This is a genomic window from Micromonospora sp. NPDC047074 (assembly GCF_040643815.1).
Lineage (GTDB): Bacteria > Actinomycetota > Actinomycetes > Mycobacteriales > Micromonosporaceae > Micromonospora.
The window spans coordinates 55860-97859 of record NZ_JBEYVB010000020.1 but is presented as its reverse complement, the minus strand read 5'-3'; the positions used below and the strand labels follow the sequence as shown (position 1 = coordinate 97859).

The following is a 42000-nucleotide window of genomic DNA, read 5'->3' as shown; positions in this document are numbered from 1 at the left end:
ACACCCCCACGCCCCCAACCCCCTGACACCCCCCGCCCCCGCCCCCGCCCGCCCCGCCCGCCGATCTTGCAGTTTCGGCCCTCTTGATGCGCACAATGCGTGGTTTGTCGAGGCACAAAGTGCAAGATCGGCGAGGCGGGGTGGGGCGAGGCGAGGGCGAGGCGAGGGCGAGGCGGGGTGGGGCGAGGGCGGGGCGGGGAGGGAGGTAGGGGTTAGGGGTTAGGTTGTGGTGCAGGGCAGGGTGTCGAGGGTGATGTTGGTTGGCGGGGTGTTGGTCGTGGACCAGCTGGCCAGGAAGCCGACCTCGATCGTCCCGCCCGGGGGCAGGGTGGAGTTCCAGGACGTGGGAGTGACCGTCACGTCCGGGCCGTCCTGCCGGATCGTGCCGTTCCAGAGCTGGCTGATCCGCTGCCCGTCCGAGAACCGCCAGCGCACCGTCCAGCCGCTGTGCGCCCGACCGCCGGTGTTGGTGATCCTGACGCTCGCCTGGAAGCCGCCCGGCCACTGGTTGGAGACGGTGTAGGTCGCCCGGCAGGCGTCCGGCCCGGTGGTCGGCGTGACCGTCGGCGAAACGGTCGGGCTGACCGTCGGCGAAACCGTCGGGCTGACGGTCGGGGAGACGGTCGGGCTGACCGTGGGGGAGACGGTGGGCGTCGGGGTCGGGTTGATCCGGGTCGGGTCGACGATCCCCCAGTACGCCGACTTGGCCTGGAGTTCCGTGTCGAACAGCAGCGGCGCGTCCTTGCGGGCCACCGGGAAGGTGTCCAGCCAGGTGTCGTCGTCTGCCAGCCCCCACAGGGTGACCGAGGTCAACTCGTCGGCGTAGCGGCGGTAGAGGGCGAACAGGTCCCGGTACTTGTACGCCTGGGTCAGCAGCCGGTCGGCCGGCGGGGTGGGGAAGGACTCGTTGTTGTTGACGTAGATGCTGATGTCCATCTCGGTGACCTGCTGCTCCACCCCGAGCGGGACGAACGCCTGGAGCATCGCCTCGGTCTCGGCGATCGACGGCCACTGGACGTTGACGTGCATCTGGTGCCCGACGCCGTCGATCGGTACCCCTTCGGCGCGCAGTTGGCTCACCAGGTTGCGCAGCTTGTCGCGCTTGGCCGGCACGTTGGTGTTGTAGTCGTTGATGTAGAGCTTGGCCGTCGGCGCGACCTCCCGGGCCACCCGGAACGCGGTCCGCAGGTAGTCCAGCCCGCTGATCTCGTGCCAGCGGCTGCGCCGCAGCCCGTCGGACTGGTTCTCGTCGATCACCTCGTTGGCGACGTCCCAGACCCCGATCGCGTCGCCGTACCGGCCGACGACCGCGCGGATGTGCGCCTCCAGCCGGGACAGCAGCAGGGCCTTGTCGGCCGGGTCCGAGGTCAGCGGGGTGCCGTCGGTGTCGGTGAAGACCCAGGCCGGGGTCTGCTGGTGCCAGACGAGGGTGTGTCCGCGTACCGCCAGGTCGTTGTCGGTGGCGAACCCGACCTGCGTGTCGGCGTCGGCCCACCGGAAGGTGCCCTCGGTCGGCTGGGTGGCGTCCCACTTGAGCGCGTTGCCAGGGGTCACCGTGTTGAAGTGCCGGCGCAGCAGGGTGGCCTGGTCGCCGATGATCTGCCGGTTGCTGATCGCCGCCCCGATCGGGAAGTCGGCGGCCAGCACCTCGCGCAGGGCCGGGATGTCGGTCTGCACCGGCTTGGTCGGCTGGTACGCCATGGTGAAGTCGTCGATGTGCAGGTCGGCGGTGCCGCTGGCGGTCTCCACGTACGCCGACAGCCCGTCCACGTCGTGGGCGAGCACGTACGTGCCACTGAGCCGGACCCAGGCGTCGGCCGTGACGGCGGTGTTGCCCACCACCTGGTCGTAGGCGGAGGTGCCGCCGGAGTCGCGTTGCACGCTGAGCCGGACCTGGCCGGGCGACTGGCCGGCGGCGAGCCGCACCCACACCGTCAGCGTGTAGCGGGTTCCCTTGACCATCTCGTCGAGCAGGTCGATGGTGGGGCCCTGCCAGCTCGCGGTGCGGCCGGAGGCGAGCAGGCTGCGGGTGCCGCCGTGGGCGACGGCGGTGCTGACCGCGACGGTCTCACTGGCCCGGGACCGGAAGCCCTGGGTGGTGCCGTCCTCGAAGGTGGCGTCGAGCACCACGACGGGGTCGGCGGCGCGGGCGGGCGGGGTGGTCAGCGGGACGGCGGCGACCACGGCGACGGTGGCGAGGGAGGCCAGGGCCAGCAGCCCCGGCAGAAGGCGGTGACGGCGCGTCCAGGGAGCGCGCATAGGGGTGTCCTTCCGGTACGGATGGATGCGCGCGGACCGCTGGGGAGAGGTTCTCGCGGAGGCGGGCGCACGCCGGTCGACCGGCATGAGCCCGCATGCCGGTTGGTCGTGGTCCCGCTCCGCTCGCGGCACCCGCTGCCGGGCACCGCTGTCGAGGTCCGATCGTACGGATCACGGACGTGCCGCACCAGCGCGGCGCGGTAAAGGCGAGCCGCGCGACGCCGAGAGTCCTCTGTGGTCGGTGCCGTACCCTCGGGGAGGTGTTCGAGCAGGCGGAGGACGTTCTCGGGTTTCTGGTGGTCGCCGGCATCGTGGTGCTGCTCGTGAGGCAGTACGACGCGGCGGAGGCTCGGAAGGCCGCCGACCGTGACCCGGTGGCCCCCGTCAGGGGTGCGCCAGCAGGTGGCACGAAGACCTCCGGGTGCGGTGCAGCCCTTGCAGGCTCCACCGCACCCGGAGGTCTCAGCTATTGGGGAAGTGTCTAGTACGTGCCGTCGAGGTGCCCCCGCAGCTTGGTCAGCGCGCGGGCCAGCAGCCGGGAGACGTGCATCTGGGAGACGCCGATCTGCTCGGCGATCTGCGACTGCGTGAGGTTGCCGTAGAACCGCAGCGTGAGGATCTTCTGCTCCCGCTCGTCGAGGGTGGCGAGCGCCGGGCCGAGGGCCACCCGTAGCTCGGCCAGCTCGAACTCGCTGTCTTCACCGCCGAGCATGTCGCCGAGTTCGGTCGCCCGGTCGCCGTCGCCGGTCGGGGTGGACAGCGAGACCGCGTTGTAGGCGCGGGCACCCTCCAGGCCCTCCAGCACCTCTTCCTCGGTGAGCTTGAGGTGGGCGGCGATGTCGGCGACCGTGGGCGAACGGCCGAGGGTCTGCAGCAGCGAGCTGTTGGCGTCGGAGATGGCCAGCCGCAGCTCCTGGAGCCGGCGCGGCACCCGGATGTCCCAGGTGCGGTCGCGGAAGTGCCGCTTGAGCTCGCCGATGATGGTGGGGATCGCGTAGCCGGCGAAGTCGACGCCGCGGGACGGGTCGAACTTGTCGATCGCCTTGATCAGGCCGACGGCGGCGGTCTGGGCCAGGTCGTCGGTGGGCTCGCCCCGGCCGCTGTAGCGGTGGGCGAGGTGGTTGGCGAGCGGCAGCCAGGCCTCGATCGCCCGGTCGCGCAGCGCGGCGCGCGACGGGTGGTTCGCCGGCAGCGCGGCCATCGCGTTGAGCAGATCGGCGGCGCTGTCGGTGAGTGCCCGCGGGTCCAGCTTCGCGGTGGTACGCGGTGTGGTGGTCGCCGGCACGCTGGTCGTTGGCGCGGTCATGGATGGTCCTCCCTGCACCTCGTCCGCGAACAAAAGACGTGACGCTTTGGTTTAGCTTCGAGTTGGCCGTTCGGAAGTCACATTAGCCTGATCGGCCCGACAAAATCTAGCCGAAAGTACGATGTACTTAAGTGACTTCCAGTCATGAAACCGCCAAAAAGGGCGAAACCTCATCGGATTGTGAGCCTCCTCGCATGGGCGGACGGCCGTCTGGACCGGCCGGACATCGACGACCGTGCGCCCGGGCGGGCCGGATCGGCCGGCCGACCGGTCCAGTAGCCGTCGGATGACCGGCGCCGAATGTCGGCTTTCCGTCGTTGTCCCGTTAACGGGACGGGCCGTAGCGTGCGGGTACGTGACCAGCCTCGGAGGTTCCGTGCTCGACCCCGCCGCACCCCAGCTCGTCGTGAACAGCCGCACGCTCTACTTCAGCTGGCTGCCGGCGGACGCGGACGCGGTCGCGGCGCTGGTGCCGGCCGGGTTGCGACCCTCCCCCGACCGGCAGGTCTTCCTCAACCAGTACGTGGTCGACGACGAGAGCCAGAGTTCCGGGTTCGGCGCGTACTCGCTGACCTACCTCGGGGTGTCGCTGGCGGGGGTGGACGCGCCCGGCGGCAGCCCCGGCGGCTGGTGGACGCACTACGTGACCTCCAGCGAGCGGGTCCGCGCGTACGCCGTAGCCCGGGGCGCCCCCGCCGCCACCGGCCGCACCCGCATCGAGCGGCGCGACGGGCGCATCGTCGCCGAGACCGAGATCGACGGAGTGCCCATGATCCGCGCCTGGTGCGAGGTGGGTGAGACGGGCCAGACCGTCAGCGGTGGCCACCACCGTTACTTCACCCGCCGGGACGGACAGTTGCTCAGCTCCGTCTACCCGTACGTCGCCGAGCCGGTCAACCCGTTCGTGATCGAGTCGGTGGAGTTCCTGGAGCCGGGGCACCCGATCTACGCGCTGCGCCCGGAGAACCCGCTGACGATCGGGTTCGGCTTCTACTCCCCGCGCGCCTCGTTCGCCTACCCCGGCGGGCTGACCGTCCACGGCCCCGACTCCGACGCCGTGCCGGCCGCGCCCACCCGGGCCCGGGTCGACGCCGTGTCGGTGCCCGCCTGAGCGCTCACCACGTGCCGGCCCACCGGGCCCGCAGCGGCCGGCCGTCGGGGTCGTAGAGCAGCCGGTACGCCGGCAACGCCCAGGCCCGCGTGTACCAGGGCAGCCGCTCCGGCCGGTGCGGCAGCAGCCGGCCGGGCGGACGGGGACCGACCCGCCCGGAGTCGTACCACCGGCGCAGCGCGTCGGCGGCGGCGGTGACCGCCGCGACGGCGTCGGCAGGGTCGACCAGGTCGGCGTCCTCGCCGCCGGCCGGATCGCGGTCCAGGTGCTCGCGCCACAGCCGCAGCCGCAGCTCCCGGGCGAAGAGCCGGGCGCCGTCGCCGAGGCCGGCAGGATCGGTCGGGGCCCGCTCGTCCCGGGTCTCGTCCAGCACCGCGCAGGACAACTCGCTGTCGTGGGTCCAGGACCGGCGGTTGAAGTTGTCGCTGCCCACGCTGGCCCACACGTCGTCGACCACGCACACCTTGGCGTGCACGTACACGGGGGTGCCGGCGTGGTTCTCCACGTCGAAGACGTGCACCCGATCCGGGGCGGCGCGCTCGCAGAGCGACAGCGCCTGCTCGCGGCCCACCGTGTTCGGCGGCAGCGCCAGCCGGCCGTCCACGTCCGGATACCGGGGAACCACGGCGACCAGGTGCAGGTCGGGATTCTCCCGCAGCGCCCGGGCGAAGAGGTCGGCCACCTCGGTGGACCACAGGTACTGGTCCTCCAGGTAGATCAGCCGCCGGGCCCGCCGGACCGCCTTGGTGTAACCGCGGGCCACGGTGCGCTCGCCGTCGGGAGCGAAGGGATAGCGGGGCCGGACCGCCGGATAGGTGCGCAGCACCTGCACGTGGTGCGGGCCGCAGGGCGGCGGGTCGGCCGGCTGGTCCGGCAGCGGGTCGGGCCGCAGGTCCGCACCGCGCAGCCGGTCGCGCAGGTAGGCGAGGGGGTTCTCCGAGTCCAGCGGCGTCGGGTCGGTCCACCGCTCCCGGAAGGTGCTGTCGAGCGCGCCCACCGCCGGCCCCCGCACGGCGAGCTGCACGTCGTGCCAGGGTGGGTGCTCCCCGTAGCGGGTGGACATCTGCACGGCCTGCGGGTCGCCCCGGTGCTCGTCGTCGTCGCGCCGGCTGTGGCACAGGTCGATCCCGCCGGCGAAGGCGACGTCCCGCTCCGGCGCCCGGGGGTGCCGCAGCACCACCAGCTTCTGGTGGTGCGAGCCGCCCCGGCGGACCCGCTGGTCGAGCAGCACCTCCCCACCGGCGGCGGAGATCGTCTCGCTGAGGTTGCGGTTCTCCTCCTCGCTGTAGGACAGGGCGTCGAGGTGGGAGCGCCAGATCAGCCCTTTGACCACCACGCCCCGCTGCGCGGCCTGGGCGAAGAGCTGGGCCACGGTGGGCCCGTCGGGGCGCAGCCGCTGGTCCGGGTCGCCCCGCCAGTCGGTGAAGAACAGGTGGTCACCCGCTTCGAGGGCCTCCACCTCGCTGACCAGCCGGTCGAAGTACGCGGCACCGTGAATTAACGGCTCGGCGAGGTTTCCGCTGGTCCAGACGGGTAACTCTGACACCGGGTTGGCGCGTTCCCGTGCGCTGAGCAACCACGTGTGCGGTGCCACCGTTCCAGCCCTCCGAGGTCGACAACGTCCTCACGGTAGGACCCCCGTCGTGGGTCCGCATCCCGACCGGTGATCCGGTCACGACCCCCGACGAACGCCCGATCAACGACGCGAACACCGAGGAGGCAACACCATGCCCGGCGAGACGACGAACTCCGTGACCGAGCACCGCGAGCAGGCGGTCGAGAGTGAGCGGGGTGCTCTGGTGGCCGTGTTGCTCATGGTGATCCTGGGCGTCGCGGGCATCTTCGCCGTCTCCTGACGCACACCTCGACGCCCGGTGGGCGCCTCCGGCGATGCCGGAAGCGCCCACCGGGCGTGCTGCGGTACTCAGGGCCGGGGCGCCTGGCCGTTGGTGTGCGGCAGGCGCTCGGCGGGAACGACACCGAGCCGGCCGGCCTGGAAGTCCTCGACCGCCTGGAGCAGCTCGTCGCGGGTGTTCATGACGAACGGCCCGTAGTGCGCCACGGGTTCCCGGATCGGCTCGCCGCCCATGATGTAGAGGTCCAGCGCCGGGGTGTGGCTGTCCTGGCTGGCGTCCGCGGCGAAGCGCAGCGCGTCGCCCGGACCGTGCACGGCCAGCTGGCCCGTGTGCACCGGGCGCCCGTCGGTGCCCACCGTGCCCCGCCCACCGAGCACGTAGACCAGGGCGTTGAAGTCCGGCCGCCACGGCAGGTCGACCTGGGCGCCCGGCTGCACGGTCACGTGGGTGATGGTGATCGGCGTGTGGGTGGAGCCCGGCCCCTGGTGCCCGGCGATCTCGCCGGCGATCACCCGGATCAGCGCACCGCCGTCCGGCGTGGTCAGCAGGGCCGCCTCCCGGCCACGGATGTCCTGGTAGCGGGGCGGGTTCATCTTGGCGGCCCGGGGCAGGTTCACCCAGAGCTGGGTGCCGTGGAACAACCCGCCGCTGAGCACCAGGTGCTCCGGCGGCGCCTCGATGTGCAGCAGGCCGCTGCCGGCCGTCATCCACTGGGTGTCACCGTTGGTGATGGTGCCACCGCCGCCCTGCGAATCCTGGTGGTCCATGATCCCGTCGATCATGTAGGTGACGGTCTCGAACCCCCGGTGCGGGTGCCAGGCGGTGCCCCGCGGCTCGCCCGGGGCGTAGTCCACCTCGCCCATCTGGTCCAGGTGGATGAACGGGTCCAGCTCGGTCACCGGCACGCCGGCGAACGCCCGGCGGACCGGGAACCCCTCGCCCTCGTAGCCGCTCGGCGCGGTGGTCAGCCGGCGGACCGGCCGGAACGCGGTGGACTCGTCGAGCCTGGGCAGGCGGGGCAGGACGAGCACGTTGTCGACGGTGATGGCGGGCATCGGAGACTCCTCAGCTGTGGGGGTGGGCGGTGGACGCGTCGCGGTCCGCGCGGAGGCGCCGGCCGAGTCGCTCGAAGATCCGGGTGAGGCAGGCGACCTCGTCGTCGTCGAGGTCGTCCACCAGGTGGGCGCGCACCGAGCGCAGGTGGTGCGGGGCGGCCTCGCGCAGGGTCAGCAGCCCGGTGGCGGTGAGCACGGCCTCGCTGCCACGGCGGTCGTCGGGACAGGGTTCGCGGGCGACCAGGCCCCGCCGCTGCATGGCGGAGATCTGGTACGTCAGCCGGCTCGGCGAGAAGACCAGCCGGCCCGCCAGCTCGCCCATCCGCAGCCGCTGGCCCGGCGCCTCGGAGAGCAGCACGAGCACGTGGTAGTCGGCGAAGCTGAGCCCGCTGTCGGCGCGCAGATCCTCCTCGATCTGGGTGAACAGCCGCTGGCTGGCCTCGATGTAGGCGCGCCAGGCGGCGAGCCGCTCGCTGTCCAGGCTCTCGGTCATGCCGAAACAGTAGCACTCTTTCAAAATTTAACTAGTGCTGTGTGAGCGCGGTTACGGTGCTGCTGGAGAAGTACGTACAGATTCGAATGAACGTGCCCGGCGGGGGCGGGCGTACGACCGGGACGCCAGGGTGGTTTCCGGCGTCCCGGTCGTGCACACCACGGGGAGTGCGGCGGAACGAGCTGTGTCACGCGGTGATTGCCCGGGCTCCCGGCGGGTGGCCGGGCGCCCGGGACCGGCTCACCGGTGCGGTGCTGGCGCCGTCAGGTGCATCCGGCCGAGCAGCTGACGGGCCTGCTCGGCGAACTGCGCGTCGACGATGACGGCGTACTGGCCGGCGCGCAGCGAACTGGCCGAGGTGAAGTCGCGTCGCCCGCCGGTCATCGCGTGCGCGACGGCGCCGAACACGGCCCCCCAGATCGCGCCGACGAGCAGCCCGACCAGGATCACCGCGATCCAGTTGCCGGCGGTGAAGATCCCGAACAGCAGCCCGATGAAGAGCCCGAACCAGGCGCCCGTACCGGCGCCCGCCAGGGCCGCGCGCCCGGTGGTCATCCGGCCGAGCACGGTCTCGACCAGGGTGAGGTTCGTGCCGACGATGGCGCTGTGCTCGACCGGGAACCGGTTGTCCGCCAGGTGGTCCACCACGCGCTGGGCGGACGGATAGTCCGGGTACGAACCGATCGTCACGGTTGGCGGGCCCGTCTCCGGGCCGTGCCCGTCGTGGCTGGGGGCGGTCGGCCGGCCGGCGGGACCGGACGGGAGGGTGTCACCGCCCGGCATCCCGGGCCGCCAGGCCGACGTCGGACTCGACGGTGTCGTCATTGATCTCCTCCTTCGTCAACCACCCGCCTTCCCGTCGGCCACCCGCCGTAACACCACCACCCCCACGGATCCCCCGACCCACGGTGCTCGCCGCCGTCTTCCCCGCGATCTTGCACTTGGTGCCCCTTGATTGCGACGAATGTCGGTTTTGTCGGGGCCGAAAGTGCAAGATCGCCGGGCTGGACGGGTCGGCGGGGCGGGGGCGGGGGCGTCAGGGGGTGGGTTTGCGCAGGTGGGCGGCGGTGGTGTCGTCGGCCGGGAAGAAGGACTCGATGGAGAGCTCCTCGACAGTCACGTCGAGGGGCGTGCCGAAGGTCGAGACGGTGCTGAGGAAGGACAACTCGCCGCCCGGATGGTGCAGGCGCAGGGGCACCACGACGTCCCCGGGGCGGGGCAGCTCAGCCTCCGGCTCGGCCGGGCCGCCCGGATAGCCCTGCAACTCCTCGTGGAGCGCGCTCAGCTCGGCGTCGGCGGTCAGCCCCAGGTGCCGGCGCAACCGGCCGAGCAGGTGGGCGCGCCACTCGGTGAGGTTGACGATCCGCGGCGCCAGGCCCTCGGGGTGCAGGGTCAGCCGCAGCACGTTGGCCGGCGGCCGCAGCAGGTGTGCGGCCACCCCCGTGGTGAGCAGCGGCAGGGCGGCGTTGCCGGCGACCAGGTTCCAGCGCCGGTCCACCGCGACGGCCGGGTACGGCTCGTGCGCGCGCAGGACCCGGCGCACCGCGTCGAGGACCCGACGCAGCTCGGGGGAGTCCAGCGGGGCGTGGGAGTAGACCGGGGCGTAGCCGGCGGCCAGCAGCAGCCGGTTCCGCTCCCGCAGCGGCACGTCGAGCTGCTCGGCCAGCCGTAGGACCATCTCCCGGCTCGGCGTCGAGCGCCCGGTCTCCACGAAGCTGAGGTGCCGGGTGGATATCTCCGCCTCGACCGCGAGAGCGAGCTGGCTGAGCCCGCGTTGCCGGCGCCACTGCCGGAGCAGCGCCCCCACCGGCACCTGACGCCCGGCCGCCGTCGCGGTCACGCCAGCGATCCTAGGAGATCGGTGGACCCGTCGCCTCTCGCCGCATCGCCTCTCGGCCGGCTGGCGGCAGCTGCCGGCTGTGCCAGCCTCGCGATCTTGCAGCTCAAGCCCCGGCGTTTCGCTCCTTCGGGACATAGCGGGGGCAGAAACTGCAAGATCGCGGCGGCTGGCGGCTGGCGGCTGGCGGCTGGCGGCTGGCGGGCCGCGCTGTCCCCGCCGAATCTCCCGTCCCTCGGGAAGTTCGTTCCGCTCTAGGGTCACCAGAGATCTTGGTGGGAGATGGCCCTTCCGGGGGCCGTTTCCTACCAAGATCTACCGTGGGGTCAGGGATTTGCCGTCGGGAAGGACGCTCGCGCGACGGTGCCGCCGGCCGCGTGCCGGGCGGTCAGCCGGCCGGCGTACGCGGGGCGAAAGCGGACGGGGCGGGTGAGGAGAGGGCCGGCGGACTCCTCGCCCGCCCTGGGTGGGCGGGCGAGGAGCCGGGGGTCAGGAGCAGGCGGTGCCGTTGAGGGTGAACCCGGTCGGGGCGGGCAGGGCGCCGCCGGCCCAGGTGCCCTGGAAGCCGAGGGAGAGCGTTCCGCCCGTGGGCAGCGCGGCGTTCCACGTGGCGTTGCGGACGGTGATCCGGTCGCCCGACTGGCTCCAGTCGCCGTTCCAGCCGTTGGTCAGTCGGACCCCGGCGCCGGGAGCGAAGCCGAGGGTCCAGCCGGTGAGCGCGGCGCCGTGGTTGGTCACCCGCAACTCCGTGGTGAAGCCGCCCGACCAGGAGTTCACGGTGTGCGTCACGGTGCAGCCGCCGGTCGGCGGGGGAGTGGTCGGCGGGGGCGTCGTGGGCGGCGCGGTGGTCGGGGGCGCGGTGGTCGGCGGCGGCGTGGTGGGCGGGGCGGTGGTCGGCGGCGCGGTGGTGGGGGCCGGGCCGGCGGCGATGGCGAGCTCGTACGCCCGCTGCGGCACGAACTGGCCGGCCGCCGCGATGCAGCCGTCGGCCTCGCCGGGGAGTTTCACCCAGAGGTACGCGTCGATCGCCGGGTCTCCCGTGGCGGTGGTGCTCGGGGTGCCGATCGCCCGCCCCGCCGGGTCGCACCACTCCGAGCCGGCCGGCCCGTTGCCGTTGCGGCTGGTGTCGACGACCGCCTTGAGCCGGGACACCCCGGTCGCGGCGATCACCGCCTTGGCGTAGGCGACCTCGTCGGCGGTGCGCCGGTAGTTCGACACGTTCAGCGAGATGCCGTCCGCGCTGTTGGCGATGTCCGCCCCGAGCAGCCGGGAGGCGGCCTCGGAGGGGGAGAGCCAGGCCGAGTGCCCGGTGTCGAAGTAAACCTTCGCCGAGGCCGAGGCCGCCTTGAGCTTCTTGCCGGCGTACGCCATGGAGGCCTTCGTCTCGGCCTGCTGGGCGGCGTTCTGGCAGTTGGTCATCAGCGGCAGCACGTCCGGTTCCAGGACGATGGTCGCCGGCCGCCCGGCGAGCCCGGCCGCGACCTGGTCGATCCACTGGCGGTAGGTGGCGTGGTCGGGGGCGCCGCCGCCGCTGGCTCCGCTGCAGTCCCGGTTGGGGATGTTGTAGACCACCAGGATCGGTGTCTTGCCGGCGGCTGCCGCCGCGCCGACCAGGGCGTCGACCTCGGAGCGTACGGTCGAGGTGTTGGTCCGGGTGAACCAGCGGCCCTGCGGGACGCTCGCGATCCGGCTGGCGATGACGGCGGCGCGGGGATCGCCGGGGTTGGCGGTGACCCAGGCCGCGGCGGCCGTCGCGGGATCGACGTAGAAGGCGGAGTCGGCGGCGACCGCGGCGGGAGCCCGGACGCCGACGGCGACGGTGGTGGCGACGGTGAGCGCGGCCGCGGCGGCGGCCGCCGCGGCGAGTGCCGGTCTGCTTCTCACGGGGATCTCCCATTCCATCGAGGAGCACCGCTGGAAGCGCTCCCATGCATCGCCGTCAAACTACGTGCTGATTGCGGAGATGTGAAGAGCCCGCGTCCTGTGGCGATGTCCCGGCTGCCGCGGCGGCCTTGTCCGGCGGCCGGACTCCGGCGCCGGAGAGAATGGGGGATGCGCTTGGTCATCACCGCGGACACCCACGTGCCGAAGCGGGCCGGGGACCTGCCGGAGCGGCTCTGGGCGGCGATCGACGCCGCCGACGTGGTGCTGCACGCCGGCGACTGGGTCGACGAGGCACTGCTCGACGCGCTGGCGGCCCGGGCCCGCCGGCTCGTGGGGGTGTACGGCAACAACGACGGGCCGGCGCTGCGCGCCCGGCTGCCCGAGATCGCCCGGGTGGAGCTCGGCGGGCTGCGGGTCGCCGTGGTGCACGAGACCGGGCCGAAGGGCGGGCGGGAGAGCCGCTGCGCGGCCCGCTTCCCCGACGTCGACCTGCTGGTCTTCGGTCACTCGCACATCCCCTGGGACACGGTCGCCCCGGGCGGGCTGCGCCTGCTCAACCCGGGCTCGCCGACCGACCGCCGGGCGCAGCCGTACGCCACCTACCTGACGGCCCGGGTGGCGGCGGGCCGGCTCGACGAGGTCGAGCTGCACCGCCTGCCACCGCGCCGCCCGCCCGGTCACTGACCGCGGCCGGTCTCCGCCTGGAGCTCGTCGATCCGCTTCGAGGCCGCTGCCTTCGTCAGGCCCGCCGGCGGATCCTCGCCGGCCTCGCGGGCCAGGGTCGCCAGGTAGGACACCTGCGCGGCGGTCGGCGGCTCGTCGCCGGTGACCCACTCGTCCGGGTCCTTGATCGCGCCCTGCGGATCGGGCTCGTTGCTGTCGCGGTCAGTCATCGCCTCCACCTTCCTTCGAACGGATGTGCCAATACCCCGCGTGGCGCGGATCCATGCCGACCACCCGCCGCCGTGCCCCGTCCTCCCGGGCGTACGGCCGCATACGATCAACGGATGGCTGCGGAGGACCGGGCGGGTGTGGTCGTGGTCGGGGCCGGCATCGCCGGCGTGGCGTGCGCGACGGAGTTGGTCCGCGCCGGCATCCCGGTCCAGATCCGGGAGCGCGCCCGGGTGGCTGGCGGCCGGATGGCCAGCCGGCGCTTCGACGGCCGACCCGCCGACCTCGGCGCGGCGTACTTCACGGTCAGCGACCCGGACTTCGCCGCGGTGGTCGAGCGGTGGCGGTCGGCCGGCCTGGCCCGCGAGTGGACCGACACCTTCGTCGCGTACGGCGCCGACGGCCGGCACGAGGTGCCCGGCCCGATGCGCTGGGCGGCGCCCAGGGGGCTGCGCTCGCTGGTGGAGCACCTCGCCCGGGAGTTGCCGGTGACCGTCAACCGGCTCGTGCTCAGCGTCGAGCCGGGTCCGACGGTCGACGGGCAGCCCTGCGAGGCGGTGGCGTTGGCCATGCCGGGGCCGCAGGCCGCGCTGCTGCTCGACCCGGCCCTGGCCGCCGCGACCCGGGCCACCCAGGCCCAGCGCTGGTCGCCCTCGCTGGCCGGGGTGCTGCGTTTCCCGGCGCGCGGGTGGCCCGCGTTCAGGGGCGCGTTCGTCAACGACCACCCGTTGTTGCGCCTGGTCTGCGACGACGGCGACCGGCGGGGCGACGGCGCGCCGGTGCTGGTCGCGCACACCACGCCCGAGTTCGCCGCGGGCCACCTCGCGCAGCCCACCGGGGCCGGGCCGGCGATCGAGGAGGCCGTCCGGGACCTGCTGAGCCTGCCCGAGCCGGCGGAACACGTGCACGTGCACCGCTGGACGTACGCGCGACCCACCGCCGGTCCCGGCGGGACGTACCACCTGGACGCCGACGGCATCGGGCTGGCCGGCGACGCCTTCGGCGAGCCCCGGGTGCAGACCGCCTGGCGCTCCGGCCGCGACCTGGGCCGGGCCCTGGCCGCCCGCCTCCGGGTGTAAGGAAGGGGCCCTTCCTATCGCCCAGGCGATAGGAAGGGCCCCTTCCTTACACCTCAGCGGGCGGCGGGGACCGGATCGGCGGCCCGGGCGCGCTCCGACGGGTCGGCGGTGCGTTGCCCCGCACGGTCGAGCAACTGCATCACCGGGGTAGCCGCGACGCCGTGCACCACCACCGAGACGACCACCACGAGACCCACGGTCGCCCAGACCAGGTCCGCCTGCGGGAAGTCGGTCTTGGAGGTCGCGTACGCGACGTAGTAGAACGAGCCGACGCCCCGGATGCCGAACAGGGCGATCACCCAGTGCTCGGCCGGCCGGCCGGGTGCGCCCCGCAGCGACAGCCACCCGGCCAGCGGGCGGACCACGAAGACCAGCGCCAGCCCGACCGCGGCGGCCGGCCAGGTCAGCGGGCCCAGCAGGCCGCCGACGACCGCGCCGCCGAAGAGCAGCAGCAGCATCACGGTGAGCAGCCGTTCGACCTGCTCGGCGAAGTCGTGCAGCACCGAGTGGAACTCGTGGGTGCGTTCGGCGGCCCGGATCGCCCGGGCCGCCACGAAGACCGCCAGGAAGCCGTAGCCGCTCACGAGTTCCACCAGCCCGTACGCCAGGAAGGTCGCGGCCACCGCGAGGAAGCCCTCGGAGTGGCGGGCGAGTCGAAGCTTGCTCGGGGCCCGGAAGAAGAGCTTGCCGAGCAGCCAGCCGATCAGCCAGCCGCCCGCCACCCCGGCGACGATTTTCCAGAGCACGTCCACGCCGAGCCAGCGGCCCAACCAGCCGCCGGGGGCCAGGCCGGTGGTGGCGATGGCGATGGCCGCGTACACGAACGGGAAGGCCAGCCCGTCGTTCAGGCCGGCCTCGGAGGTGAGGGCGAACCGGACCTCGTCCTCGGAGTCCTCGACGTCGGTCGGCTCGCCGACCTGCACGTCGGCGGCGAGCACCGGATCGGTGGGGGCGAGGGCCGCCGCGAGCAGCAGGGCGGCGGCCGGCACCAGCCCGGCCCACCACCAGCCGAGCAGCGCCACCGCCGCGATGCACAGCGGCATGGCGATGGCCAGCAGCCGCCAGGTCGACGACCAGCGGGCCCAGCTCAGCGGCCGGTCGATCTTCAATCCGGCGCCCATCAGCGCGACGATGACGCCGATCTCGGTGAGGTGGGTGGCGATCTCCGGGTACGCGAGCGGGTCGGGGCTCGGCAGCCCGACGGGCAGGAGGAAGACCAGCACACCGAGGCCGAGAAAGGCGATCGGCATGGACAGGGGACGATGTTCGAGCACGCGGGGCAGGATCCCCGCCAGCAGCGCACCCAGACCGACCACCGCGAACGCCACATCGACCGGCTCCACGACTCCGCCTCTCCGCTCCGCCCACGGCATGCGGGCGGGCGGTGCAGAGCTTTGCCCCAGGAACGCCTCTCGTATTCCTGTCGGCCGCGATCCGTCGGCTTCGATCAGCCGGGCGGGATCAGGATCTCGAACCAGACCGTCGACCCGCGTACGGTCGGGTCCGTCCCCCAGGCGTCGCTCAGCTCCTCGATCAGCCCGAGGCCCCGGCCCCGGCTGCTGAGCGTGTCGGTCTGCGTACGGGTGACCGTGCCCCGGGTGCCCGAGTCGGCGACCGACACCAACAGCCGCTCCGGACTGAGGTCGATCTCCACCCGGGCGGCGGTGCCCGCGTGCAGCAGCGCGTTGGTGGTCAGCTCGCTGGTGCAGAGCACCGCCGCGCCGATGACCGACTCGGCCACCCGCCACTGGGTGAGCTGCCCGGTCATCCAGTGCCGCACCCGGCTCGGCGCCGTCGGCTCGGCCGGCACCTCCATGCTCGCCGACCGGCTCGGGCGCAACGCGTGCTCCACCGCCAGCACGGCGACGTCGTCCTCGGTGGCGCCGGGAACCGCCGCCGTGGCCACCGCGCACAGCGCGCGGGGGTCGCCGCTGCCCGCCCCGGCGACGGCGGCGGCCAGGGCGTCCAGGCCACTGGTCAGCCCCTGCCAGCGGCGCTCCACCACGCCGTCGCTGAAGAGCAACAGCGTGTCGCCGGGGGCGAACCGCACCGTGGTGGTCGGCGGCCGGCAGCCGAGGCCCAGCGGGGCGCCCGCGGGCACGTCGAGGTACGCGGCGACCAGCTTGCCGTCGGGGGTGTGCCGGCGGAGCAGCGGGGCGGGGTGACCGGCGCTGGCCAGGGTGAGTCGTTGCCGGTCTGCGTCGACGACGCCGAACACCACCGTCACGAACAGCTCGTGGGTGTCGCCCTCGGCGCCCAGGCTGGTGACCAGCCGGTCGAGCCCGGCCAGTACGGCGTCCGGGCGCGGGTCGGTCAGGGCCAGCGCCCGCAGCGCGGCACGGACCTGACCCATCCGGGCGGCGGCCTGCACGTCGTGGCCGGCGACGTCGCCGAGCACGATGCCCAGGCCTCCGTCGGGCAGCAGGAAGGCGTCGTAGAAGTCCCCGCCGGCGGCGTTGCCGTCGACGCCCGGGTCGTAGCGGGCGGCGATCCGCATCCGGGGCAGGTCGGGCAGGTGCTCCGGCAGCATGCTGCGCTGCAGCAGTTGGGCGGTGCCGTGCTGGGTCTCGAACCGGCGGGCCCGCTCGGCGGCCTGACCGATCAGCTCGGCCGAGGCGGCCAGCAGCGCGCGCCGCGCGGCCGACCAGACCCGCGGGGCGTGGTGGCCGACCGTGAGTCCGCCGCGCAGCACCGAGGCCCGCAGCGGCACCGCCGCGAGCGAGCGGACCTTCTGGTCGTGCCGGTCCACCGCGATCTCCCGCAACGGCTGGCCGTCGTCGACGAAGTGCGGCGCGCCGCTGCGGGCGGCTGTCACCACCGGGCCCTGCCAGTCCGGCGGGATGCGCCGCCACAGCGGGGGGAGACGCTCGTCGGCCTCGTCCATCAGCTCGCCCCGGACGCGCCGGACCATCCGCCAGCCGCCGCCGCCCTCGTCGACGGCGAACGTGACCCGGTCGGCGTCGAACGCGGTGATCGCGTGGCGCAGCGCGACCCGGGCCACGTCGTCCAGGGTCAGGGTGCCGGCGAGCGCCGCGGCGAAGTCGCCGAGGCTCTGCAACTGCTGGGTGACCTGGGTGGTCTCCGCGGCCACGGTCAGCACGCCGACGATCCGCCCGGCGCTGTCGCGCACGGGGGAGTAGCCCCGGGTGAAGACCGACTGCTCGACCAGGCCGGGACGGCGGTGCAGCGGGAGGGCCGTCTCCTTCTCCAGGAACGGCTCCCCCGAGCGGTAGGTGTGCTCGATGGCGTCGCCGACGCCGGGCGTCGGCCAGGACTCGGCGAACACCTCGGCCGCCGGCCGGCCCACCGCGGGGTGCCGGTCACCGATCAGCTCGGCGTACGCGTCGTTGTAGACCAGCAGGTGGTGGTCGCCCAGGGTGAGGGCCATCGGTACGGGCGAGGCGAGCAGCAGCTCGGCGGCCGCCCGGACCGCCGGGTCCCAGGCCCGCCACGGGCCGAGGGGCGTGCCGGCCCAGTCGTGGTGGAGGACGGTGGCGGCCATGCCCGGCCCGGCGGGTGCTCCCGAGACCGGGGCTGGTGGGTTGGGGACCCGTCCGACCGTTCCTGGCATGCCCGCAGCCTAGCCCGAGGGCCCGCGGGCCGTTCCGATCATGGCCAGCGCGTCGTCGAGCCGGATCGTTCGGGCAGTTCAGGGGCGGTCTGCGGTGACATGTCGGGAAAAACTCGGGGACGGGTACGGCGTGCCGCGTCGGTCACGGGGTAAGCGCGCGACGCAGTCCATGCGACAGGAGGGACATCATGCCGGAAACCCTCGCGGTCAGGCAGGTCGACATCGGCGACGCCGTGGCCGACATGTGGAGGTCGGTGCTGCTGTTCGTACCGCGGGCCATCGCGTTCATCGCGATCCTCGTGGTCGGATGGCTCATCGCCAGAGCCGTGCTCAAGATCGTGGACGCGGCGCTGGAACGGGTCAACTTCGACAGGGCGGTGGAGCGGGGCGGGATCAAGCGCGCGCTGGAACGTACGAAGTACGACGCGAGCGACATCCTGGCGAAGTTGGCGTACTACGCCGTGCTGCTGTTCACCCTGCAGTTCGCCTTCGGGGTGTGGGGACCCAACGCGATCAGTGACCTGATCCGCGGTGTGGTCGGCTGGCTGCCACGCGCCTTCGTGGCGATCATCATCGTCGTCGTGGCCGCCGCGATCGCCAACGCCGTCCGGGATCTGGTCACCGGGGCGCTGGGCGGGCTCGCGTACGGAAAGATCCTGGCCGACCTGACGGCGGTCTTCATCCTCGCGCTGGGTGTGATCGCGGCGCTGAACCAGGTGGGCATCGCCACGACGGTGACCACGCCGGTGCTGATCGCGGTACTCGCCACGGTGGCCGGCATCCTGATCGTCGGCGTCGGCGGTGGTCTGGTGAAGCCGATGCAGAACCGCTGGGACGGCTGGCTGAACCGGATGGCCGAGGAGTCGCGTGCGGTGCAGGAGCACCGCCGGGCCCGGGAGGCCGGGCAGAGCGACGTCGGCCGCCAGATGGCCGACCGGACGGCGGCCGAGCGGGCCCGGGCCATGCCGCAGGAGTCGACGATGGCCGGCGGGCGCGGCACCTACCAGTCGGGGAACATGGGCGACGAGACCCAGCAGTTCCGCGGCTGAGCGGCGCCGGTGAGGCGAGACGGGGAGGGGTGTCCGCGATCGTGGCGGGCGCCCCTCCGCCGATCCGTCCCCGGTCGGCGGGATCAGATCCGGGGGAGCGGGGCGGGCACCGGCGTGCCGAGCGCGCGGGTCAGCGCGCAGACCGCGAGCAGCCGGGTCAGCAGCCAGTCCGGCGCGGACCAGTCCACCGGCGCGGCCGGTGGCTGCCAGCCGTGCTCCAGCGCGGCCGCGCGGACGCCCTCGGCGTAGCCGGCGAGCGCGGCGGCGCTGAGCGGCCGGCGGTCGCCGTCCAGGCTCTCCCGCACCGCCGCGGCGTGCTGGTCGACCAGGGCGAGCAGGCCCGGACGCGCGGCGGCGGCGACCAGCCCCTCGGCGCCGACGGAGTCGGACAGAAGGGCGAGGGCGGCTCGCGCCGAACTGGCGGCGGAACGGGCCTCGACCCGGTTGAACGGCACACGCATGGTGACCGAGGCTATCCGGCCGGTCCGGGGGTCGACCTCGGCCGGTCGCGGGTTTTTCGCCCTCCCCCGAACGGTCACCGGCCGACCCTGGGGATTGACCCGACGCGGACGGGGCAGGAGGAGAGCACCCGGACGGGCACAGGCGACACCTGGAGGAACGGATGGGACGTGACGGGGACGGGCCGGACGAGCAGCACCGTAGGCCCGCCGGGGTCAGCGACGAGACGGTGGCGGCGCTCGGCAAGCTCAGCGAGGCGCTGGAGTGCGTCGAGCGGGTCCGGGGCCACCTCTACTCGCTGCACCAGCTCGTGGGGCACGCCGACCTGATGCTCGACGACGCCGTGGAGCTGTTCCGCGCCGCCGGGCACGACCTGATCGCCGAGCGCATCGACACCGAGCTGCTGGGCCGCAACGTGATCGCCGGGCGCTGGACGTTCCAGATCGTCGAGGACTTCGACGACGGCTACTACGCCCTCTTCCGCGCCCTCGACCGGGCCGCCCGGGACGAGCTGGTCGGCGGTCGCCGGCACCTCTACGAGGCGGAGATGAAGGAGCGGCGCCGGAGCCGGGGCCTGCCCGGGCACGAGGCGCGCCCCGGCACGGGCTGACGGTGCGCACGGGGCGGCGGGCGCCGCCCCGCCCCCGCTCGCCGCGGCCCTGTCCGGCGCGCGTCAGCGGGTCGGGGCCGGCTGCGCCTCGGCTGCGATGCGCAGCGCGGCCACCAGGCGGCGGTAGAGCTCGTCGCCGGCCAGCAGCTCGGCGTGGCTGCCCTGGGCCCGGATCCGGCCGTCCTCCAGCACCACGATCCGGTCGGCGTCGAGCACCGTGGATAGCCGGTGCGCGATGGTCAGCACGGCGCCCGCCGCCGCGCGCTGCCGGACGCACTCCTGCAGCGCCGCCTCGGTCAGCCCGTCGACCTGCGCGGTCGCCTCGTCGAGCAGCAGGACCTCGGGGGTACGCAGCATGGCCCGCGCCAGTGCGATCCGCTGGCGCTGACCACCGGACACCTCCGTCGAGGACAGCGACGTGTCCAGTCCCTCCGGCAGCGAATCGATCTTGTCGTCGAGCCGGACGGCCCGGAGCACCGCCCGGATCTCCTCCTCGGTGGCGTCCGGGTGGGTGAACCGCAGGTTGTCGCGGATGGTGCCGGGCACCACGGGCGTCTCCTGCTCGACGTACGCCAACCGGGCCCGCACCTCGTCGTGCCCCCAGGCGGCGTACGGGCGGCCGTCGAGGAGCAGTTGGCCCCGCTCGGGCTCCAGGAAGCGCAGGACCAGCGAGAACAGGGTGGTCTTGCCGGCCCCCGACGGGCCCACGATCGCGGTGTGCCCGCGCCGGGGCACGACCAGGTCGATGTCGCGCACGGCGGCGGGCGCGTCGGGCCCGTACCGGGCCGTGACCCCACGGAACACCAGCACCGGCTGTTCCGGGTCGGTCGCCGGGACCGGCCGCCCCGGGGACGGCACCGGTCCGGTCGGCTCGGTCGCGATGTTCTCGATCTCGCGGATCCGACCCGCCGCGGCGATCCCGGCCTGCAGGGCCGTGGTGTTCTGGGTCAGCTCGGTGATCGGCCCCATCAGCTGGAACGCGTACAGCAGGAAGGCGATCAGGCTGGAGATCTCCAGCAGGTCCCGCTGGGCCCGCCACGCGCCGATGGCGAGGATCGCGATCACCGCGAGCTGGATGCCCGTCCAGGCGATCGTCCAGACCGACGCCGTCACCCGCGCCGCCCGTACGCTGTGCGCCGCCGCCTGCCGGGCGTCGGCGACGATCCGCTCGGTCAGCCAGGCCTGCGCCCGACTCGCCTTGACCGTCCGGATCGCGCGCAGGGCCCCCTCCAGCGCGCCGCCCAGCGTGCCCATGGACTCCTGCGCGGCGGCCTGCGCCGTCGCGATGCGGGGCATGAGGGCGCCCATGACCGCCGCGACCACCAGCACGGCCACGACGGTGTAGCCCAGCAGGAACAGGTCGAGCACGCCCATCAGCACGAGCGTGCCGATGAGGGCGATGCCGGCGTTGACCAGGCCGACGATGCTGCCGGACGCCTCGCGCAGCAGTTGGGTGTCGGCGGTGGCCCGGGTGACCAGCTCGCCTGCCGGCCGGCGTTGCAGGTCGCCGACGCGGGCCCGGAGGTAGCGCCGGACGATGGCGGCCCGCGCGTCGAGCACGATGTGCTCGGCCAGCGTCCCGAGCAGCCGCCACTGGCACAGCGTGATCGCCGCCCCGACGACGACGAGCACCAGCAGGACCCCGATCGGACGGGCCATCGACTCGCCGGTGCCGAGGGTGTCCAGCACCCACTTGGTGACCATCGGCGTCGCGAGCCCGGCGGCGTTCGCGGCGAGCCCCAACGCGAGGCCGAGGAACATCGCCCGCCGGTGCGGGGCGAGGAAGGACGCGAGCGTACGCAGCCGGGGGAGCGCCGGAGCGGAAGGGTTCATGCCCTGAATGGAACATCGGTGTTCCAATCCAGTCAATCATTATTCCGAAACGAGGTGTTGTTATCCTCGCGAGCGTGACCGACGCGCAGGTGTCCGGCAGCCGGGCCCGGACCCGCCAGGCCATCGTCGACGCGGCGATCGAGGTGCTGGGGCGCAACCCCGCCGCCTCCCTCGGCGACATCGCCGCCGCGGCCGAGGTGGGGCGTACGACGCTGCACCGCTACTTCGCCGAGCGGGCCGACCTGCTGGCCGCGATCGGCACGGAGGCCGGCGCCCGGCTGGACCGTGCGACCGCCCAGGCGCGGCTGGCCGAGGGCACCGGCGCGTCGGCCGTGCACCGGCTCTGCCAGGAGTACTTCGACCTCGGCAACCTGCTCTCGCTGGTCTTCACGGAGCCGGAGATCGGCACCGGCTCGACCGGCGGCGGGTGCGACCCGGACTTCGCCGCGATGGTCGAGCGCGGCCACCGCGACGGCACCATCGACCCGGAGCTGCCGGTGGACTGGGTGCAGAGCCTGATCTGGTCCCAGTTGTACGCCGGATGGGCCTACCTCGCCGAGACCGGAGCCTCCCGGCACGAGGTGCTGCGGCTGATCCTGCGTACGGTCGACGGCGCGATCGCGGTCAAGGCCGGCTGATTCCCCTCGACCGGGGCGCGGGCCGCGGCCGGGCTACTCCGTCGGGCGGGCGTCGGCCGGGCGGCGCCGGGCCGCGTCGTCGGCGATGATCACGGTCGCCACCATCAGCGCCACGCAGAGGCTGAACAACCAGGAGTCGTCCGAGACCAGCTTGGCGGAGACGGGAGCCTGGACGGCGGCGAGGAGGAAGCCGAGCCATGCCAGGCGGCGCTGACGCGTGGAGAGGTAGCCGGTGCCCTGATGCATTCAGAAAGTCTTTCGCGCGACTGCGGCATTGCCGTCAGCCGAACGGCCGATTCTGGATGAGCTGTCCGTTTTCCCGACCGTACGGACCGTGTTTTCCGTACCGACGGTGATGCTGTCCCGGTCGTGATCCCCGTTCCGCCGGGGTGGCCGGACCAGGCCGTCGGGGGGCGCGGGCAGGATGGCTCCCGTGTCGACCGCCCCGCCCCGCCCCGCGCTGCTCCTGCTCGCCTACCTCGCCTTCGTCAGCCTCGGGCTGCCCGACGGCCTGATCGGGGTGGGATGGCCCTCGATCCGGGCCGAGTTCGGCGTACCCACCGAGGCGGTCGGCCTGGTGCTCACCGCGGGCACCGTCGGCTACCTGACCTCCAGCGTCTCGGCCGGCTTCACGCTGGCCCGGCTCGGTGTCGGCCGGCTGCTCGCCGGCAGCACGCTGCTGGCCGGCCTCGCGCTCACCGGCTACACCGTGACCCCCGTCCTCGCCCTGATGGTGGGCTGCGCCCTGGTGCTCGGGCTGGGGTCCGGCGCGATCGACTCCGGCCTGAACGCCTACGCGGCGGGTGCCTTCGGCCCCCGGCACATGAACTGGATGCACGCGTTCTTCGGCCTCGGGGTGGCACTCGGTCCGCTGATCATGACCGGTGCGCTGAGCGCCGGCCTGTCGTGGCGCTGGGGCTACGGGCTGGTGGCGGCGGCCCAGATCGCCCTGGCCACGGCGTTCGCGCTGACCGTCCGCGCCTGGCGGGACCGCGCCCCGGCCCGCGAGCCCGCCGGGTCCGCGCCCGGCGCGGCGGCCGTCGCCCCGCCGACCCGCACGCCGGTACGCGAGACGCTGCGGCTGCCGGCGGTCTGGTTGGGCGCGCTGGCCTTCACCGTCTACGTGGCCATCGAGGTGGCCGCCGGGCTCTGGGCGTTCCTGCTGCTCACCGAGGGCCGCGGCCTCGGGGCGACGCTCGCCGGCATCTGCGTCTCGGGCTACTGGGGGAGCCTGTTCGTCGGGCGGGTGGTGCAGGGCGTGGTCGCCGAGCGGCTGGGCGCGGCGGTGGTGCTGCGCGGCAGCCTGGTCGGGATGGCGGTCGGCGCGGTCCTGATCGCGCTGCCCGCGCCGGGCTGGGTCGCGGTGGCCGGGCTGTTCGTCCTCGGCTTCGCCGCCGCGCCGGTCTTCCCGCTGCTCACCCTGACCACCGCCGGCCGGGTCGGCGCGGCGCACGCGGACCGGGCCATCGGACTCCAGATCGGCACGGCCGGGCTGGGCGCCGCGCTGGTGCCGGCCGGGATCGGGGTGCTGATCGCCGACACCTCGGTCGAGCTGCTCGGGCCGGCCCTGGTCGTGCTCGCGGCGGGGCTGATCGCCCTGCACGTGGCCGGCACCCGCCGGCCCGCCCCCGACCTGCCCCGCTGAGCGTCCCCGTGCGCCGGCCGGGCCAGTTCCCGGCCGGCGTGGCTCACATGGTGTCGGGCCCGGTCCGGCCGGTCGTCGAGGGCCGGTACGCGCGCTGCGGGTCGGTCGGTTCGCGGCCCGCGCCGGCGGCCTGCCCGCCACGGTCCGCCGCCTCCGGGCCGTGCCCGAAGGCGGCCTCCTCACCGGCGTCGTTGCCCGTCACGTCGTCGGCCTGGCCGTCCAGGGTCGAGCGCGCGACGGCCCGGTCCAGTTCCCGCAGCGGCGTCCGTTCCTCGTCCCGCCACACCTTGTCGTCGTCCGTCATACCATCGCGGTACCCGGGGCCGCCGCGCGCAAACGACGATGGCCGCCGGGAGCCGGCGGCCATCGGGGTCGGGACCCGGAGGGTGGGGGTCAGGGCTGCGGACGGTCGACCTTGCCGCGCCAGGCGCCGGTCTCCTGACCGCGCCGCTCGATGAACTGCTTGAACCGCTCGAGGTCGCCCTTCGCCTGCCGGTCGACGATGCCCAGCTTGTCGCCGGCCTGCTCGACCACGCCGTGCGGCTCGAACTCGAGTTGCAGGGTGACCCGGGTGGTGTCCGGGTCGAGGCGGTGGAAGGTCACCACGCCCGCCTGCCGGGTGCCGCCCGTCGAGCGCCAGGCGACCCGCTCGTCCGGGAGCTGCTCGGTGATCTCGGCGTCGAACTCCCGCTTCACGCCGCCGATCTCCACCGTCCAGTGGGTCATCGTGTCCGACAGTTGCCGGACCTCCTGCACCCCCGCCATGAACTGGGGGAACTCCTCGAACTGGGTCCACTGGTCGTACGCGGTGCGCACCGGGACACAGACGTCCACATGTTCGGTAACGCCACTCATCTTCGAATCCTCCTTCGTCCGCCGGTGCCGGGCCGGATCGTGCGGGGATCCGGTCACCAGCGGGTCGTCTCGTTCTTGTGACCGAGCGCCGCCCACACCTCGGAAACCGTCTGGTAGCGGGTGTCCGCGGGCAGCCGCTCCAACTCGGCGAGAATGTCCGCCGGAGCCTCGTTGTCCCGCGCGTTGGCGATCAGCGCCTCCCGGTCGCCGGGCAGGGCGGTCATCGTGATGAACCGCCCCAGCCGGCTGCGCCGCTCGACGTCCTCGGAGCTCATCCCCTGCGGCGCGCCCGAACGCAACTCGCCTGCCGGCGCCGTCGTCGGCTCCGGCTGGTCCTCACCCGCCGGCTCCGGCACACGGGACTCGTCGACCCGCGAGCCGCCGGTCCCCGGCCCCTGCACGAGGCCGCTGACCTCCCGGCTCATCTGCTCGTCGACCCTCGGTCCGTGCTTGCTGCTGCCACGTTCCATGCCTTCTGCGCTACCCGGTGGCATCGGCGGTAAACCGGAGCGCCCGTGCCGCCGCGCGTGGGTCAGGAGGCCGCCGGTGTCTTCGGGGACAGGACCGGCTCGCCGGGGTACGGCTCGCCGGCCTGGATCACCCGGCCCCGCTGCAACTCCGCGTTGATCTGCACGCCGAGCATCAGCGCCGAGTTGGACAGGTAGAGCCAGACCAGGAACGCGATCACCGCCCCGAGGCTGCCGTAGGTGGCGTCGTACGAACCGAAGTTGGCCACGTAGAGGCCGAAACCGAAGGAGGCGACGACCCAGGCGAACAGGGCGACCGCCCCGCCCGGGGTGAGCCAGCGCAGGCGCGGCTGCCGGACGTTCGGCGCGATCCAGAACAACAGGCTCAGCAGCGCCATCATGATCAGCGCGAGCACGGGCCACTTGGCGACGTCCCACACCGTACGTGCCAGCCCACCGGCGTTGACCAGGTCGCCCACCGCGTCGGCGACCGGACCGCTGACGATCAGCCCCGTGGCCACGATCGCGAGCAGCACCAGCGACACCGCCGCCAGGCCGATCTGCAGGGGCCGCAGCTTCCAGACCGGCCGCCCCTCCCGCACCCCGTACACGGCGTTGGAGGCGCGGGTGAAGGCCCCGATGAAGCCGGAGGCCGACCACAGCGCGCCCAGCAGGCCGAAGCTCAGCAACGCGCCGGCCGAGTCGTTCTGCTCGACCACGGCCCGGACCACGCCGACGAAGCCCTCGTTGGCCACCACGGCGCCGGCACCCATGCCCCGGGCCAGGTCGAGCACGGTGTCGACGGTCCGTTCCCCGTCGGAGACCAGCCCGACCAGGGCGACCACCACGATGGCGGACGGAAAGAGCGCGAGCACCCCGTAGTAGGTCAGTGCGGCGGCCCAGTCCGCGCAGTTGTCCTCGACGTAGTTGCGCGCGCTGCGCACCAGCACCCCGCGCCAGGTCGCCCAGTTCAGCTGCCGCACCCGGCGGGGGATCCGGGGGTGCCGCTCTCCGGCGGGCGCCGCGTCGGGTTTCGTCGTCGTCATGGCCCGCTCCCTGTGCCCGGCCCCGGATGACCGGGTGCGTCCGGCTCCGCCGCCCCCGCCGGTACCCCTGCCCGGAAATCGACAAACCCGGCCGCCCGGTTTGCCGCCCGGGCCCGGGGGAACCGTCATAGCCGAACCATCGACGCGGAGGAGGACGAGATGCCCGGGCGCGAGGTACTGCCCAGCACGCTGCGACGCTCCCCGGAGAAGGCGCAGCGCACCTGGGAGAAGACGCACGACTCGGCGGTGGAGACGTACGGCGAGGGGGAGCGGGCGCACCGCACCGCCTTCGCCGCCGTGAAGCACGAGTTCGAGAAGGTGGGCGACCACTGGGAACCGAAGGGCCGCAAGGGCCCGAGCGACCGCCAGGCGGCCGGTGGCGGGCCGGAGCGCCGGGCGCCCACGGCCGGCGGGGTGGACGCCAACGCCACCAAGGACCACCTGATGAAGGTGGCCCGCAAGTTGGACGTCCCCGGTCGTTCGTCGATGACGAAGCCGGAACTGGTCAAGGCCATCGAGAAGGCGAACAACCGGCAGACCGCCAGGGCCCGGGGGCGCTGAGCCCGTCGTCGGGTACGTGCCGCAGGGGCTGTCCGCGCGCGGACAGCCCCTGCACGTGCGGTCACCAGTGGCCGCCCCCGGGGGCCTCGATGTGGACCGCCTTCGTGGCGGTGAACTCGTCCAGCAGCTCCGGCCCGTACCCGAAGCCGTGACCGCTGCCCCGGCGCGGGTGCGCGGCACCGCCCGGTGCCCCGCCGAACACCGAGTTGACCTTCACAGTGCCCACCGGCAGCTCGCGCCAGGCGCGCTGTGCGTGGCTCATCGATCCGGTCAGCACCGTCGCGGCCAGCCCGTACGGTGAGTCGGCGGCGCACCGCAGCGCCTCCGAGAACGAGTCGACCACGACGATCGCGGCGACCGGCCCGAACGTCTCCTCGCGCACCACCGTCATGTCGTGCCGGCAGTCGCTCAGCACGGTGGCCGGGTAGAACGCGCCCGGACCGTCGGGCAGCATGCCGCCGGTGCGAATCCGGGCCCCCTCCGCCACCGCCGCGGTCACCTGCCCGTGCACGTGGTCGCGGTGCCGCCGGTCCACCAGCGGCGCCAGCTCGGTCCGGGGATCGTCGCCCCGGCCCGTCCGCAGCCGCTCGGCCCGCTCCACCAGCGCCTCCGTGAGGTCCTCCGCGATGTCCCGGTGCGCGTAGATCCGCTCCACCGCGACGCAGATCTGCCCCGCGTTGGCGAACGCCCCGACGGCCGCCTGCCCGGCCGCCCACACCGGATCGACGTCGCCGTCCACGACGAGCGGGTCGCTGCCGCCGTTCTCCAGCAGCACCTTCGCGCCGGTCCGCGCCGCCGCGGCCGCGATGGCCCGCCCGGTGGCGGTGGAACCGGTGTGGGCGATCACGTCCACCTCCTGCGCGGCCAGCGCCGCGCCCACCTCCGGGCCCCCGGTCAGCAGCGACAGCACCCCGGGCGGCAGCGCGGAGTCGAGCGCCTTGGCCAGCAGCCAGCCGGTCGCCGGGGCGCGTTCGCTGGGCTTGTGCAGCACGACGTTGCCGGTGACCAGGGCGGCGCCGAGCAGCCCGCAGGAGACCGCCACCGGGTCGTTCCACGGGGTGATCACGGCGACCACCCCGCGCGGCTGCGGCACCATGAAGTCGAGCGCATGGGTGTCGCCGTGCAGGGTCCTCCCGCCGCGCACGGGGGCGAGTTCCGCGTACTGTCGTAGCGTGCCGATGCCCGCCTCCACCCCGCCGCGGGCGTCCGCGAGGGGCTTGCCCATCTCGGCCGTCGTGGCCCGGGCCAGGTCGTCGGCCACGGCCGCCACGGCGTCCGCCGCCCGGTGCAGGGCCGCCGCGCGCTCCGCGGGCGCGGTCGCCGCCCACTCCGCCGCGACGTCACGCGCCGCCTCCACCGCCTTGCCGACCTCGTCCGCCGTCGCCACCGGCACGGAGCTGACCGGGGAGCCGTCGGCCGGATCGTGTACGACCAGCTCGCCCCCCTCACCGCCCGCGCCCCACACTCCACCTATGAGCTGCGCAACCGTGTACATGGCAGTGGATGCCCCGGCCCGGGCGAGGCAAACGCGTTTCGCCCGGTTGCTGGCCGGGTAGGCGGATCGGATGACTGCGACCGGCGCGGAGAGCGCGGACGCCGTGGTGGTCGGGGCCGGCCACAACGGCCTGGTCGCCGCCAACCTGCTGGCCGACGCCGGCTGGGACGTACTGGTGCTGGAGGCGACCGCCGCGCCGGGCGGGGCGGTGCGTTCCGCCGAGGTGACCGCCCCCGGTTACCTGAGCGACCTCTACAGCTCGTTCTATCCTCTCGGCTACGCCTCGCCGGTGCTGCGTGGGCTGCGGCTCGACCGCTACGGCCTGCGCTGGCGGCATTCCCCGGACGTGCTCGCCCATCTGCTGCCCGACGGCCGGGCCGCGGTGCTCAACCGCGACCCGGAGACCACCGCGGCCTCGCTGGAGGCGTTCGCGCCGGGCGACGGCGAGCGCTGGTTGCACGCGTACGACGAGTGGCGCCGGGTCGCCGAGCCGATGCTGGCGAGCATCACCACGCCGTTCCCGCCGGTGCGCGGTGGCCTGACCCTGCTGCGCCGGCTGCGGGTCGCCGGGGCGTTGCGGCTGGCCCGGCGACTGGTGGTGCCGGTGCGCAGGCTCGGCGGCGAACTCTTCACCGGCGAGGGGGGCCCGGCGCTGCTGGCGGGCTGCGCCCTGCACACCGACCTGTCGCCCGAGGACGCCGGCTCCGGCGTGTACGGCTGGCTGCTCGCCATGCTCGGCCAGCAGGTCGGCTGGCCGGTGCCCGACGGCGGCGCGCAGAAGATCACCGATGCGCTGGTGGCCCGGCTGACCGAGCGCGGCGGCCGGATCCTCTACGGCGCACGGGTCGACCGGGTGCTGACGGCGCGCGGCCGGGCGATGGGGGTGCGTACGGCCGGCGGTACCCTGTGGCGGGCCCGTCGGGCGGTGCTCGCCGACGTCCCCGCCCCGGCCCTCTACCTGGACCTGGTCGGTGCCGCGGCCCTGCCGCCCCGGCTGGTGGAGGACCTGGCGCACTTCCGGTGGGACGGCTCGACGCTCAAAGTGGACTGGGCGCTGTCGGCCCCCGTGCCGTGGGTGAACCGGGCGGCGGCCACCGCCGGCACCGTGCACCTCGGCGCGGACCTGGACGGACTCACCGGCTACGCCGCCACGCTGGCCCGCCGCGAGGTGCCGCGCGATCCGTTCCTGCTGGTGGGGCAGATGTCGGTGGCCGACCCGAGCCACTCACCGCCGGGCACGGAGTCGCTCTGGTGCTACACCCACCTGCCGTTCCGCCGGCACTGGCGGCCGGAGGAGATCGCCGCGCACGTCGAGCGGGTGGAGCGGGTGCTGGAGGAGGCCGCGCCGGGGTTCCGCAGCCTGGTCGTGGGGCGGCACGTGGCCGGCCCGGCCGACCTGGAGGCGGGCGATCCGAGCCTGGTGGGCGGCGCGCTCGGCGGCGGCACGGCCGCCGCGTACCAGCAGCTGTTCCTGCGCCCGATCCCCGGCCTGGGCCGGGCGGACACCCCGGTCGACCGGTTGTTCCTGGCCAGCGCGTCGGCGCATCCGGGCGGCGGGGTGCACGGCGCGCCTGGCGCGAACGCCGCCCGCGCCGCCCTGGCCCGCGACCGCGCCCTCACCGGGGCGCTGTACGCGGCGGGGATCGACGCGGCGCACCGCGCGGTCTACCGCTGACCGAGTTCGCGTCACGCGGCGTGATGTGACCGCGACCGGAGAGGTCGCTCCTCTCACCCCTTTGCTCTGCAGCCAGATACGCACCAGTGGCCGTGTGTAGTCGCGCATGATCGGTCTCGTCTTGCCGCTGCTGGACCAGGTCCAGGTCAGCGCTGTGGTGCGTCCGTGGCTGCAGAGCAAAGGGGCGGAGGGGGTGATCCGGCTCCGGGGCCGTCAGTGACCGAGAGTGAGGTGACGCTGGGTGACCGAAGGGGTAGGCGCGGGCCGAGCGTGTTCAGCGCTCGATGTTGCGGTGCTTGCTGCGCAGCTTGAACGGCATCAGCGCGCTCTCGATCTTGGTGGCGGTGGTCATCTTGGACGCGCCGTCGCGCCGCTCCTCGAAACGGATCGGCACCTCCAGGATGGTGTGCCCGAGCTTGGTGGCCAGGTAGTGCATCTCCACCTGGAAGCTGTAGCCGTTGGACTGCACCCGCTCCAGGCCGATGTCGCGCAGCGCGTCCGCCCGCCAGATCTTGAAGCCGGCCGTCAGGTCGCGGATCCGGACCCGCAGCAGCGTGTGCACGTAGAGGTTGGCCCAGCCGCTCAGCGCCCGCCGGTAGAGCGGCCAGTTCTCGTCCAACTCGCCGCCCGGCACGTAACGGGAACCGATCACCACACCGGCCTGGGTCGACAGGAGCGCGCCGAGCATGCCCGGCAGCGCCTCCGGCGGATGCGACAGGTCGGCGTCCATCTGCGCGACGTACTCCGCCCCGCCGTCGAGCGCCCGCCCCATCCCGTCCACGTACGCCCGGCCGAGGCCCTCCTTGCCGGCCCGGTGCACGACCTCGACCCGGTCGGGGTGCTCGATGGCCAGCTTGTCCGCGACCTCACCCGTGCCGTCCGGCGAGTTGTCGTCGGCGACCAGGATCTTCAGGCCGGGCAGTGGTAGGGCCAGCAGTCGCTCGACCAGCACCGGGAGGTTGCCCGCCTCGTTGTAGGTGGGGACCACGACGGTCAGGCGTGCGTCCCGCCACGGCACGGGCAGCTGCACGGGTTCGATCATGTCGGACATCCTCGGTCGGCGGACAGGGCTCCCTGAGAGGGTAGCCAGTTGCCACATCCGGGTCGAAAAGGCACCCCGCCTGGCCTACCGTTGGGATCCGCGTCACGCGTCCGACTTCTGCCGGGTGGCGATGTCGGCCAGTCGGGTCAGGGTCTCCCTGTTGCGTTGGTGCAGCACGAGGTCGTTGACCTTGTTGCGTACCCAGTGCAGCGGTCCGGCGGCGAAGTCCTCGTCGATGCTCACCCAGGTCGAGCCCGGACCGGCCGGTTCGAGGGTGAAGACCACGATCGCCTCCCCGGCCGGCCAGAGACCGGCGCGGATGACGAGCCGGCGCGGCGGCTCGCAGGCGAGCACCGTCGAGGAGTCGTGCAGGGACACCGGCCACGGCCCGGCCTTGTGGTGCAGTTGGCTGCCGACCCGGGGCCAGGTGTCATCCACGTCGCGGACGTGCACCGTGCCGACGACCCAGTCGCTGTACGTCCAACCGTCGGCCAGCACCGCCCAGACCTGCTCCGCGGGAGCCCCGATCACCTTCTCCACGATGGCCACCACGATCCCGTACCCTGCCGCGATCCGGGCTAACGGCGTCGGCGGGTTAGCTTCTCCCGGGCGGTGGGTAACGCCACGTCCGGACCGGCGTGTCGACGCCGCCGGCCACGGCGCGGCGGACGCGCGAAGATGATGTTTACTCCCCTGGGCGCCGGGAACCCGCCGGCTGTGCGACAGGACCAGGTGGAGCCGGATCAGCGCAGGTCAGACCGGGTTTGTGCCGGTGCCGGCCGGGCCGCGTCCGGGCCCGTCCTGTTCGACGCGGTGCTGCTGGACCGGGACGGCACGTTGATCGAGGACGTGCCGTACAACGGTGACCCGGAGAAGGTGCGGCCGGTGCCCGGCGCACGGGAGGGTCTCGACCGGCTGCGGGCCGCGGGCCTGCGGCTGGCGGTGGTGACGAACCAGTCCGGCCTGGCCCGGGGGCTGTTCACCGAGACGCAGATGCGGGCGGTGCACGACCGGATCGAGCGGTTGCTGGGACGGTTCGACGCCTGGCTGGTGTGTCCCCACGACGACGGTGCCGGATGCGGGTGCCGCAAGCCGGCGCCGGGACTGGTGCACGCGGCGGCGCGGGAACTGGGCACGGTGCCGTCGCGGTGCGTGTTGGTGGGGGACATCGGGCGGGACATGACCGCGGCGCTCGCCGCGGGCGCGGCGGGGATCCTGGTTCCCACGCCGGTGACCCGCCCGCAGGAGGTGGCCGCCGCCCCGCAGGTGGCGGCCGACCTGTCGGCGGCGGTGGCGGAGATCCTGCGCCGACAGGCAGCGGTCGACCCCGCCACCTACCGCCGGGCCGACGTCGTACGGCGGACCGGCCGGCGCCGGGTGGGGACCGTGCTGGTGGTGCGCGCCGACTCGGCCGGCGACGTGCTGGTCACCGGTCCCGGCATCCGGGCCGTCGCCGCCGGTGCCGCGCGGGTGGTGCTGCTGTGCGGGCCCCGGGGTCGTGCCGCGGCCGAGCTCCTGCCCGGCGTCGACGAGATCATCGAACACCGGCTGCCCTGGATCGACCCCGCGCCCGACCCGGTCGAGCCCGCCGACATGACCGCGCTGACCGCGCGGCTGGCGGCCGTGGGCGCCGACGAGGCCGTCATCTTCACCAGCTTCCACCAGTCGCCCCTGCCGCTGGCCCTGCTCCTGCGCCTGGCCGGGGTCCGGCGGGTCAGCGCCGTCAGCGACGACTACCCCGGCAGCCTGCTCGACGTGCGGCATCGCGTGCCGGCCGGCGTACCCGAACCCGAACGCGCCCTCTCCCTGGCCGCCGCCGCCGGTCACGCCCTGCCCGACCACGACGCACCCGCCCTGCGCCTGCGCCCGACGGGGGCGCCCCCGCCGGAGGTCGGCGCCCCCGGCTACGTGGTGCTGCACCCCGGCTCGGCGGCACAGGCGCGCGGCTGCCCGCCGGAGCTGGCCGCGCGGATCGTCCACGCCCTGACCGCCGCCGGCCACCGGGTGGTGGTCACCGGCGGTCCCGACGAACGGGAGCTGACCGCGCTGGTGGCCGGCGACGTGGCCGTCGACCTGGGCGGGCGGACCGGACTCGCCGGGCTGGCCGCGACGGTCGCCGGCGCCGGCGCGGTCGTGGTCGGCAACACCGGCCCGGCCCATCTCGCCGCCGCGCACGGCGTCCCGGTGGTCAGTCTCTTCGCCCCCACTGTCCCCTTCGGACAGTGGGGGCCCTGGCGGGTGCCCACGGTGCGCCTCGGCGACGCCGAGGCGCCCTGCCGGGACACCCGGGCCGCGCGCTGCCCGGTGCCCGGGCACCCGTGCCTCAGCGGCGTCGCCCCGGAGCAGGTCCTCGACGCGCTGCGGCTGCTCGGGGTGAGCCCCGTGAGCCGGTCGACGCCGCCGGTCGGCAGCCCGGCGACCGGCGTGCCGGCGGTGGCCGGCGGCGGCGGGAGCAGCCGATGAACCTGCTGCTCTGGCACGTGCACGGCTCCTGGACCACGTCCTTCGTGCACGGCAAGCACCGGTACCTGGTGCCCGTCACGCCGGACCGGGGCCCCTACGGCCTCGGCCGCGCCCGCACCTATCCCTGGCCGGAGACCGCCGTCGAGGTGTCCCCCGACCAGCTCCGCACCGCCGACGTCGACCTGGTCATCCTGCAACGCCCCGAGGAACTCGACCTCGCCGAGCGGTGGCTCGGCCGCCGGCCCGGCCGCGACCTGCCCGCCATCTTCGTCGAGCACAACACCCCGAAGGACGGGGACGTGCCCGACAGCCGGCATCCCATGGCCGACCGCGACGACCTGCTCATCGCCCACGTCACCGGGTTCAACCAGCTCTTCTGGGACACGGGCAGCACCCGCACCACGGTGGTCGACCACGGCATCGTCACGCCCGCCGTGGAGTACACCGGCGAGCTGGACCGGCTCGCCGTGGTGATCAACGAGCCGGTGCGCCGATGGCGGGTCACGGGCACCGATCTGCTGCCCCGGTTCGCCGAGATCGCCCCGCTGGACGTCTTCGGCATGAAGGTGGCCGGGCTGGCCGAGCACCTGGGCCTGCCAGCCGACCGGCTGGCCAGCCACGACGACGTCCCCCAGCACCGGATGCACGCGGAGCTGGGGCGACGGCGGGCGTACCTGCACCTGTGCCGGTGGACCTCGTTGGGGCTGAGCCTCATCGAGGCGATGTCCATCGGGATGCCGGTGGTCGCGCTGGCCGCCACCGAGGCGGCGATGGCGGTGCCGCCCGGCGCGGGCGCCCTGTCCACCCGGATCGACGCCCTGCTCGACGCCGCCCGGCGGTTCGTCGAGCAGCCGGCAGAGGCGCGGACGGCGGGGGCGCGGGCCCGCGTCGCCGCGCGGGACCGCTACGGCCTCGACCGTTTCCTCGCCGACTGGGACCGGCTGCTGGAGGAGGAAGTATGCGCATCGCGATGATCTCGGAGCACGCCAGCCCGCTCGCCATCCTCGGCGGCGAGGACGCCGGCGGTCAGAACACGCATGTCGCCGAGCTCTCCGCCGCCCTCGCGGCCGCCGGGCACGACGTGCGGGTCTACACCCGCCGCGACGCGGTGGACCTGCCGGTCACCGTCCGCAGCCCGGACGGCTACCAGGTGGTGCACGTGCCGGCGGGGCCGGCCGAGCCGGTCGCCAAGGACGCCCTGCTGCCGCACATGAAGGAGTTCAGCCGCTGGCTCGTCGACCGGTGGCGCGGCGACTGGACGCCCGAGGTGATCCACGCGCACTTCTGGATGAGCGGCCTGGCCGCCCTGGCCGCCAGCCGGCAGACCGGGGTGCCGGTCGTGCAGACGTACCACGCCCTCGGGGTGGTCAAGCGCCGGCACCAGGGCGTGCAGGACACCAGCCCGGCCCGCCGGATCGGCTACGAGCGGGAACTGGGCCGCGCCGTCGACCGGGTGATCGCCCAGTGCCGGGACGAGGTCGGCGAGCTGGTCCGGATGGGGGTGCCCCGGTCCCGGATGACGGTCGTCCCCTCCGGGGTCAACCTGGCCACGTTCGCCCCGCTGGGGCCGGCGGCCGAACGCCAGGACGACCGGCCGCGGATCCTGACCGTCGGCCGGCTGGTCGAGCGCAAGGGCTTCCAGACCGTCGTCCGGGCGATGGCGCACGTGCCGGAGGCCGAGTGCGTGGTGGTCGGCGGCCCGCCCGCCGGCCTGCTGGAGACCGACCCGTACGCCCGCCGGTTGCGGGCCCTCGCCGTCACCTGCGGCGTCGCCGACCGGGTGCGACTCGTCGGGGCGGTGCCCCGCGAGGAGATGGGCCGCTGGTACCGCTCGGCCGACGTCCTGGTGGCCGCCCCCTGGTACGAGCCGTTCGGGCTCACCCCGCTGGAGGCGATGGCGTGCGGCGTGCCCGTGGTCGGCACCGCCGTCGGCGGGATCAAGGACACCGTGGTCGAGGGCGTCACCGGCGACCTGGTCCCGGCCCGGGACCCGTGCGCGCTGGGCGCCGCGGTCCAGCGGCTGCTCGACGACCGGATCCGCCGCTTCGCGTACGCCACCGCGGCGCGGGAACGGGCCCGGCGGCGGTACTCCTGGGCGGCCACGGCGGAACGACTGGTGGAGGTCTACGGCGACGTGGCGGCGGTGCGCCGGCCCACCCGGGTGGTGGCCTGATGCCGGCAGCCACGCTGCTCGACACGCATCTGGAGAACCTGGCGGCGGCGCTGCTGCCCTACCGGCGGCACGAACCGCTGCTGGCCCGGTGGGGGGAGGCCCTCGCCCGTCGGCTGGTGGACGGCGGTCGGCTGCTGGTGGCCGGCAACGGCGGCAGCGCCGCCGAGGCCCAGCACCTCACCGCCGAGCTGGTCGGCAAGCTCCGCGACGACCGGCGCCCGCTGTCCGCCATCGCGCTGCACGCCGAGACCTCGGCCATGACCGCCATCGGCAACGACTACGGCTACGACGAGGTCTTCGCCCGCCAGGTTCGCGCCCACGGCCGGGCCGGCGACATCCTCCTGCTGCTGTCGACCAGCGGCACCAGCACCAACCTGATCACCGCCGCCCGGGCCGGCCGCGACACGGGGCTCACCTGTTGGGCGCTGACCGGGCCCACCCCGAACCCCCTTGCCGAACTCTGCCACGACGTCCTCGCCGTCGACTCGTCCGACAGCCAGGTCGTCCAGGAACTCCACCTCGTCACCAGCCACCTGCTCTGCGAGTACGCCGAGCGGGCGCTGCCGGCGGAGCCCCCGGGGCCGGGAACGCCCGTACGGACCGGGGTCGAGGTGCTGCTCGACGGAGGCGCAGGTCAGCAGGTCCAGGCGTGATGAGGAGGCGAGCGTGACGGGACCCGTCGTGGTGGTCGGCGACACCCTGCTGGACCGGGACGTCGAGGGGGTGGTGAACCGGCTCTGCCCGGACTCGCCGGTGCCGGTGCTGGACGAGACCGCGCACCTGGACCGGCCCGGCGGCGCCGGGCTGGCCGCGGTCTTCGCCGCCGCGCAGGGCGCCGAGGTGGTGCTGGTGACCGCGCTGGCCGACGACGCGGGAGGCGCCCGGCTGAGCTCGTTGCTGACCGCGGCAGGAGTGCAGGTATATCCCCTGGGGCTGCCCGGCGACACGCCGGAGAAGGTGCGGCTGCGTGCCCGGGGCCGGGTGCTGCTGCGCCACGACCGGGGCGGCACGGCCGGTACGCCGGGCGAGCCCTCCGAGGCGGTCCTGCGGGTGATCGCCCGCGCCTCCGCCGTGCTGGTCAGCGACTACGGGCGGGGCGTCGCCCGGCTGCCCGCGCTGCGTACGGCCCTCGCCGCCACCCGGGCGCCCGTGGTCTGGGACCCGCACCCGAGGGGCCCTGCGGCGGTGCCGGGCGTGCACCTCGCCACCCCCAACGAGTCGGAGGTGCGGGAGCTGGTCAAGGTCCCGCCGGGGGCGACCCGGCTGGCCACGGCGTCGCGGGGCGCGCAGGGGCTGCGCCGGAGCTGGCACGCCGGCGCGGTCGCGGTGACCCTGGGCGGGGACGGCGCGCTGCTCTGTCACGCCGGCGCGACCCCGATGGTGGTGCCCGCCCCGACCACCGCCGAGGGGGACACCTGCGGCGCCGGAGACAGGTTCGCGGCCACCGCCGCCCTCGCTCTGGCGCGGGGCGCGCTGGTCTCCGAGGCGGTGCAGGAGGCGGTCGCCGAGGCGTCGGCGTACGTGGCCGGCGGGGGAGTGGCGGCGGCGTTGCCGCCGGTACGTCCGCTGCCCCCGGCGGTGTCCAGCCCCGGTGGCGGGCGCGTCGGCGTGGCCGCGACCGGCGGCCTGGTCTCGGCGGTACGCGCCGCCGGCGGCACGGTGGTGGCCACGGGCGGCTGCTTCGACCTGCTGCACGCCGGGCACGTGGCGACGTTGCAGGCCGCCCGGCAGCTCGGCGACTGCCTGGTGGTCTGCCTCAACTCCGACGCCAGCGTCAGCGGGCTGAAGGGCCTGGACCGGCCGGTGATCCCGCAGGGCGACCGGGCCCGGCTGCTCGCGGCGCTGAGCTGCGTCGACGCGGTGATGATCTTCGACGAGCCCACCCCGCACGCGGCGCTGTCGTGGCTGCGGCCGGACATCTGGGTGAAGGGCGGCGACTACGCGGGTGACGGTGGCGAGCCCGCGCTGCCCGAGGCGGAGATCCTGCGCCGCTGGGGCGGGCACACGGTCGTGGTGCCCTACCTGGACGGCCGCTCCACGACCGGGCTGATCGCCGCCGCCCGGTCGGCCGGCGCGCCCGTACCTGCCGGTGGGCCGCCGCTGACCGACACCGTGCCACCGACCTGCCCGACACCCGGCCCCGCACCCGGCGCGACGCCGGCCCGGCGGTCGACCAGGACGGAGGGCACCCGATGAGCGGCCCGACGCCCGGAACCGGGCGCACGGTGCTCGTGACCGGCGGATCGAGCGGCCTCGGCGCTGCGGTGGTCGCGGCCGTGGCCCGCTCCGGCGGCCGGCCGCTGGTGCTGGACCGGCAGGAGCCCGCCGACGGGGTGCCGTGGGTCGAGTGCGACCTGGCCGACACCCGCGCGGCCGAGGCCGCCACCCGGCAACTCGCCGAGCGGTCGGGCGGGCTGGACGCCGTGGTCACCGCAGCCGGCATGGACGTGCCCGGCAAGCTGGCGGATCTGCCCGGCGAGACCTGGGAGCGGATCGTGACCGTGGACCTGCTCGCGACGGCGGCCGTCGTCCGGGCCGCCCTGCCGTTCCTGGAGACCTCCCGGGGGAGCATCGTCACCGTCGCCTCCACGCTGGGGGTCAAGGCGGTCGCGGACGCCACCGCCTACTGCGCCGCGAAGTTCGGCGTCGTCGGCTTCACCCGCGCCCTCGCCGCCGAGCTCGCCGGCCGGGTCGGGGTCACCCTCCTCGTCCCCGGTGGCATGCGTACCGCCTTCTTCGACGACCGCGACGCCGCGTACAAGCCCGGCCCCGACGCGATCCTCAACGACCCCGCCGACACCGCCGCGGCCGTCATGTTCGCCCTGTCCCAGCCCGCCGGGTGCGCCGTCCGCGAGATGGTCGTCTGCGCCGAGCAGGAAACGTCCTACCCGTGATCCTCGCGCTGCGGGCCCTCGGCGTCGGCGACCTCGTCACCGCCGCCCCCGCCCTGCGCGCCCTGCGCGCCGCGCATCCGCGCGAGGAACTGGTGCTGGTCGCGCCCGGTTGGCTCGGGCCGCTGGTCGACCTCGTCGGCGGCGTCGACCGGCTGGTCGACGCCCCGGGCCTCGGCCCGCTGCCCTGGACCGGCCGGCCCCCGCGCGTCGCCGTCAACCTGCACGGTCGCGGCCCCGAGTCGCACCGGATGCTCACCCGGATCCGCCCCGACCGGCTGCTCGCCTACGCCTGTGCCGAGGCCGGGCACCACGACGGCCCCGGCTGGCGCGCCCACGAGCACGAGGTGGACCGCTGGTGCCGGCTTCTCGACTGGTACGGCATCCCCGCCGACCACGCCGACCTGGACCTGCGGCGTCCCGCCCCCGACGGCGTCCCGACCGGGGTGACCGTGCTGCACCCGGGCTCGAAGGTCCCGGCCAAACGCTGGCCGCCGGACCGGTTCGTCGCGCTGGCCCGTGCACTCGCCGGCCGGGGGCACCGGGTGGTGTTGACCGGCAGCGCCGACGAGCGGGCGACGGCGGCGCGGATCGCGGCCGACGCGGGGTTGCCGGCCGACGCGGTGCTCGCCGGCCGGACGGACCTCGGCCGGCTGGCCGCGCTGGTGGCGTACGCCCGGCTGGTGGTCAGCGGGGACACGGGCGTGGCGCACCTGGCGACCGGCTACCGCACGGCGTCGGTGGTGCTCTTCGGCCCGGTCTCCCCGGCCCGGTGGGGGCCGCCGCCGGGCCGGCCCCGGCACCGGGCACTCTGGGTCGGCGGGGAGGATCTGCCCAGGTGGGAGGGGGTAGGAAGCCACCCGACGTTGGCGGCCATCGGGGTGGACGAGGTGGTGGCCGCGGTGGACGAGGTGGAGCGGGCGGTGCGGGTCTCCGGTGCGGTTGCGGCGTAGCGATCCGGGGCGGCCGGGGTACGGCCGTCGCCGGCGCGGCAGGGGCTGGGTCTTCCTCGACCCGTCCGGGCAGCCGGTGCGCGACCCGGACGGGCTGAGCCGGCTGCGCGGGCTGGTGATCCCGCCCGCCTGGCGCGACGTGTGGATCTGCCCGTACCCGAACGGGCACATCCAGGCCACGGGCATCGACGCGGCCGGTCGCAAGCAGTACCTCTACCACCCGAGCTGGCGCTCCAAGCGCGACGAGGCGAAGTTCGACCACGTGCTGGAGGTGGCCCGCCGGCTGCCGGTACTGCGCGAGCGGGTCGGGCGGGACCTCGCGGGCCGGGGCCTGAGCCGCGACCGGGTGCTGGCGACGGTGACCCGGCTGCTGGACATGGGGACGTTCCGGGTCGGCAGCGACCAGTACGCGGCCGGCGACGACCCGACGTTCGGGCTGTCGACCCTGCGCCCCGAGCACGCCCGGACGCGGGGCGGCTGCGTGGTGTTCGAGTTTCCCGCCAAGGGCGGCGTCGCGCAGGTGCGCAAGATCGAGGATCCGGAGCTGTGCCGGGTGCTGACCCACCTGCGCCGCCGGCGCCGGTCGGCCGACCGGTTGTTCGGCTACTGGGACGGCGGAAGCTGGCGCGACGTGCGCAGCGACGAGGTCAACGAGTACCTGCGCGTCGCCAGCGGCGGGGAGATGACCGCGAAGGACTTCCGGACCTGGCACGCCACGGTGTTGGCGGCGACCGCCCTGGCGACGGCGGGGGCGCAACGCTCGACCACGGCCCGCAGGAGAGCGGTCGCGGCGGTGATGCGCGACGTGGCGGAGCTGCTCGGCAACACCCCGACCGTGGCGCGGACGTCCTACGTCGACCCCCGCGTGGTCGACCTCTACCACGACGGCGTGCTGGTTCCGGTCGACCCGGGAACGCCCCGCGAGAAGGCCGAGCGGATCGTGCTCGAACTGCTGGAGGACTCCTGAGGCGACCGCGTCGCCGGCCCCGGGGGCGGGCGGCGGGGCGGGTGGGGGCCGGTCACCGGGCGGCCGCCCGCCGCCGCCGGGGGCGGCGGGCGGCTCGCCGCGGCCCCCGTTGGCGGCCCGATCCCGCTGCCGCCGGCGGCGGGGAGGGTCGGGGCGCCTCAGGATCGAGTCTGCCCCCCGAAGGTTGACTGTGGACGCCGCCGGGTTGGTTTTCCGTGCCGGGCTAGCCCTTCTCGCCGGCCCGCCAGGCCTGCGGCGTGACCCCGTGCGCACTGCGGAAGACGCGGCTGAAGTGCGCCTTGTCCGGAAAGCCCCAGCGTGCCGCGATCGCCTTGACGGGCTGCCCGCGCAGGCCCGGGTCGGCGAGGTCGCGCCGGCACCGGGCCAGCCGCAGGTCACGGATGTACGACGCGACCGTCGACTCCTCGGCCGCGAAGAGCCGGTGCAGCGTACGCAGCGAGATGTGGTGCGCGTCGGCCACCGTCTGCGGGTTCAGCGTCGCGTCCCCGAGGTGCCGCTGGATGTACGCCTGCACCTCCGTGAAAAGCGCGCGTCGGCGGACGTCGGTCGGGACGTTGTCCTCCCTGAGCAGGTGCCGACCGAGCATGGTGGACGCCAGGTCGAGGCCGACGGTGCCGAGCCGGACGGCGTCGGTGGCGTGGTACTGCTCGGGATGGTTGGCGATCTGGCCGAGGAACTGGGCCAGCAGCGCGCCGATCCCCTCGCTGCCCGACATCCGCCCGCCGAGCAGGGGCGCCAGCCGGTCCGGCGGCAGTGGCAGCGCGGCGTGCGGGATGAGCGCCACGACGGAGCGGGCCGGCTGCCGGCCGCCGTCGTCGCCGATGTGTCGGATCCCGTAAGGCCGTGACCCGTCGTAGAAGACGAACTCGCCTGGCCCCAGCACGCTGCTGTGGCCCGCCTGGTTGGCCGCGCTGTCGCCGTTGACGGTGAGCGCCAGCGTGTACATCTCCAGTCCCGACTGGCGGAGCAGCTTCGGCGTCTGGACGCCCTCCAGCGAGGGATAACGGTGGTTGGCCACCCGGATCGGCCCGAGCTCGATGACGTCGGCCCGGGCGGTGAAGTCGTGCGCGTGCTCCGTCCGGATCCGCAGCGGCGACGACGTACGGGACACCAGGTCGAGCCACATCCCGAAGCGTTCTGCCGCCGGCACCTGTGTGGTGTCGACGGTGTTCCGCAACAGCATCCGCGCCCCCCACGTTCGCGCCGGTCCGGCGGCCATTGTCCACCGTGGCCGACCGCCCGCCCAGGGTTTTCGGCCCTTGCGGACGCCGGTCCGGGCGATCGGCCCGGTCAGCCGGCCGCCGTGCGACTGCGGATCAGCACCTCGATGCCGTCGAGGATCCGGTCGAGGCTGAACCGCCACTCCGCCTCGAACTCCTCTTCCTCCCCACCGGCGGTCTCCGCCCCGCCGTCGGCCTCCTCCGCCAGCAGTTCCCGGATCGCCGGGTAGGGGCCGTGCCGGGTCAGCCGGGCGAGCTGCTGCCAGTAGTGCACTCCGACGTCGTCGGGGCTGAGCTGCCTGCGCGCCGCCGCCTCGGTCATGTCGACGGTGAGCGTGGCCCAGTACCGGGCGTACCCGTTGACCAGCATGATCGCCGAGAGCCGTTCGGCGGCGTTGAGGCCGGTGCCGCGCAGGGCGGCCAGCCCCTGCTCCATCCAGCGGACCCCGTTGGGGCCCAACGGCGGGCCGCTGACCGGGACCTGCCGGATCCACGGGTGGCGGTGGATCGCCACCATGTTGGCGCGCGCCCAGCGGGCGAGGGCCGGCCGCCACCCCTCGTCGGGGCCGCGCGGCGCCGGGGGGTCGCCGGACGC

General features: G+C 74.4%; 41 protein-coding genes (1 of these 41 cut by a window edge). 18 read left to right on the top strand and 23 right to left on the bottom strand.

From position 1 onward, the window contains the following. Positions 1–219: 219 nt before the first annotated feature. Complete coding sequence (locus ABZ809_RS22700) at positions 220–2259, bottom strand: endo-1,4-beta-xylanase (protein WP_357564574.1); 2040 nt, start codon at positions 2257–2259, stop codon at positions 220–222. 481 nt (positions 2260–2740) lie between these two features. Further along, positions 2741–3565 (bottom strand): SigB/SigF/SigG family RNA polymerase sigma factor, encoded by an 825-nt coding sequence (locus ABZ809_RS22695; RefSeq protein WP_357564573.1) that lies wholly within the window; start codon positions 3563–3565, stop codon positions 2741–2743. Between the two features lie 355 nt (positions 3566–3920). On the opposite strand from ABZ809_RS22695, the gene ABZ809_RS22690 reads away from it, so the two are divergent. Beyond that, positions 3921–4676 (top strand): hypothetical protein, encoded by a 756-nt coding sequence (locus tag ABZ809_RS22690; RefSeq protein ID WP_357564572.1) that lies wholly within the window; start codon positions 3921–3923, stop codon positions 4674–4676. A gap of 4 nt (positions 4677–4680) precedes the next feature. On the opposite strand, the gene ABZ809_RS22685 is transcribed toward ABZ809_RS22690, so the two are convergent. Then, on the bottom strand, positions 4681–6270 hold the full coding sequence (locus tag ABZ809_RS22685) for a phospholipase D-like domain-containing protein (protein WP_357564571.1): 1590 nt from the start codon (positions 6268–6270) through the stop codon (positions 4681–4683). 133 nt (positions 6271–6403) lie between these two features. Here ABZ809_RS22685 and ABZ809_RS22680 point away from each other — a divergent pair, with 133 nt between their 5' ends. Then, complete coding sequence (locus ABZ809_RS22680; RefSeq protein ID WP_357564570.1) at positions 6404–6532, top strand: hypothetical protein; 129 nt, start codon at positions 6404–6406, stop codon at positions 6530–6532. A 68-nt stretch (positions 6533–6600) separates the two neighbouring features. On the opposite strand, the gene ABZ809_RS22675 is transcribed toward ABZ809_RS22680, so the two are convergent. The 5 genes from ABZ809_RS22675 to ABZ809_RS22655 all read right to left on the bottom strand — a co-directional run bounded on the left by ABZ809_RS22675 (position 6601) and on the right by ABZ809_RS22655 (position 11801). Then, positions 6601–7587, bottom strand: a complete 987-nt coding sequence (locus tag ABZ809_RS22675) for a pirin family protein (RefSeq protein WP_357564569.1) — start codon at positions 7585–7587, stop codon at positions 6601–6603. Positions 7588–7597: 10 nt separating this feature from the next. Then, the gene (locus ABZ809_RS22670; RefSeq protein ID WP_357564568.1) at positions 7598–8080 is read right to left on the bottom strand and encodes a MarR family transcriptional regulator; all 483 of its coding nucleotides are present in this window, start codon (positions 8078–8080) and stop codon (positions 7598–7600) included. A 240-nt stretch (positions 8081–8320) separates the two neighbouring features. After that, on the bottom strand, positions 8321–8905 hold the full coding sequence (locus ABZ809_RS22665) for a general stress protein (protein ID WP_357564567.1): 585 nt from the start codon (positions 8903–8905) through the stop codon (positions 8321–8323). A gap of 211 nt (positions 8906–9116) precedes the next feature. Further along, the gene (locus tag ABZ809_RS22660) at positions 9117–9920 is read right to left on the bottom strand and encodes a helix-turn-helix transcriptional regulator (protein ID WP_357564566.1); all 804 of its coding nucleotides are present in this window, start codon (positions 9918–9920) and stop codon (positions 9117–9119) included. 486 nt (positions 9921–10406) lie between these two features. Further along, positions 10407–11801 carry a glycoside hydrolase family 6 protein gene (locus ABZ809_RS22655; protein ID WP_357564565.1) on the bottom strand — a complete coding sequence of 465 codons (1395 nt, stop codon included), beginning with the start codon at positions 11799–11801 and terminating at the stop codon, positions 10407–10409. A 168-nt stretch (positions 11802–11969) separates the two neighbouring features. Here ABZ809_RS22655 and ABZ809_RS22650 point away from each other — a divergent pair, with 168 nt between their 5' ends. Next, a complete protein-coding gene (locus tag ABZ809_RS22650) occupies positions 11970–12485 on the top strand; it encodes a YfcE family phosphodiesterase (RefSeq protein ID WP_357564564.1) in 516 nt (171 codons plus the stop codon). Here ABZ809_RS22650 and ABZ809_RS22645 read toward each other — a convergent pair. Continuing rightward, positions 12479–12694, bottom strand: coding sequence for a DUF3072 domain-containing protein (locus ABZ809_RS22645; protein ID WP_357564563.1), 216 nt, complete (start codon positions 12692–12694; stop codon positions 12479–12481). The genes ABZ809_RS22650 and ABZ809_RS22645 overlap by 7 nt on opposite strands. 138 nt (positions 12695–12832) lie before the next feature. Between ABZ809_RS22645 and ABZ809_RS22640 the strand changes: the two genes are divergently transcribed. Continuing rightward, the gene (locus ABZ809_RS22640) at positions 12833–13771 is read left to right on the top strand and encodes an FAD-dependent oxidoreductase (RefSeq protein WP_357564577.1); all 939 of its coding nucleotides are present in this window, start codon (positions 12833–12835) and stop codon (positions 13769–13771) included. Between the two features lie 53 nt (positions 13772–13824). On the opposite strand, the gene ABZ809_RS22635 is transcribed toward ABZ809_RS22640, so the two are convergent. Beyond that, positions 13825–15114 carry a cation:proton antiporter gene (locus tag ABZ809_RS22635; RefSeq protein WP_357564562.1) on the bottom strand — a complete coding sequence of 430 codons (1290 nt, stop codon included), beginning with the start codon at positions 15112–15114 and terminating at the stop codon, positions 13825–13827. Positions 15115–15218: 104 nt separating this feature from the next. Beyond that, positions 15219–17342, bottom strand: coding sequence for a SpoIIE family protein phosphatase (locus ABZ809_RS22630; protein ID WP_357564561.1), 2124 nt, complete (start codon positions 17340–17342; stop codon positions 15219–15221). A gap of 188 nt (positions 17343–17530) precedes the next feature. Between ABZ809_RS22630 and ABZ809_RS22625 the strand changes: the two genes are divergently transcribed. Next, the gene (locus tag ABZ809_RS22625) at positions 17531–18391 is read left to right on the top strand and encodes a hypothetical protein (RefSeq protein ID WP_357564560.1); all 861 of its coding nucleotides are present in this window, start codon (positions 17531–17533) and stop codon (positions 18389–18391) included. A gap of 83 nt (positions 18392–18474) precedes the next feature. Here ABZ809_RS22625 and ABZ809_RS22620 read toward each other — a convergent pair whose 3' ends face one another. Further along, positions 18475–18852: a DUF6401 family natural product biosynthesis protein gene (locus tag ABZ809_RS22620; protein ID WP_357564559.1), complete on the bottom strand. Its 378-nt coding sequence runs from the start codon at positions 18850–18852 to the stop codon at positions 18475–18477. Between the two features lie 161 nt (positions 18853–19013). Between ABZ809_RS22620 and ABZ809_RS22615 the strand changes: the two genes are divergently transcribed. Next, a complete protein-coding gene (locus tag ABZ809_RS22615) occupies positions 19014–19460 on the top strand; it encodes a hypothetical protein (RefSeq protein ID WP_357564558.1) in 447 nt (148 codons plus the stop codon). A gap of 63 nt (positions 19461–19523) precedes the next feature. Here ABZ809_RS22615 and ABZ809_RS22610 read toward each other — a convergent pair whose 3' ends face one another. Further along, positions 19524–21293: an ABC transporter ATP-binding protein gene (locus ABZ809_RS22610; RefSeq protein ID WP_357564557.1), complete on the bottom strand. Its 1770-nt coding sequence runs from the start codon at positions 21291–21293 to the stop codon at positions 19524–19526. Between the two features lie 74 nt (positions 21294–21367). On the opposite strand from ABZ809_RS22610, the gene ABZ809_RS22605 reads away from it, so the two are divergent. Then, positions 21368–21931: a TetR/AcrR family transcriptional regulator gene (locus tag ABZ809_RS22605; protein ID WP_357564556.1), complete on the top strand. Its 564-nt coding sequence runs from the start codon at positions 21368–21370 to the stop codon at positions 21929–21931. A 33-nt stretch (positions 21932–21964) separates the two neighbouring features. On the opposite strand, the gene ABZ809_RS22600 is transcribed toward ABZ809_RS22605, so the two are convergent. After that, complete coding sequence (locus ABZ809_RS22600; RefSeq protein WP_357564555.1) at positions 21965–22177, bottom strand: hypothetical protein; 213 nt, start codon at positions 22175–22177, stop codon at positions 21965–21967. A 187-nt stretch (positions 22178–22364) separates the two neighbouring features. Here ABZ809_RS22600 and ABZ809_RS22595 point away from each other — a divergent pair, with 187 nt between their 5' ends. Beyond that, positions 22365–23576 (top strand): MFS transporter, encoded by a 1212-nt coding sequence (locus ABZ809_RS22595; RefSeq protein WP_357564554.1) that lies wholly within the window; start codon positions 22365–22367, stop codon positions 23574–23576. Positions 23577–23619: 43 nt separating this feature from the next. Here ABZ809_RS22595 and ABZ809_RS22590 read toward each other — a convergent pair whose 3' ends face one another. The 4 genes from ABZ809_RS22590 to ABZ809_RS22575 form a co-directional block, all read right to left on the bottom strand. Next, a complete protein-coding gene (locus ABZ809_RS22590; RefSeq protein ID WP_357564553.1) occupies positions 23620–23880 on the bottom strand; it encodes a hypothetical protein in 261 nt (86 codons plus the stop codon). Positions 23881–23969: 89 nt separating this feature from the next. Further along, entirely contained in the window at positions 23970–24431 is a 462-nt protein-coding gene (locus ABZ809_RS22585; protein WP_357564552.1) for an SRPBCC family protein, read from the bottom strand. A gap of 53 nt (positions 24432–24484) precedes the next feature. Continuing rightward, positions 24485–24901: a DUF2795 domain-containing protein gene (locus tag ABZ809_RS22580; RefSeq protein ID WP_357564551.1), complete on the bottom strand. Its 417-nt coding sequence runs from the start codon at positions 24899–24901 to the stop codon at positions 24485–24487. A gap of 62 nt (positions 24902–24963) precedes the next feature. Continuing rightward, entirely contained in the window at positions 24964–25944 is a 981-nt protein-coding gene (locus ABZ809_RS22575) for a YihY/virulence factor BrkB family protein (protein WP_357564550.1), read from the bottom strand. 159 nt (positions 25945–26103) lie between these two features. Here ABZ809_RS22575 and ABZ809_RS22570 point away from each other — a divergent pair, with 159 nt between their 5' ends. Further along, positions 26104–26505 carry a ChaB family protein gene (locus ABZ809_RS22570; protein WP_357564549.1) on the top strand — a complete coding sequence of 134 codons (402 nt, stop codon included), beginning with the start codon at positions 26104–26106 and terminating at the stop codon, positions 26503–26505. 61 nt (positions 26506–26566) lie between these two features. Here the strand turns inward: ABZ809_RS22570 and ABZ809_RS22565 are convergent, their stop codons facing one another. Continuing rightward, positions 26567–28000, bottom strand: a complete 1434-nt coding sequence (locus ABZ809_RS22565) for an aldehyde dehydrogenase family protein (RefSeq protein WP_357564548.1) — start codon at positions 27998–28000, stop codon at positions 26567–26569. Positions 28001–28070: 70 nt separating this feature from the next. Here ABZ809_RS22565 and ABZ809_RS22560 point away from each other — a divergent pair, with 70 nt between their 5' ends. Further along, positions 28071–29675, top strand: a complete 1605-nt coding sequence (locus ABZ809_RS22560) for an NAD(P)/FAD-dependent oxidoreductase (protein ID WP_357564547.1) — start codon at positions 28071–28073, stop codon at positions 29673–29675. 274 nt (positions 29676–29949) lie between these two features. Here ABZ809_RS22560 and ABZ809_RS22555 read toward each other — a convergent pair whose 3' ends face one another. After that, on the bottom strand, positions 29950–30717 hold the full coding sequence (locus ABZ809_RS22555; RefSeq protein ID WP_357564546.1) for a polyprenol monophosphomannose synthase: 768 nt from the start codon (positions 30715–30717) through the stop codon (positions 29950–29952). A 102-nt stretch (positions 30718–30819) separates the two neighbouring features. Further along, positions 30820–31269, bottom strand: a complete 450-nt coding sequence (locus tag ABZ809_RS22550; protein ID WP_357564545.1) for an SRPBCC family protein — start codon at positions 31267–31269, stop codon at positions 30820–30822. Positions 31270–31434: 165 nt separating this feature from the next. Here ABZ809_RS22550 and ABZ809_RS22545 point away from each other — a divergent pair, with 165 nt between their 5' ends. The 8 genes from ABZ809_RS22545 to ABZ809_RS22510 are packed head-to-tail and all read left to right on the top strand — an operon-like array spanning position 31435 to position 40164. Continuing rightward, a complete protein-coding gene (locus ABZ809_RS22545; protein WP_357564544.1) occupies positions 31435–33180 on the top strand; it encodes an HAD-IIIA family hydrolase in 1746 nt (581 codons plus the stop codon). Further along, positions 33177–34154, top strand: a complete 978-nt coding sequence (locus tag ABZ809_RS22540; protein WP_357564543.1) for a glycosyltransferase — start codon at positions 33177–33179, stop codon at positions 34152–34154. Before ABZ809_RS22545 ends, ABZ809_RS22540 begins: the two co-directional genes overlap by 4 nt. Beyond that, the gene (locus ABZ809_RS22535) at positions 34139–35353 is read left to right on the top strand and encodes a glycosyltransferase (RefSeq protein ID WP_357564542.1); all 1215 of its coding nucleotides are present in this window, start codon (positions 34139–34141) and stop codon (positions 35351–35353) included. Before ABZ809_RS22540 ends, ABZ809_RS22535 begins: the two co-directional genes overlap by 16 nt. Beyond that, positions 35350–36006 (top strand): SIS domain-containing protein, encoded by a 657-nt coding sequence (locus tag ABZ809_RS22530; protein WP_357564576.1) that lies wholly within the window; start codon positions 35350–35352, stop codon positions 36004–36006. The genes ABZ809_RS22535 and ABZ809_RS22530 overlap by 4 nt, the downstream gene beginning before the upstream one ends. A gap of 13 nt (positions 36007–36019) precedes the next feature. Next, the gene (locus ABZ809_RS22525) at positions 36020–37549 is read left to right on the top strand and encodes a PfkB family carbohydrate kinase (protein ID WP_357564541.1); all 1530 of its coding nucleotides are present in this window, start codon (positions 36020–36022) and stop codon (positions 37547–37549) included. Further along, positions 37546–38247 carry an SDR family oxidoreductase gene (locus tag ABZ809_RS22520; RefSeq protein ID WP_357564540.1) on the top strand — a complete coding sequence of 234 codons (702 nt, stop codon included), beginning with the start codon at positions 37546–37548 and terminating at the stop codon, positions 38245–38247. Before ABZ809_RS22525 ends, ABZ809_RS22520 begins: the two co-directional genes overlap by 4 nt. Continuing rightward, complete coding sequence (locus ABZ809_RS22515; protein WP_357564539.1) at positions 38244–39197, top strand: glycosyltransferase family 9 protein; 954 nt, start codon at positions 38244–38246, stop codon at positions 39195–39197. The genes ABZ809_RS22520 and ABZ809_RS22515 overlap by 4 nt, the downstream gene beginning before the upstream one ends. Next, positions 39181–40164, top strand: coding sequence for a DNA topoisomerase IB (locus ABZ809_RS22510; RefSeq protein WP_357564538.1), 984 nt, complete (start codon positions 39181–39183; stop codon positions 40162–40164). The genes ABZ809_RS22515 and ABZ809_RS22510 overlap by 17 nt, the downstream gene beginning before the upstream one ends. A gap of 223 nt (positions 40165–40387) precedes the next feature. Here ABZ809_RS22510 and ABZ809_RS22505 read toward each other — a convergent pair whose 3' ends face one another. Then, on the bottom strand, positions 40388–41368 hold the full coding sequence (locus tag ABZ809_RS22505; protein ID WP_357564537.1) for a helix-turn-helix domain-containing protein: 981 nt from the start codon (positions 41366–41368) through the stop codon (positions 40388–40390). Positions 41369–41475: 107 nt separating this feature from the next. Then, positions 41476–42000: the 3' portion of a TetR/AcrR family transcriptional regulator gene (locus tag ABZ809_RS22500; RefSeq protein WP_357564536.1), read on the bottom strand. Its footprint extends 252 nt past the window's final position; 525 of the gene's 777 nt are visible here — the last part of the coding sequence; its start codon lies off the right edge, out of view; its stop codon occupies positions 41476–41478.

Excerpts from the sequence above, each read along its gene's own strand:
- ABZ809_RS22700 (WP_357564574.1), bottom strand. The coding sequence starts at position 2,259 with ATGCGCGCTCCCTGGACGCGCCGTCACCGCCTTCTGCCGGGGCTGCTG.
- ABZ809_RS22695 (WP_357564573.1), bottom strand. The coding sequence starts at position 3,565 with ATGACCGCGCCAACGACCAGCGTGCCGGCGACCACCACACCGCGTACC.
- ABZ809_RS22680 (WP_357564570.1), top strand. The coding sequence starts at position 6,404 with ATGCCCGGCGAGACGACGAACTCCGTGACCGAGCACCGCGAGCAGGCG.
- ABZ809_RS22675 (WP_357564569.1), bottom strand. The coding sequence starts at position 7,587 with ATGCCCGCCATCACCGTCGACAACGTGCTCGTCCTGCCCCGCCTGCCC.
- ABZ809_RS22670 (WP_357564568.1), bottom strand. The coding sequence starts at position 8,080 with ATGACCGAGAGCCTGGACAGCGAGCGGCTCGCCGCCTGGCGCGCCTAC.
- ABZ809_RS22665 (WP_357564567.1), bottom strand. The coding sequence starts at position 8,905 with ATGACGACACCGTCGAGTCCGACGTCGGCCTGGCGGCCCGGGATGCCG.
- ABZ809_RS22650 (WP_357564564.1), top strand. The coding sequence starts at position 11,970 with ATGCGCTTGGTCATCACCGCGGACACCCACGTGCCGAAGCGGGCCGGG.
- ABZ809_RS22645 (WP_357564563.1), bottom strand. The coding sequence starts at position 12,694 with ATGACTGACCGCGACAGCAACGAGCCCGATCCGCAGGGCGCGATCAAG.
- ABZ809_RS22630 (WP_357564561.1), bottom strand. The coding sequence starts at position 17,342 with ATGCCAGGAACGGTCGGACGGGTCCCCAACCCACCAGCCCCGGTCTCG.
- ABZ809_RS22625 (WP_357564560.1), top strand. The coding sequence starts at position 17,531 with ATGCCGGAAACCCTCGCGGTCAGGCAGGTCGACATCGGCGACGCCGTG.
- ABZ809_RS22620 (WP_357564559.1), bottom strand. The coding sequence starts at position 18,852 with ATGCGTGTGCCGTTCAACCGGGTCGAGGCCCGTTCCGCCGCCAGTTCG.
- ABZ809_RS22615 (WP_357564558.1), top strand. The coding sequence starts at position 19,014 with ATGGGACGTGACGGGGACGGGCCGGACGAGCAGCACCGTAGGCCCGCC.
- ABZ809_RS22610 (WP_357564557.1), bottom strand. The coding sequence starts at position 21,293 with ATGAACCCTTCCGCTCCGGCGCTCCCCCGGCTGCGTACGCTCGCGTCC.
- ABZ809_RS22600 (WP_357564555.1), bottom strand. The coding sequence starts at position 22,177 with ATGCATCAGGGCACCGGCTACCTCTCCACGCGTCAGCGCCGCCTGGCA.
- ABZ809_RS22590 (WP_357564553.1), bottom strand. The coding sequence starts at position 23,880 with ATGACGGACGACGACAAGGTGTGGCGGGACGAGGAACGGACGCCGCTG.
- ABZ809_RS22585 (WP_357564552.1), bottom strand. The coding sequence starts at position 24,431 with ATGAGTGGCGTTACCGAACATGTGGACGTCTGTGTCCCGGTGCGCACC.
- ABZ809_RS22580 (WP_357564551.1), bottom strand. The coding sequence starts at position 24,901 with ATGGAACGTGGCAGCAGCAAGCACGGACCGAGGGTCGACGAGCAGATG.
- ABZ809_RS22575 (WP_357564550.1), bottom strand. The coding sequence starts at position 25,944 with ATGACGACGACGAAACCCGACGCGGCGCCCGCCGGAGAGCGGCACCCC.
- ABZ809_RS22570 (WP_357564549.1), top strand. The coding sequence starts at position 26,104 with ATGCCCGGGCGCGAGGTACTGCCCAGCACGCTGCGACGCTCCCCGGAG.
- ABZ809_RS22565 (WP_357564548.1), bottom strand. The coding sequence starts at position 28,000 with ATGTACACGGTTGCGCAGCTCATAGGTGGAGTGTGGGGCGCGGGCGGT.
- ABZ809_RS22560 (WP_357564547.1), top strand. The coding sequence starts at position 28,071 with ATGACTGCGACCGGCGCGGAGAGCGCGGACGCCGTGGTGGTCGGGGCC.
- ABZ809_RS22555 (WP_357564546.1), bottom strand. The coding sequence starts at position 30,717 with ATGATCGAACCCGTGCAGCTGCCCGTGCCGTGGCGGGACGCACGCCTG.
- ABZ809_RS22540 (WP_357564543.1), top strand. The coding sequence starts at position 33,177 with ATGAACCTGCTGCTCTGGCACGTGCACGGCTCCTGGACCACGTCCTTC.
- ABZ809_RS22535 (WP_357564542.1), top strand. The coding sequence starts at position 34,139 with ATGCGCATCGCGATGATCTCGGAGCACGCCAGCCCGCTCGCCATCCTC.
- ABZ809_RS22520 (WP_357564540.1), top strand. The coding sequence starts at position 37,546 with ATGAGCGGCCCGACGCCCGGAACCGGGCGCACGGTGCTCGTGACCGGC.
- ABZ809_RS22505 (WP_357564537.1), bottom strand. The coding sequence starts at position 41,368 with ATGCTGTTGCGGAACACCGTCGACACCACACAGGTGCCGGCGGCAGAA.